52 protein-coding genes and 1 pseudogene (2 of these 53 only partly in view) are annotated in these 55676 nt (G+C 70.0%); 27 read left to right on the top strand and 26 right to left on the bottom strand.

The genetic code is table 11. The features are described from left to right. The 3 genes from LQ772_RS14920 to LQ772_RS14930 all read right to left on the bottom strand — a co-directional run. Positions 1 to 72: the 5' end (the start) of a heme biosynthesis HemY N-terminal domain-containing protein gene (locus tag LQ772_RS14920; RefSeq protein ID WP_231321868.1), read on the bottom strand. Its footprint begins 1185 nt before the window's first position; the window shows 72 of its 1257 coding nt (coding positions 1–72); its start codon is at positions 70 to 72; the stop codon falls past the left edge of the window. Then, positions 69 to 1160 carry a uroporphyrinogen-III C-methyltransferase gene (locus LQ772_RS14925; RefSeq protein ID WP_231321871.1) on the bottom strand — a complete coding sequence of 364 codons (1092 nt, stop codon included), beginning with the start codon at positions 1158 to 1160 and terminating at the stop codon, positions 69 to 71. The genes LQ772_RS14920 and LQ772_RS14925 overlap by 4 nt, the downstream gene beginning before the upstream one ends. A 121-nt stretch (positions 1161 to 1281) precedes the next feature. After that, positions 1282 to 2034: a uroporphyrinogen-III synthase gene (locus LQ772_RS14930; RefSeq protein WP_231321873.1), complete on the bottom strand. Its 753-nt coding sequence runs from the start codon at positions 2032 to 2034 to the stop codon at positions 1282 to 1284. A gap of 83 nt (positions 2035 to 2117) precedes the next feature. On the opposite strand from LQ772_RS14930, the gene LQ772_RS14935 reads away from it, so the two are divergent. The 3 genes from LQ772_RS14935 to LQ772_RS14945 all read left to right on the top strand — a co-directional run bounded on the left by LQ772_RS14935 (position 2118) and on the right by LQ772_RS14945 (position 3695). Then, positions 2118 to 2594: a YiiD C-terminal domain-containing protein gene (locus LQ772_RS14935; protein ID WP_231321875.1), complete on the top strand. Its 477-nt coding sequence runs from the start codon at positions 2118 to 2120 to the stop codon at positions 2592 to 2594. Positions 2595 to 2620: 26 nt separating this feature from the next. Next, positions 2621 to 3034: a hypothetical protein gene (locus LQ772_RS14940; RefSeq protein ID WP_231321877.1), complete on the top strand. Its 414-nt coding sequence runs from the start codon at positions 2621 to 2623 to the stop codon at positions 3032 to 3034. A 217-nt stretch (positions 3035 to 3251) separates the two neighbouring features. Next, positions 3252 to 3695: a rhodanese-like domain-containing protein gene (locus tag LQ772_RS14945; RefSeq protein ID WP_231321879.1), complete on the top strand. Its 444-nt coding sequence runs from the start codon at positions 3252 to 3254 to the stop codon at positions 3693 to 3695. 18 nt (positions 3696 to 3713) lie between these two features. On the opposite strand, the gene LQ772_RS14950 is transcribed toward LQ772_RS14945, so the two are convergent. After that, positions 3714 to 4805: a 2Fe-2S iron-sulfur cluster-binding protein gene (locus tag LQ772_RS14950; protein WP_425600803.1), complete on the bottom strand. Its 1092-nt coding sequence runs from the start codon at positions 4803 to 4805 to the stop codon at positions 3714 to 3716. 29 nt (positions 4806 to 4834) lie between these two features. Here LQ772_RS14950 and LQ772_RS14955 point away from each other — a divergent pair, with 29 nt between their 5' ends. From LQ772_RS14955 to LQ772_RS14970, 4 genes are all read left to right on the top strand, one after another. Beyond that, a complete protein-coding gene (locus tag LQ772_RS14955) occupies positions 4835 to 5272 on the top strand; it encodes a hotdog fold thioesterase (protein ID WP_231321881.1) in 438 nt (145 codons plus the stop codon). A 49-nt stretch (positions 5273 to 5321) separates the two neighbouring features. Then, positions 5322 to 6269: a serine/threonine protein kinase gene (locus tag LQ772_RS14960; RefSeq protein ID WP_231321883.1), complete on the top strand. Its 948-nt coding sequence runs from the start codon at positions 5322 to 5324 to the stop codon at positions 6267 to 6269. A gap of 62 nt (positions 6270 to 6331) precedes the next feature. Then, the gene (locus tag LQ772_RS14965) at positions 6332 to 6766 is read left to right on the top strand and encodes a hypothetical protein (RefSeq protein WP_231321885.1); all 435 of its coding nucleotides are present in this window, start codon (positions 6332 to 6334) and stop codon (positions 6764 to 6766) included. Positions 6767 to 6858: 92 nt separating this feature from the next. After that, positions 6859 to 8046 carry a class I SAM-dependent rRNA methyltransferase gene (locus LQ772_RS14970; protein ID WP_231321886.1) on the top strand — a complete coding sequence of 396 codons (1188 nt, stop codon included), beginning with the start codon at positions 6859 to 6861 and terminating at the stop codon, positions 8044 to 8046. A gap of 87 nt (positions 8047 to 8133) precedes the next feature. On the opposite strand, the gene pgaD is transcribed toward LQ772_RS14970, so the two are convergent. From pgaD to LQ772_RS14995, 5 genes are all read right to left on the bottom strand, one after another. Further along, positions 8134 to 8601: a poly-beta-1,6-N-acetyl-D-glucosamine biosynthesis protein PgaD gene (gene pgaD, locus LQ772_RS14975; RefSeq protein WP_231321887.1), complete on the bottom strand. Its 468-nt coding sequence runs from the start codon at positions 8599 to 8601 to the stop codon at positions 8134 to 8136. Then, positions 8598 to 9791, bottom strand: coding sequence for a poly-beta-1,6-N-acetyl-D-glucosamine synthase (pgaC, locus tag LQ772_RS14980; protein ID WP_338029245.1), 1194 nt, complete (start codon positions 9789 to 9791; stop codon positions 8598 to 8600). The genes pgaD and pgaC overlap by 4 nt, the downstream gene beginning before the upstream one ends. A 65-nt stretch (positions 9792 to 9856) precedes the next feature. Then, positions 9857 to 11692 carry a poly-beta-1,6-N-acetyl-D-glucosamine N-deacetylase PgaB gene (gene pgaB, locus LQ772_RS14985; RefSeq protein ID WP_231321889.1) on the bottom strand — a complete coding sequence of 612 codons (1836 nt, stop codon included), beginning with the start codon at positions 11690 to 11692 and terminating at the stop codon, positions 9857 to 9859. A 1-nt stretch (position 11693) separates the two neighbouring features. Then, on the bottom strand, positions 11694 to 13745 hold the full coding sequence (gene pgaA / locus LQ772_RS14990; RefSeq protein ID WP_231321890.1) for a poly-beta-1,6 N-acetyl-D-glucosamine export porin PgaA: 2052 nt from the start codon (positions 13743 to 13745) through the stop codon (positions 11694 to 11696). Positions 13746 to 13935: 190 nt separating this feature from the next. Beyond that, positions 13936 to 15126 carry an NAD(P)/FAD-dependent oxidoreductase gene (locus tag LQ772_RS14995; protein WP_231321892.1) on the bottom strand — a complete coding sequence of 397 codons (1191 nt, stop codon included), beginning with the start codon at positions 15124 to 15126 and terminating at the stop codon, positions 13936 to 13938. A 32-nt stretch (positions 15127 to 15158) separates the two neighbouring features. On the opposite strand from LQ772_RS14995, the gene LQ772_RS15000 reads away from it, so the two are divergent. The 8 genes from LQ772_RS15000 (at position 15159) to LQ772_RS15035 (ending at position 23128) form a co-directional block, all read left to right on the top strand. Then, complete coding sequence (locus LQ772_RS15000) at positions 15159 to 16319, top strand: DNA topoisomerase IB (RefSeq protein WP_231321893.1); 1161 nt, start codon at positions 15159 to 15161, stop codon at positions 16317 to 16319. Positions 16320 to 16364: 45 nt separating this feature from the next. Continuing rightward, entirely contained in the window at positions 16365 to 17807 is a 1443-nt protein-coding gene (locus LQ772_RS15005; protein WP_231321895.1) for a DNA recombination protein RmuC, read from the top strand. A gap of 125 nt (positions 17808 to 17932) precedes the next feature. Then, on the top strand, positions 17933 to 18532 hold the full coding sequence (folE, locus tag LQ772_RS15010) for a GTP cyclohydrolase I FolE (RefSeq protein WP_231321897.1): 600 nt from the start codon (positions 17933 to 17935) through the stop codon (positions 18530 to 18532). Continuing rightward, positions 18532 to 18858 carry an EF-hand domain-containing protein gene (locus tag LQ772_RS15015; protein ID WP_231321900.1) on the top strand — a complete coding sequence of 109 codons (327 nt, stop codon included), beginning with the start codon at positions 18532 to 18534 and terminating at the stop codon, positions 18856 to 18858. Before folE ends, LQ772_RS15015 begins: the two co-directional genes overlap by 1 nt. 207 nt (positions 18859 to 19065) lie before the next feature. After that, positions 19066 to 20382 carry a TCR/Tet family MFS transporter gene (locus LQ772_RS15020; protein WP_231321902.1) on the top strand — a complete coding sequence of 439 codons (1317 nt, stop codon included), beginning with the start codon at positions 19066 to 19068 and terminating at the stop codon, positions 20380 to 20382. A 14-nt stretch (positions 20383 to 20396) separates the two neighbouring features. Then, positions 20397 to 20909 (top strand): DUF1993 domain-containing protein, encoded by a 513-nt coding sequence (locus tag LQ772_RS15025; protein ID WP_231321904.1) that lies wholly within the window; start codon positions 20397 to 20399, stop codon positions 20907 to 20909. 165 nt (positions 20910 to 21074) lie between these two features. After that, the gene (locus LQ772_RS15030; RefSeq protein WP_231321906.1) at positions 21075 to 21287 is read left to right on the top strand and encodes a hypothetical protein; all 213 of its coding nucleotides are present in this window, start codon (positions 21075 to 21077) and stop codon (positions 21285 to 21287) included. Positions 21288 to 21472: 185 nt separating this feature from the next. After that, positions 21473 to 23128: an NAD(P)/FAD-dependent oxidoreductase gene (locus LQ772_RS15035; protein WP_231321907.1), complete on the top strand. Its 1656-nt coding sequence runs from the start codon at positions 21473 to 21475 to the stop codon at positions 23126 to 23128. A 146-nt stretch (positions 23129 to 23274) separates the two neighbouring features. On the opposite strand, the gene LQ772_RS15040 is transcribed toward LQ772_RS15035, so the two are convergent. After that, positions 23275 to 26223, bottom strand: coding sequence for a bifunctional diguanylate cyclase/phosphodiesterase (locus tag LQ772_RS15040; protein ID WP_231321909.1), 2949 nt, complete (start codon positions 26221 to 26223; stop codon positions 23275 to 23277). Between the two features lie 223 nt (positions 26224 to 26446). Here LQ772_RS15040 and dinG point away from each other — a divergent pair, with 223 nt between their 5' ends. The 7 genes from dinG to LQ772_RS15075 all read left to right on the top strand — a co-directional run bounded on the left by dinG (position 26447) and on the right by LQ772_RS15075 (position 31927). Further along, positions 26447 to 28552 carry an ATP-dependent DNA helicase DinG gene (dinG, locus tag LQ772_RS15045; RefSeq protein WP_231321910.1) on the top strand — a complete coding sequence of 702 codons (2106 nt, stop codon included), beginning with the start codon at positions 26447 to 26449 and terminating at the stop codon, positions 28550 to 28552. A 152-nt stretch (positions 28553 to 28704) separates the two neighbouring features. Then, positions 28705 to 29265, top strand: a complete 561-nt coding sequence (locus LQ772_RS15050) for a HutD/Ves family protein (RefSeq protein ID WP_231321912.1) — start codon at positions 28705 to 28707, stop codon at positions 29263 to 29265. 86 nt (positions 29266 to 29351) lie between these two features. Beyond that, positions 29352 to 29939, top strand: a complete 588-nt coding sequence (locus LQ772_RS15055) for an NnrU family protein (RefSeq protein ID WP_231321913.1) — start codon at positions 29352 to 29354, stop codon at positions 29937 to 29939. Between the two features lie 77 nt (positions 29940 to 30016). Further along, positions 30017 to 30214 carry a hypothetical protein gene (locus LQ772_RS15060; protein ID WP_231321914.1) on the top strand — a complete coding sequence of 66 codons (198 nt, stop codon included), beginning with the start codon at positions 30017 to 30019 and terminating at the stop codon, positions 30212 to 30214. Between the two features lies 1 nt (position 30215). After that, positions 30216 to 30839, top strand: coding sequence for a DUF938 domain-containing protein (locus LQ772_RS15065; protein ID WP_231321915.1), 624 nt, complete (start codon positions 30216 to 30218; stop codon positions 30837 to 30839). Between the two features lie 69 nt (positions 30840 to 30908). Then, positions 30909 to 31454, top strand: a complete 546-nt coding sequence (locus tag LQ772_RS15070) for a lipocalin family protein (RefSeq protein ID WP_231321916.1) — start codon at positions 30909 to 30911, stop codon at positions 31452 to 31454. A gap of 74 nt (positions 31455 to 31528) precedes the next feature. Next, on the top strand, positions 31529 to 31927 hold the full coding sequence (locus tag LQ772_RS15075) for a YchJ family protein (RefSeq protein ID WP_231321917.1): 399 nt from the start codon (positions 31529 to 31531) through the stop codon (positions 31925 to 31927). A gap of 70 nt (positions 31928 to 31997) precedes the next feature. Here LQ772_RS15075 and ligB read toward each other — a convergent pair whose 3' ends face one another. The 4 genes from ligB to LQ772_RS15095 form a co-directional block, all read right to left on the bottom strand. After that, complete coding sequence (gene ligB, locus LQ772_RS15080; protein WP_231321918.1) at positions 31998 to 33683, bottom strand: NAD-dependent DNA ligase LigB; 1686 nt, start codon at positions 33681 to 33683, stop codon at positions 31998 to 32000. 241 nt (positions 33684 to 33924) lie between these two features. Beyond that, positions 33925 to 34677, bottom strand: coding sequence for an NRDE family protein (locus LQ772_RS15085; RefSeq protein WP_231321919.1), 753 nt, complete (start codon positions 34675 to 34677; stop codon positions 33925 to 33927). Positions 34678 to 34769: 92 nt separating this feature from the next. Then, complete coding sequence (locus tag LQ772_RS15090) at positions 34770 to 37595, bottom strand: TonB-dependent receptor plug domain-containing protein (RefSeq protein WP_231321920.1); 2826 nt, start codon at positions 37593 to 37595, stop codon at positions 34770 to 34772. Positions 37596 to 37845: 250 nt separating this feature from the next. After that, positions 37846 to 39951, bottom strand: coding sequence for a TonB-dependent receptor family protein (locus LQ772_RS15095; RefSeq protein WP_231321923.1), 2106 nt, complete (start codon positions 39949 to 39951; stop codon positions 37846 to 37848). A 177-nt stretch (positions 39952 to 40128) separates the two neighbouring features. Here LQ772_RS15095 and LQ772_RS15100 point away from each other — a divergent pair, with 177 nt between their 5' ends. Then, a complete protein-coding gene (locus LQ772_RS15100) occupies positions 40129 to 41304 on the top strand; it encodes a murein hydrolase activator EnvC family protein (RefSeq protein ID WP_425600804.1) in 1176 nt (391 codons plus the stop codon). A gap of 86 nt (positions 41305 to 41390) precedes the next feature. After that, positions 41391 to 42734, top strand: a complete 1344-nt coding sequence (locus LQ772_RS15105; RefSeq protein WP_231321925.1) for a S41 family peptidase — start codon at positions 41391 to 41393, stop codon at positions 42732 to 42734. A gap of 46 nt (positions 42735 to 42780) precedes the next feature. On the opposite strand, the gene tatC is transcribed toward LQ772_RS15105, so the two are convergent. From tatC to LQ772_RS15125, 4 genes and pseudogenes are all read right to left on the bottom strand, one after another. Further along, positions 42781 to 43539 carry a twin-arginine translocase subunit TatC gene (tatC, locus tag LQ772_RS15110; protein ID WP_231321927.1) on the bottom strand — a complete coding sequence of 253 codons (759 nt, stop codon included), beginning with the start codon at positions 43537 to 43539 and terminating at the stop codon, positions 42781 to 42783. Then, positions 43526 to 43978, bottom strand: a complete 453-nt coding sequence (gene tatB / locus LQ772_RS15115; RefSeq protein ID WP_231321929.1) for a Sec-independent protein translocase protein TatB — start codon at positions 43976 to 43978, stop codon at positions 43526 to 43528. Before tatB ends, tatC begins: the two co-directional genes overlap by 14 nt. An 18-nt stretch (positions 43979 to 43996) precedes the next feature. Continuing rightward, the gene (gene tatA, locus LQ772_RS15120; RefSeq protein WP_231321931.1) at positions 43997 to 44242 is read right to left on the bottom strand and encodes a twin-arginine translocase TatA/TatE family subunit; all 246 of its coding nucleotides are present in this window, start codon (positions 44240 to 44242) and stop codon (positions 43997 to 43999) included. Between the two features lie 70 nt (positions 44243 to 44312). After that, positions 44313 to 44996: pseudogene (locus LQ772_RS15125) on the bottom strand (lipid-binding SYLF domain-containing protein); the annotation flags it as partial. A gap of 106 nt (positions 44997 to 45102) precedes the next feature. Here LQ772_RS15125 and hemH point away from each other — a divergent pair. Continuing rightward, complete coding sequence (gene hemH / locus LQ772_RS15130; RefSeq protein WP_231321937.1) at positions 45103 to 46143, top strand: ferrochelatase; 1041 nt, start codon at positions 45103 to 45105, stop codon at positions 46141 to 46143. A 63-nt stretch (positions 46144 to 46206) separates the two neighbouring features. On the opposite strand, the gene LQ772_RS15135 is transcribed toward hemH, so the two are convergent. From LQ772_RS15135 to LQ772_RS15145, 3 genes are all read right to left on the bottom strand, one after another. Then, on the bottom strand, positions 46207 to 46638 hold the full coding sequence (locus LQ772_RS15135; protein ID WP_231321939.1) for a VanZ family protein: 432 nt from the start codon (positions 46636 to 46638) through the stop codon (positions 46207 to 46209). Continuing rightward, the gene (locus tag LQ772_RS15140; RefSeq protein WP_231321941.1) at positions 46635 to 47828 is read right to left on the bottom strand and encodes a class I SAM-dependent methyltransferase; all 1194 of its coding nucleotides are present in this window, start codon (positions 47826 to 47828) and stop codon (positions 46635 to 46637) included. Before LQ772_RS15140 ends, LQ772_RS15135 begins: the two co-directional genes overlap by 4 nt. Positions 47829 to 47906: 78 nt before the next feature. Then, positions 47907 to 50045, bottom strand: a complete 2139-nt coding sequence (locus LQ772_RS15145) for a TonB-dependent receptor (protein WP_231321944.1) — start codon at positions 50043 to 50045, stop codon at positions 47907 to 47909. A 151-nt stretch (positions 50046 to 50196) separates the two neighbouring features. On the opposite strand from LQ772_RS15145, the gene LQ772_RS15150 reads away from it, so the two are divergent. Together LQ772_RS15150 and LQ772_RS15155 are read left to right on the top strand one after the other, a co-directional pair. Next, on the top strand, positions 50197 to 50877 hold the full coding sequence (locus tag LQ772_RS15150) for a hypothetical protein (RefSeq protein WP_231321946.1): 681 nt from the start codon (positions 50197 to 50199) through the stop codon (positions 50875 to 50877). Positions 50878 to 50908: 31 nt separating this feature from the next. After that, the gene (locus LQ772_RS15155; RefSeq protein ID WP_231321948.1) at positions 50909 to 51655 is read left to right on the top strand and encodes a pteridine reductase; all 747 of its coding nucleotides are present in this window, start codon (positions 50909 to 50911) and stop codon (positions 51653 to 51655) included. A 45-nt stretch (positions 51656 to 51700) separates the two neighbouring features. Here LQ772_RS15155 and LQ772_RS15160 read toward each other — a convergent pair whose 3' ends face one another. The 5 genes from LQ772_RS15160 to tsaD all read right to left on the bottom strand — a co-directional run. Then, complete coding sequence (locus tag LQ772_RS15160) at positions 51701 to 52555, bottom strand: DUF6159 family protein (RefSeq protein WP_231321950.1); 855 nt, start codon at positions 52553 to 52555, stop codon at positions 51701 to 51703. 133 nt (positions 52556 to 52688) lie between these two features. Continuing rightward, a complete protein-coding gene (folK, locus tag LQ772_RS15165) occupies positions 52689 to 53171 on the bottom strand; it encodes a 2-amino-4-hydroxy-6-hydroxymethyldihydropteridine diphosphokinase (RefSeq protein ID WP_231321953.1) in 483 nt (160 codons plus the stop codon). Positions 53172 to 53175: 4 nt separating this feature from the next. Then, positions 53176 to 54426 carry a mechanosensitive ion channel family protein gene (locus LQ772_RS15170; protein ID WP_231321954.1) on the bottom strand — a complete coding sequence of 417 codons (1251 nt, stop codon included), beginning with the start codon at positions 54424 to 54426 and terminating at the stop codon, positions 53176 to 53178. Positions 54427 to 54503: 77 nt separating this feature from the next. Beyond that, the gene (gene folB / locus LQ772_RS15175; protein ID WP_231321955.1) at positions 54504 to 54863 is read right to left on the bottom strand and encodes a dihydroneopterin aldolase; all 360 of its coding nucleotides are present in this window, start codon (positions 54861 to 54863) and stop codon (positions 54504 to 54506) included. A 99-nt stretch (positions 54864 to 54962) separates the two neighbouring features. After that, positions 54963 to 55676: the 3' portion of a tRNA (adenosine(37)-N6)-threonylcarbamoyltransferase complex transferase subunit TsaD gene (tsaD, locus tag LQ772_RS15180; RefSeq protein ID WP_231321956.1), read on the bottom strand. The gene runs 348 nt beyond the window's last position; 714 of the gene's 1062 nt are visible here — the last part of the coding sequence; its start codon lies off the right edge, out of view; the stop codon is at positions 54963 to 54965.

Consider the following 55676-nt stretch of genomic DNA (forward strand, 5'->3'; position numbering starts at 1 on the left):
GACCCAGTGCCAGCCGAACGCGGCGAGCGCCGCGACCACGATCAGCAGCAACAGCCAGCGCCACAGCTTCACGGCCGGTGCCCCGTGCTGGACGCGCGTGCCGGCGTGGCGTCGACCGCCTTCAAGGCATGCACGGCGCGCAGGTTGCGCAGTTCGGCCAGTGCGGCGCCCAGTTGCACCGGCGCGGCAGGCTTGATGCTCCCGGCGAGACTTGCCAGTTGGGCCTGGACGTGCGCGACGGCCGGATCGGCGGTATCGAACCGCGCCGCCACGCTGGCCTGCGCACGGGCGATGGCCGCGTGCGCGGCATCGACGTCGGCGGCGAGCAGCGCAGCCTGCGCCTGGGCGAGGTCGAGCGCGGCCAGTTCACGGGCGAAGCGGGCATCGGCCACCGCACGCGGTGCGCCGTCGTCGCGCTGCACGTTGACCACGCTGCCGAGTGCATGGCGGATGCGTGCCCACGCGCCGGGGTTGGCCGTTTCCGCGATAGCGTCCTCGCGCTTGAGCGGAAGCGTCTGGATCGCACCGCGCAATTGCTGCAGGACATCGATCGCTTGGGTGCGCGGCACGCTCTGCTCCAGCGCCTCGCGCTCGGCGGCAAGGCTCTGGCGCACGCCGGAGAAGGCGCCGTCGTTCACCGCGGCCAACGCCTGGTCGGCCAGCCCGTAGGCAGCGGCCGCGCCCTGCGCGTCATGGAACAGCACGTAGCGTTGCTGGCCCATGCGCAGCAGCGTCTCGGTTTCATCGAGCAGCATTGCGTCGTGGCCGGAAAGGCTCTTCTCCGACAGCTTGGCGACCGCATCCTCGAGGTTGCGCACGCGCTCGGACTGGCCCAGCAGTTCCTCGCGCAGGCTGCGGTTGACCTGCTCGGCGTCGCCCAGGCGCTGGCGCAGCGAGGAGCGCTCGTCGCCAAGCGTCGTGAGCGTGTCTTCGAGATGGCCCACGCGCTCGTCGAGGTTGTCGCTCGCGCTGCCCTGCATCTGCTGCCACTGGCGCCAGGCCACGTAGCCGGCCAGGCCCAGCGCGAGCAGGGCGATCAGCAGCGCGAGGGCGAGCGTGCCGCCGCGGCGCGGGGCTGGGGCGGACGCGGGACGCGGGACCGGGGCGGCGGCCGGAACCGGCGCGTCGGGACGATCGGAAGCGAGGTCGTCTTGGCTCATGCGCGCCATGCTAGCAGCCCGCATGGCGGGGTTCGCATGGTGGGTGTGAAGCCTGCGGCATCCTCCTGCAAGGGAAGCCGCTAGCGCATGCATCGCGGTCGCGCCGGAAGGAACTACGGGGTCAACGGGCGGCGGCGATGAGGTCGGCGGAAAGGGCGGACGCGGCGCGGCGCACGTGGCGGAAGCCGGCGGCGCGGGCGGCGGCTTCCAGGCGCTCGCTGCTGGCCACGGCGACGGCGCTGCACAAGTGCGTCCATGCTTCCGGCGGCAGGCTGTCATGCAGGTTGGCCAGCGCCTGCGCGCTGGAGAGGAGCACGCGGGCGTCGGGACGCAGTTGCCGCACGGCATCGACATGACGGCGGTCCAGCCGTGCCGCCGTGCGACGGTAGACCCATACCTCGCGCAGGCGCGCGCCGCCTTCGATGAGGCGTTGCTGCAACAGGCCGCGGCCGCCGGGGGCGCCGACCAGCGCCACCCCGCGTCCTCGCACGTCGTGCAACGCGGGCAGGTCGAGCAGGCCTTCGCTGTCCTGCTGCCGCGCGGGCGCCTGCACGGCGAGGCCGTGGCGGCGCAACGCGGCGGCGGTGCCCTGCCCGACTGCCAGCACCGTGGCGCGCGTGCGCAGCGGCATCAGCGCGGCGGCAAAGCGCACCGCCGCGGGACTGGTGAACAGCAGCAGGTCGTCTGCGCGCAGGGCTTCACGCAACGGCGTGCGCGCATCCTCGTCGCCTGCGCGCAATGCCAGGCCCGGCAGCAACAACGCCACGCCGCCGCGGGCGCGCACCTGGCGCGCGAAGGCCGAGGCGGTGCCGGCCGGGCGGGTGATGACGATCACCCGTCCGTCGAGTTCGCCGGTGGTCGAAGCGTGGGGCACCGCGCACTCCGTGCAGCCGGAACAGGTCGGCAGTGTAAGCCGCTCGCTACACTTGGCGCTTTTCCCCACCCAAGTTCCGCGCCGTGATTGCCGACTCCCGACTGCTCGCCGACGACCTGCTCCGCTTCATCCGCGACAGGATCCCGCTCGCCCGCGCCATGGACCTGCGCCTGCACCATTACGATCGCGATGGCCTTGCGCTGGCCGCACCGCTGGCGCCGAACGTCAACGACAAGGGCTGTGCCTTCGGCGGCAGCCTCGCCAGCGTGATGACGCTGGCCGGCTGGGCACTGGTGGAGCTCGAGTTGCAGCGGCGCGGCGAAGACTGCGACGTGTTCGTGGGGGACTCGCACGTGCGCTACCTGGAACCGGTGTGGACGGATTTCCGCGCCGAGGCGCGGCTGGCCGAGGGTACCGATTTCGAGACTTTCTTCGCCACGTTGGCCGAGCGCGGCAAGGCGCGCATCGACGTGCACTGCGAGGTGCCCGGCAGCGGCGAGCGCCCGGCCGCCACGCTGCAGGCGCGCTTCGTCGCCAAGCGACGGGCTGGGGCACAATGAGGGCCTGTTTCCGGAGGGAATCATCCATGCGTCGCTACCTGTTTCCGCTGATCGCACTCGTCGCGATGCTGTGTGCCGGCTGTGCTACCGACCAGCGCAACCAGGCGCTGATCACCACGCTCAACGGCTATGCGAACACGCTGCGCTGGGCCGACTTCCAGAGCGCGCAGCAGTTCGTCGATCCGAAAGTGCGCGAAGCCAATCCGCTGACCTCGCTGGACCTGGCGCGCTTCCAGCAGGTGCGCGTGACCGGCTACGACGAGGGCGCGGGTCCGGTGCCGGATGGCGAAAACCGGGTGCGGCAGGTGGTGCAGATCAGCCTGGTCAACCTGAACACGCAGTCCGAGCGGACGGTGATCGACCGGCAGAGCTGGCGCTATGACCCGCAGACGAAGCGCTGGTGGTTGATGAGCGGGTTGCCTGATATCACGCGGGAATGAGGTCTGCGCCCTCTCCCTGCGGGGGAGGGCTGGGGTCAGGGGTGACTCTTGCGACAGAACCGCCTGCGGGCCCGGCGCCGTAACAACCTTCCCCGCGAGCCCGTCCCCTCACCCAAACCCTCCTTCCGGCGGGGAGAGGGCTTCAGAGCGCGCCACCTTTGCGCCCGTCGCCCCCCTCCCGGATAATCGCCGGTTTGCGCATCCGGCCAGGCCCGCCATGAACGACTTCCTGCACAAGCTCCCCACCTTCGTGGGCAACCATCTCGCGCTGTCGGCGTTGTTCGTGGTCATCCTGCTCGCGCTGGTGGCGATGGAATTCGGCCGCCTGCTGCGCAAGTACAAGGAGCTCACCCCTGGTGGGCTCACCCTGCTGATCAATCGCGAAAGCCCGCTGCTGGTGGACCTGTCCGCGCGCGCCGACTTCGAGAAGATGCACGTGCCCGGTGCGCGCCACGTGTTGCCCAGCCAGTTCGACCCCGAGCACAAGGACCTGGCCAAGGCCAAGGACATGCCGGTGGTGGTGATGGACAAGGACGGCCGCGGCTCGGACAAGGCCGCGCAGCGCCTGGTCAAGGCCGGTTTCACCAGGGTGTACACGCTCGGCGGCGGTGTGCTGGCCTGGCAGCAGGCGCAATTGCCGGTCGCCAAGGGCAATCGCTGAGGCGATCCGGCAGGACGGTCACCCGCCGATGCCGGCGCGGCCGGCGAGGATCTGCGCCAGCACGTCCGGCGCGTATTCGAACGAATCGAAGTAGAGCCGCTCGTCCGGCAGGCCTGCCTCGGTGAACATCTGCCGGCCGGCGTCGATCATCGCCGGCGGCCCGCTCATGTAGACCTCGTGGCCGGACAGGTCCGGCTGGTCCTCCAGCACCGCCTCGTGCACCAGGCCCGGACGCAGGCCCGCGGCGGCGGCCTGCTCGGGATCGGACAACACCGCGTGGAACGCGAGATTGGGCGTCTCGCGCGCCCAGCGCTCGGCCAGTTCGCGCAGATACAGGTCGCCCGCGCTGCGCGCGCCCCAGTACAGCGCCATCGGCCGGCGCGTGCCCAGCGCCAGGAAGTGCTCGACGATCGCCTTGACCGGCGCGAAGCCGGTGCCTCCGGCCATGAACACCATCGGCCGCTCCGAATCCTCGCGCGGCACGAACGTGCCCAGCGGCCCCTCGATGTGCAGCCGCGCGCCGATCGCAAGCCCTTCGTGGACCCACGAGGTGAAACCGCCGCCGGCCACGTGGCGCACGTGCAGCTCGATGCTGGCGTCCTCCTTCGGCCCGCTGGCGATCGAGAACGGTCGGCGCCTGCCCTCCTCCAGCAGCACGTCCAGGTACTGGCCCGGCAGCCAGTTGAGCGGCGCTTCTCCCGACGCGGGCTGGAGCACCAGGCCAGTGACGTCCGGCGCCAGCGGCTGCTTGCCGATCACCTCCACGGCAAGGCGGCGGCGTGCGACGTCTTCCACCGACGTGACCTCGCGTGCCGCGATCGTCAGGTCGCTCGCGGGCACCGCCTGGCACAGCAGGATCGCGTGGCGCGCCATCGCGCTGCCGCTCAACGCGACCGGCGGGTTGCGCGGGTAGCCGCACTGGCCGGCCAGCAGCGTGGCCTTGCAGCTGCCGCAGACGCCGGCGCGGCACGAATAGGGCAGCGCGATGCCAGCGCGCTGCGCCGCTTCGAGCACGGTCTCGCCCGGCGCCGTGGTGAAGGTGCGGCCGGAATGCTGGAGGGTGATGGTGAACACCTGCGCATTGTCGCCGCGCGGGCCGTGGACGGACAATGCACGCTTTCCCTTCAGGCGGTCCGGCCATGGCGATATGGAAGCAGGCACCCGATCTCGAGCGCATCAACGCGTGGAGCGACAACACGTTGATGCAGGTGCTCGGCATCCGCTTCACCGCGGTCGGTGATGACTGGCTCGCCGGCACCATGCCGGTGGACACGCGCACGCACCAGCCGTTCGGCCTGTTGCACGGCGGCGCCTCGGTGGCCTTGGCCGAGACCCTGGGCAGCACCGGAGCGCTGCTCACGCTCGACCCGGAGCTTGAGGTGGCGGTGGGGTTGGACATCAACGCCAACCACGTGCGGGGCGTGCGCTCCGGTGTCGTCACGGGTACCGCCAGGGCGTTGCACCTGGGGCGCTCCACGCAGGTATGGGAGATTCGCATCGAGAACGAGGAAGGGGCGCTGGTGTGCATCTCGCGGTTGACCATGGCGGTGGTGCCGCGGCGGGCGGTGGTGCGGTGAGCGACGGATTGGAGCCAGGCTCGGCTCCCTCTCCTCCGGGGAGAGGGAGATGAATATCGGCGCGCCCTACGCCAACCTCACCCCCGACCTCGTCCTCGACGCCGTCGGCGCCTGCGGCCTGTGGCCGGACGGCCGCCTGCTCGCGCTCAACAGCTACGAGAACCGTGTGTGGCAGGTCGGCATCGAGGAGGCCGCGCCGGTGATCGCCAAGTTCTACCGGCCCGGCCGCTGGAGCGATGACGCGATCGCCGAGGAACACGCCTTCGCCTGCGAACTGGCGGCGGATGAATTGCCGATGGTCGCGCCCCTCGCGTTCGACGGACGCACCCTGCTCGAACACGCCGGTTACCGCTACGCGCTCTACCCGCGCCGCGGCGGCCGTGCGCCGACGCTCGAGTCGACCGAGCAACTGGAGTGGCTGGGACGCCTGATCGCCCGCCTGCACGCGGTCGGCTCGCGCGCGCCGTTCCGGCATCGCGAACGCGTCGACCGCGCCACGCTGATCGCGCGCCCGGCGCAGGCGGTGCTGGCCTCCCCGCTGCTGCCGTCCCACCTCGCCGAGGCCTACCGCGCCGCCGTATGCCGCCTCGACGACGCGGTGACCGCGCGTCTGGACGCGGTCGGCCCGGCGCGCCAATTGCGCCTGCACGGCGACTGTCATCCGGGCAACCTGCTGTGGACGGACGCCGGGCCGCACTTCGTCGATCTGGACGACGCGCGCACGGGCCCCGCGGTCCAGGACCTGTGGATGCTCGCGCACGACGCCGCGGCCATGGATGCCCTGCTCGAGGGCTACACCTCGATGCGCGACTTCGACTACGCCGAACTCGCGCTGATTCCCGCCCTGCGCGCGATGCGCCAGGTGCACCACGCCGGCTGGATCGCCCAGCGCTGGGCCGACCCGGCCTTCCCCGCCGCCTTCCCGTTCGCGGCCGAGCCGCGCTGGTGGGAGCAGCACGTCACCGACCTGCACGAGCTGGTCGACGCATTGGCCTGAAGTCGCAGACGGCGCGCCGCAAACGCGGCACACTCCGCGCTCCCGCCAACCGGAACCTTTGAATGCGCAGCTTCCTCTTCCGCCTGATCGGCATCCTCGAAATCGCCGGTGGCCTGTACGGCGCCGCGGGCGCGCTGCGCCGCCTGCTGGTGATGGGTTCGACCTACGACATGCTGCACGCGTTGCTGGCGCTGATCGCCTTCGGTTTCGTGTTGCTGGCCGGCGTGTGGCTGGTCGAAGGGAGCGACCGTGGCGTGGCGTTTTCGCGCGTGGCACAGCTGCTGCAGTTGCCGCTGATCGCCACGCCGGTGTTCAGCTACGCGCTGCATGCGGGGGCGTACCTCAACATTTACACCACCTTCCACCTGGCGCGGCCCTGGCTGGACTGGAGCTTCGGCACGCAGGGCTTCGTGCTGGCGGTAGCCGGGCCGTCGGTGTCGCGCATCGGCGTCAACCTGCTCGCAGTGGCCTCGTGGCTGATCCTCAAGCTGCGCTAGCGGCTCGCGGGGTGGGCTTCAGCCCATCACTGGACGTACGGCGCGAGGCGGTGGGCTGAAGCCCACCCTGCGTGGCCGGTATCATTGGCCGGATGAACGCTCCCAGCCCGCACGATCCCGCCGCGCCGCCGCGCATCCGCCTCAAATCCGACCGCGCGCCGGGCCACCCGTGGGTGTGGTCCGCGCAGGTGTACAAGCCCGAGCAGCGCCTGCCGCCAGGCAGCGTGGTCGAGGTGGTGGACAGCAAGGACCGTTTCGTCGGTCGCGGCTTCTGGAACGGCCACGCACGCATCGCGTTGCGGCTGCTCACGAACGATCCGGCCGAAGCGATCGACGCGACGTGGATCGCCGCGCGCATCGCGCGCGCCGTGCAGCTGCGCCGCGACCTGTTGCAACTGGACCGCGCCAGCGACGCCTGGCGCGTCGTGCACAGCGAGGGCGACGGTTTGTCCGGCCTGGTGGTCGACCGCTATGCCGACATCCTGGTGATCGAATACTTCGCCGCCGGCATGTGGAAGTTCCGCGAGGCGATCCATGCGGCCCTGCTCGAACACTTCCCCGGCGCGCGGCTGTACTGGTTCGCCGAGAGCCACGTGCAGAAGCAGGAATCGTTCGACTGCCGCAGCCCCGAGCCGCCGGCGCCGGTCCAGGTGCATGAGCACGGTCTGGCCTTCCACGCCGCGCCCGGGTTGGGACACAAGACCGGCTTCTTCGCCGACCAGCGCGAGAACCGCCGACGCTTCGGGGAATTCGCACGCGGCCGGCGCGTGCTCGACCTGTGCTGCAACTCCGGCGGCTTCGCCGTCCATGCCATGGCGGCGGGCGCGCGCGAGGCGGTCGGCGTGGACATGGACGCGGGGATCCTGGAGATCGCCCGCGCCAACGCCGCGGCCAACAACCTGGCCATCGACTTCCAGCAGGCGGACATCTTCGACTGGCTGCGCGAGGCCGCCGCGCGCGGCGAGCGGTACGACGCGGTGATCCTGGACCCGGCCAAGCTCACGCGGGACCGCAACAAGGTCTTCGACGCGCTGAAGAAGTACTTCGCCATGAACCGCCTGGCGCTGGACGTGATCCCGCCCGGCGGCCTGCTGCTGACCTGCTCGTGCACCGGCCTGGTCGCCGAGGCGGACTTCCTGGAGATGCTGCGTCGCGTGGCGCTCAACGCCGGCCGCGAGATCCAGGTGCTGCAGGTGACCGGCGCCGGCGCCGATCATCCGGTGCGCGCCGACGTGTCGGAAGGTCGCTACCTCAAGGCAGTGTTCTGCCGGGTGGAGTGACCACCGGCCACACGCAGGGCGGGCTTCAGCCCGCCGCTACCTTGCCGCACGCCGGAGCGGAGGGCTGAAGCCCATCCTGTGAAGGGGTCAGGCGGGTTCCGGCGCGCGATCGGACGAACGCCGCACCACCGGTCGCGCGCTCTTGTCGAACACCAGCGTGCTGTGTTGCTGGGTACGCATGGCCTGCGCCTCGCGCGGGTCGACATCCAGCGCCAGGGCCTCCTCGACGAGCGTCACCGCCGCCGGGCCTTGCCGGCGCCGGGTCCTGTGCGCGAAGCGGGCCTGGTTGTAATAGGCCCAGCTGGCGAACACCACGGCACAGACCAGTGCGTAGCCGAGGATAGACAGCAGGTCGGAGGTCTGGTTGGCGTACGCCTCGGCCGACAGCTCCACCCACGCGGTGCGCAGCCCGGCCAGCCACGCCACCAGCGTGATCACCGGCAGCCACAGGTACAGCCACAGCATCCACGCCACCAGCGTGACGAAGGAGGACAGCGCCCGCTGCGCCGGCGTGCGCTGGCGCTCGTTCTGGATCACGAAGCCTTCGGCTTTCATCGCAGTCCCCGGTCCGGGCTGACCCACACCGCGCGCACGCCGCGGCGCTTGAGCAGCGCCTTGGGGAACGCGACCACCGTGGTCAGCGTGTTGATCACCCAGTAGGCGATCGGATACCAGATCATCCAGTAATAGTTGCGCCCGATACGCGCCTCGTAGCGCCGGTCGATCACCAGGCTGAGCAGGAACTGGGTCAGGCAGGTCAGGCCTAGGATGACGCCGTGCCAGCGCGGCAACAGGCTGGGCACTGCCAGTTCGGGCGGCACCGGCATGAACTTGCCCAGCGCCCACAGCGCGACCACCACCAGCATCAGGTAGGCCCACACCAGGCTGAGCACGTACTCCAGCGCGACCGGCCACATGCGCCTGCGACGCCAGTTGAAAAGGCCGCCGGCGTACCGAAGCAGCACCTCGCTGCCGCCCTGCGCCCAGCGCAGGCGCTGGCGCCACAGGCCATGCAGGGTTTCCGGCGTGAGCAGCCAGCACAGTGCGTTCGGTTCGTAGCGCACGTCCCAGTGGCGCATCTGCAGGCGCCAGCTCACGTCGATGTCTTCGGTGACCATGTCGACGTTCCAGTAGCCGACGTCCAGCAGCGCGCGCTTGCGGAACGCGGCGATCACCCCCGACACGGTGAAGATGCGCCCGTACACGCGCTGGGCGCGCTTGATCAGGCCGATGATCGAGGAAAACTCGCCGACCTGCAGCTTGCCCAGCAGCGTCGAGCGGTTGCGGATGCGCGGGTTGCCGGTGACCGCCCCCACGCGCGCGCTTTCCAGCAGATGGCGCATCATCCAGTGCGCGGCGTGCTCGTCCAGCAGGGTGTCGCCGTCGATGCACACCAGGAACTCGTGGCGCGCGGCGAGGGCCGCCATGCGCAGCCCCATCGCCTTGCCCTGGTTGCTGGCGAAGTGGATCACCCGCAGCTGCGGCACCTCCTCGGCCAGGGCGTCGAGCTGCGCACCGGTATCGTCGGTGGAGCCGTCGTTGACCGCGATGATCTCGAACTCGGGCCAGCGCTGGCGCGCAAGCTGCTCGATCGTCTCGCGGATGTGCGTGCCCTCGTTGTGGCAGGGCACCAGAATGCTGATCGGCGGCTGTTCGGGCAGCGGTTGGGGTTCGGTGCGCGGCGGCTGCCGGCGCTCCCAGCGCAGGAAGTAAATGATGCTGCCGCTTATCCACAACATCGACATGATGAGTGGGTAGTAGAAGGCGAAGTCGAGCAGCACCGACAGGGCGTGATGCGTCGTGTCCACGATCAGCGCTCCTTGTACGGGTAGGTGGCCGAGGAGATGCCCGGGCGGATGCGCTCGAGCTCGGGATGGTCGGCCGGGAAGTCGTCCGGGTAGTAGCCCAGGTGCAGTGCGCCGTGGACCTGCAGGAGGCGCATGCGCGCGAGCAACGTAGTGGCGTCGATCGGCTGGCGCGTGCGCCAGTCCTGGGCGGCCAGCTCGAACACGGTCTTCTCGCGCGCGCCCGGCACGGCGGCGACGGCAGCGGCCAGGCGTTCGAACCAGGCCTTGGAAGGTTTGGCCTCGTCGAGTTGCGGCATCGCCATCAGGCCCACTTCGTCATAGCCGGCCACGAAGGCCGGCAGCGATTGCGCGAACCAGGCCTCGGCCTTGCCGTCGAGCACCGGTGCGGCGAACAGGTTGCGCGCCGTGCGCAGCTGCGGTCGCCAGCGCCGCGCGCGTTCGATCAGTGCGTGGGTGTAGTCGACCAGCCACGCCGTGCGCGCGGCGCCCGGGGACGGCGCGTCGTGCAGCCGGTCGGTGTCGCGCAACAGTGCATCGTCGGAGAACAGCAGCCCGTCGAACTTGGCGTGGCTGGCCAGATCTTCGTAGAGATCGCCGATCCAGGCGCGCACGGCCGGCTGCGAGGGGTCGAGCCGCGCCACGTCCTTGCCATCGCCGGCCAGGCCCAGCGCCGCGACCGGATCGCCCGCCCGCGGGCGGAACGCCAGCGCGGGCATCCACGCGTAGACATGCACGCCGGCGCGGGTCTGCAGTTGCCAGGCCACGCGCGAGAACAGGTCCGCGCGCATCGGCAGGTGGCGGTTGGGGAAGTACAGCGCGTCGGCCACGCCATCGCCGTCCGGATCGGCATAGGCCTGCAGCCAGACCTGGTCGACGTCCATCCGCTTGATGCGGTCGAGCAGTTGCGAGAGGTTGCGTTCGCGCTGCGCCGGATCCGGGTCATAGACATAGTCGAGGTCGACCTGCACCACGCGGCGCGGCTCCACTTCATGCGTCGGCATCAACTGCCAGGCCAGGTCCGCCACGCCCGGATCGCCGCCCAGCAGCAAGCGATCCAGGGTGTGGTCGCGCACGGGGTCGGGCACCGCATTGCCGAGTGTGAGCGACATCTCCATGCCGAGCGTCGCGGCGATTTCGCGCGCGGGACGGTTGAACGCACCGTAGGGCCAAACGATCGCGTGCGGCGACTGGCCGGTGTGCTCGCGGATCAGCGCCGCGCTGCGCGTGAGGTCCTCGGTGATGCGCTCGCGCCACGCCGCCTCGGTTTCGTAGCTGCCGGCCGCCGGATCGTAGCGGCGCGTCACCGCCGACGGCAGCAGGTTGCCCTGGGGGTTGCCGACGATGCCCTCGTGCAGCGCGTCGCTGTGCGAGGCGATCTCGACCAGGCCCGAGCGCTGCATCTCGCGCACCTGTGCCCAGGTGACGAAGCAGGACGCATCGCAGTCACGTCCGTTGTAGTCCAGCCTGTCGCCGGGCGCCGTTTCGATCCAGCCGGTCACCAGCGCCAGCAGCGCGGGGTAGTGGTAGGCCTGCAGCAGCGGATAGACCTGCGTGTAGAAGCTTTCCAGCCCATCGTCGAAGGTCAGCAGGAAAGCCTTGTCGGGAAGCGCCGGCCCGCCGTGCGCCGCGGCACGCACCTGCGCGGGACTGACCGCGGTCCAGCCGTTCGCGTGCAGGTATTCCAGATGGCCGACCAGATGATCCAGGCTGGTCGCGTCCGGGTCGGTGGTCGGCCCCTGCGCGGGGTCGTGGATGTCGTGGTAGCTCAGGATGACCAGCCGGCCGGCGTGCGCGGGCACGGCCAGCAGGAGCAGCAGGGCGAGGATCAGGTAACGCATGTCACTCCCCCCAGTGCAGGGTCAGTTCGAGCGTGGCGCGCGTCTCGCGGCGGCCGTCGTAGGGCTGGCTGTGCCAGCCCAGGCGCCAGCCGAAGCCGAGCCCCTCGTGCGGCTGCCAGGCCTGCCCATAGCCGACGTCGGCGACCCAGCCGGCGGACTGGCCCTGTTGCGCGTAGCTGCCGACGGCGAGGTCGACCAGCTGGTGCCAGGTACGCCCGTAGCGTTCGACCAGCACGTGGTCCAGGTGCGCGGTGACCGTGGCGGCGCCGTCGCGGCGCGGGTTGAAGTAGGCGGTGCCGTCCAGCGTGTTGTGCGAGGCGTACAGGTCCGCGCCCAGGTCCAGTTGCAGGCGCGGACGGGTCAGCACGCGCCCGGTAATGCCCAGGTCGGCCGCGCGGCGGCGGTTGCCGTCGCTGAAGTTGGCCGCCTGCACGCCCAGCCGCGCGGCGAGCAGATCGCTCGCACGCCACTGGACCGTGCTGTCCAGCGTGCTGCCGTGGATGCCGTAGTAGCGGGCACGCAACGGGATGTCGGCGCCGGAGCTGCTGGCGTCGGTGCTCCACGCCCAGTGGTCGCCGATCGCCCAGTCGAAGCCCGCTTCCACCGCAGTCGGGTCGTCGCCGGTGCCGCGCGTGGGCAGCGCCTGCAGGTAGGCCTGCACGCCGCGCCACTGGCCGCGCACGCCCAGGCCGGCGTCGGTGCGGTGGGCGTCGCCCTCGGGCAGCGAGGCCTGCGCATGGCGCGCGATGGCGTACACGCGCCAGTGGTCGGCCAGCAGCGGCGAGGCGAGCGCGGCGAGGGTGTCCTGGTCGCGGTCGCCGTAGTCCGGCGTGTTGCCGCGGCCAAAGGTCTGCGCGGCATCGAACTGCCAGCCGCGCTCGCGGTCCCATGCGCGGCGCGCGCGCTGTACCTGTGCGTTGCGCGGGTAATGCGCCTCGAGGTTTTCGAGGCCGGGTTCGACGTCGGCGTAATCACCCAGGTCGCGCAGGGTTTCCAGCTGGCCCAGGCGCACGCCGGTGTCCTGTGGATCCAGCCCGCGGGCGATCGCCAGGTCTGCCTCGGCGCGGCGCGGCCAGCCGCGGCTGCGTTCGTTGTTGCCCAGTTCGCGCCGCCAGTTCGCGCTGGCCGGCGCTTCGTGCACGCCCGCGGCCAGGCGTGCGTTGGCGTCGGCCAGCAGGCCGGCGTAGCCGCGCAGCAGCGCGGCATTGAGGTCGTTCTCGCTGCGGTGCGGGTTGGCCGCCGGCTTGGATTGGCCCGGCTTGCGCAGCCACACCGGCTGTGCCGCGGCGGCGGTGTCGATGGTCTGCTTCGCCTTGGCGTACTGGCCGGCTTCGCTGTAGGCGTACATCAGCACGATCGCCGGATCGGATTCGCTTTCGGGAATGCTCCCCGGGGTTGCCGGGCCCGCGCGCTCGAGCAGGCGCGCGGCCTCTTCCGGCCGCTGGCGGTCGAGCAGGGCCTCGGCCAGCGGACGCAGCACGTAGGGCGGCAGGGTCTCGCGTTCGGCCGCGCTCATCGCATCGTAGTCCGCCACCGCCTCGGCGGAGCGGCCCGCGGCCTGCAGGGCCACCAGCCGGTCCAGGCGGGCCCGGCGCACGACGGCCGGCGCGGCGGCATGGCCGGCGACCACGGCATCGAGCTGGCGCACCGCCGCATCGCCGGCGGCGTAGGGATCGGCGTCAGGGGCGACCGGGTCGCGCGCCGCGCGGCGGGCACCTTGCGCCGCCACGTCCGCGTCCAGCCGGGCCAGCAGCACGGGATCGGCCGGCAGCTCCCGCGCCAGCTCGCGGGCGCGGCCGACGGCGCCGGCATCGGCCAGGATCAGCACCTGCCGCCGCAGCAACTCGGCGTCACGGGGATGGTCGCGCAGTGCCTGCTCGCACACCGCCAGCGCGCGGGTCCACTCCCCGGCCTGACGCAGGTGGTCGATCGCAGCAACGAGCTCGCCCGGATCGGCCGCGGCGGCGAAGGCTGGACCGGCCAGCGCCGCCCACGCGGCGACGGCGAGCACGACACGCCGGCGGCCCGCCGGAATGGGGCGTCGAATGGGCATTGCCGTTGTTCCCCCTGCTCCTGTCCGGCACTGGCTTCACAGGCCGGCCACCGTAAGCGGATCGATCTGATTGCGTGCGCGTTTTGTGAACTCTATCACGCTAGTGCGGTTTTCCGGCGCGCATTTGGCCATCCGGAAACGCCTGCCCGGCGGCGTCCGCTCAGGGGGGCGCGCCTGCCATCGGCGTGGTTCAACCGTCGTGCGGAATACACCCGTGCAAGGAGTCCGCATCGACGGGGCCGGCTTGTGCGATGAGCTCGCGCGCGGCATCGACCTGGCCCCACACGTTCCACAGCAGCACGCCACGCACGCGCCCGCCGTCCAGGTAATAGACCACGCCCTTGCGATGCGGCTCGCTCCAGTCTTCCACCTGTTGCAGGCGCGCGTCGAGCAGGCCGACCGCCTCGTAGCCGAGGTCGAACAGGTCCGAGTAGAAGTACGGCAGGGTGGCGTAGTCGCCGCCGGCGCCGGCCATCGCGCGGCCGGCATGCGCGCCCATGTCGACGGCGGCGTTCTCGTGCTCCACGCGCAACCGGCGCCCGAGCGACGGGTTGAAGAAATTGGCCATGTCGCCGGCCGCCCAGATGTGCGGGTCGCTGGTGCGCAACTGCGCATCGACGACCACGCCGTCCTCGACGGTGAGGCCGGCCTGTGTGGCCAGCGCGATGTCGGGCGTCACGCCCAGTCCCGCGACGACCGCATCCGCGCGCAGGCGCCGGCCATCGGACAGCCCCAGTTCGACGCCGTCCTCGCCCGCGCTGCCGTCGACTACCTTGACCCCGGACAGCAGTTGCACACCACGCACGCGGTAGTAGTCGTCCAGGAACGTTGCCAGCGTCGGCGGATACCTGCCGCTACCGATTGAGGCGCCCGGAAAAATCATCGTCACCTTGCAACCGGCGCCACAGAGCGAGGCGGCCAGCTCGCTGCCGATGAAGCCACCACCGACCACCGCGATGTGTGCACCGGCCACGGCATGGCGGCGCAGGCGCCGGTAATCGTCGGCCGTGCGAAAGTCAATGACCCGATCGCCCGCGAAGGGCAGCTGCCGCGGCGCGGCGCCGGTGGCCAGCAGCAGACGGCCATAGCGGTACTCGTCGCCCTGGTCGTCGCTGGCGCGACGGGTGGCCGGATCGAGTGTCTGCACGCGCCGCCCCAGATGCAGCTGCGCGCCGGTGGCTGCGGTGCCCAGGTCGATCGATTCGAGCGATTTGTCGCCCTTCCACAGCGCCTTGGACAACGGCGGCCGCTCGTACGGCGGCGAGGTTTCCGCGCTGACCAGGCCGATGCTCGCCGAGGCGTCGGCGGCACGGATCGCCTTGGCCGCCGCATCGCCGGCCATGCCGCCGCCGATGATCAGGTAGTCGTACGCGTGCTCCATCTTGCGCTCCCGCGGCTCGTCGTCATCCCATCATGCGCCCGTTGCGGCAGCGCGGGGGGGCGCCGTGGTGCAAAGCCCGCGTGCACACCGCCTTGATCGATGCGGCCGCCACACTGCGGCAGATGAACACCCGCCCCAGCGATCCCGATCCGGCCCTGCGCGCCGAGGTGCGTGCGGCCGGCTTGGTCTACGTCAGCGACACGCAGCCGGGCATCCGCCGGCTGCGCAGGGGCAAGGGCTTCGGCTACCGCGACGCGGATGGCCAGCCGGTCACCGACAAGGCCGAACTGGCGCGCATTCGTGCGCTCGCCATCCCGCCGGCCTACGAGGACGTATGGATCTGCGCCAATCCCGACGGTCACCTGCAGGCGACCGGCCGCGATGCACGCGGCCGCAAGCAGTACCGCTACCACCCGGACTGGCGCGCGCTGCGCGACCACGGCAAGTTCGACCGCATCCTCGCCTTCGGTGCCGCGCTGCCGAGGCTGCGCCGGCGCGCCCGCAAGGACCTCGCGCTCACCGGCCTTCCACGCGAGAAAGTGCTGGCGCTGCTGGTGCGTTTGCTGGACGAGACGCTGATCCGCGTCGGCAACGAGAGCTACGCGCGCGACAACAAGAGCTACGGCCTGACCACCCTGCGCTCGCGCCACGTGCGCCTGGCGCGCGGCCGGCTTCGCTTCTGCTTCCAGGGCAAGAGCGGCCAGGAGCACGAGATCGAGCTGGACGACCGGCGCCTGACCCGGATCGTCCGCCGCGTGCAGCAGCTGCCCGGCCAACGGCTGTTCCAGTACCTGGACGACGCGGGCGAACGCCAGCCGGTCGATTCGGGCATGGTCAACGACTACCTGCACGACGCCTGCGGCGAAGCCTTCAGCGCCAAGGACTTTCGCACCTGGGGCGGCACCGCCCACGCTGCCGGCGTGCTGGCCTGCACGCCGCTGCCGGAAAAGGGCGGCGAGCGTGCCCGTCGCCATGCGCTGGTGGAGGCGATCAGGCAGGTGGCCGAGGTCCTGGGCAACACACCGACGGTCTGCCGCAAGTCCTACATCCATCCGGAAGTGTTCGAGGGCTGGCACGACGGCAGCCTGCAGCGTGCGATCAGCGAAGCCTGTGCCTGCAAGCCGCGCGAACTGGAAAAGGCCACGCTGCGCTTCCTGCGGCAGCGGTTGAAGCCGAAGCGTCGCGGCAGTTGAGACGGGTGCGCGTAAACTTGGCTCCGTAGCTTGCCGGAACCCGCCATGTCCTTCGCCGACGTACTGCTCGCCCTTTTGCTCTTGGTCGCCTTCGCCATCCTTGCGTTGCAGGTAGTGCTGTTGCGCCGTGGCCGCACCGATGACGGTCTTGCCATCCGCCTGGACGCGCTCAGGGGCGACGGCGAGCGCCTCGAGCGCGTGCTGCGCGAAGAGCAGCGCGCCGGCCGCGAGGAACTGCAGCAGGGTTTCGACCGCTTCCGCGGCCACGTCGCGGAGCAGCTGGCCGACGTGTCGCGCCAGCAGGCCGAGCGCATCGACGGCTTCGGCCAGCGACTGGAGGGCCTCACCGCACGCACCGATGCCGGCCTGCAGGGGCTGGCCCAGCGACTCACCGAGGACGCCCGCAAGAGCCGCGAGGAAGTGGGGCTCACCCTGGCCCGCGCCAGCGAGCAGCAACGCCAGCAGCTGGCCTCGCTCACCGCCGACAACGAAAAGCGCATGGGCGAGGTGCGCTCGACGCTGGAGGTCAAGCTCAAGGCGCTGCAGGACGACAACGCCGCCAAGCTCGAACAGATGCGCGCCACCGTGGACGAGAAGCTGCAGAGCACGCTCGAGACGCGCCTGGGCCAGTCTTTCCAGCTGGTCTCGGAGCGGCTGGAGCAAGTCCATCGCGGCCTCGGCGAGATGCAGAGCCTGGCCAACGGCGTGGGCGACCTCAAGCGCGTGCTCAGCAACGTCAAGAGCCGCGGCATCCTGGGCGAAGTGCAGCTCGGCGCGCTGCTGGAGCAACTGCTCACCTCCGAGCAATACGAATCCAACGTGATCACCGTGCCGGGCTCCAACGAGCGGGTGGAATTCGCCATCCGCATGCCTGGGCAGGGCGCCGTCGACAAGCTCTACCTGCCGATCGACGCCAAGTTCCCGGTCGAGGACTACCAGCGCCTGCTCGAAGCGCAGGAACTGGCCGACGTGGAGGGCGCCGCGGTCGCCGGCCGCGCGCTGGAGCTGCGCGTGCGCGAGGAGGCCAAGCGGATCAGGACCAAGTACGTGGCCGCGCCGCATACCACCGATTTCGCGGTGCTGTTCCTGCCCACCGAGGGTTTGTACGCCGAAGTGATCCGCCGCCCTGGCCTGTTCGAACTGCTGCAGCGCGACCACCGCGTGGTGGTCGCCGGCCCCACCACGCTGAGCGCGTTGCTCAACAGCCTGCAGATGGGCTTCCGCACGCTGGCCATCGCCCAGCGCAGCTCCGAGGTGTGGAACATCCTGGGCGCGGTGAAGACCGAGTTCGGCAAGTTCGGCGACGTGCTGGACAAGGTAAAGAAGAAGCTCGACGAAGCCGGCAGGCACATCGACGCCACCGGCGTGCGCACGCGCGCGATCGAGCGCAAGCTGCGAGGCGTCGAGACGCTCTCGGGCGAGGTCACCCAGCAGCTGCTGGGCGTGGTGCCCGAACCCGACGACGACGTCGAGGAAGACACTGTCTGACGCGATCTGTCCCATTTCCCGCCGGGCCAGGGCTTCAGGTCGCCGGCGCTTTACACAGGGTCCGGATACGTCCGACGGCAGCGGACGGTAAACTGCCACGTCCGCAAGCCAAGGCCCCTTTTCGCATGAGCGACCCGAGCAACCCCAACGACGTCACCCAGGCCCAGGCCGAGGAAGCGGTGCGCACACTGCTGCGCTGGGCTGGCGACGACCCCGCGCGCGAAGGCCTGCTGGACACGCCGCGCCGCGTCGTTAAGGCCTACCGCGACTGGTTCTCCGGCTACGCCGACGATCCGTCCGAGTTCCTCAAGCGCACCTTCAAGGAGGTCGAGGGCTACGACGAGATGGTGGTGCTGCGCGACATCGAGTTCGAAAGCCATTGCGAGCACCACATGGCGCCGATCATCGGCCGCGCCCACGTGGGCTACCTGCCGACCAACCGCGTGGTCGGCATCAGCAAGCTCGCCCGCGTCGTCGAGGGCTACGCGCGCCGCTTCCAGGTGCAGGAAAAACTCACCGCGCAGATCGCCAACTGCATCCAGGAACACCTCAAGCCCGCCGGCGTGGCGGTCGTGATCGACGCCAGCCACGAATGCATGACCACCCGCGGCGTGCACAAGCGCGGCGTGTCGATGGTCACCAGCCAGATGCTCGGCGCCTTCCGCGACGACGCGCGTACCCGCGCGGAGTTCCTGCAGTTCATCGGGATCCACGGCGCACGCTGATGCGGTGGGCGGCCCTGGCGATGCTGCTGGCGCCGCTCGCGGCGCTGGCGCAGGACACGCCGAACGATTACCTGCGCCAGTTCGATGCCGATGGCGATGGGCGCATCGCGGTGCAGGAGTACGTCGACTACCTGGCGGCCGGCTTCCGCGCGATGGACACCAATGGCGACGGGATACTCGATGCGAGCGAGCTGCCACCGGGGCCGCGCCGCATGCCACGCACGCTGGCCGCGTTCCAGGCCGACCTGCGCGCGCAGTTCCATCGCTCGGACCGGAACCACGACGGGTTCCTCAGCGCGCGTGAACTGGCGCAACCGCCTGGGTAGCGCACGGCGGACCCATCCCCCGGCCCGCTCCCTTGAAGGCAAGGTTGGAGCGGAGCAATCGGGCCATCCCCTTCACCCGGAGCGTCTCGAACGGGGTTCCCGCCCTTGCAAACCCTGCATCCTCCGCATCCCATCCATGCCGCGCACGCAGCAATCGGGCCGCACCGATGCGCTATCGTGCGCGCTTCACTCGCCGGTGACCCGCGCATGGATTCGAACCACACCGCACTCAGCGACACGCGCCGCCGCGCGGCGGTGGCCTTCATCTTCGTCACCGTGCTGCTGGACATGCTGGCGTTCGGCATCGTCATCCCGGTGCTGCCGCACCTGATCGAGCAGCTGGCCGGCGGTGGCATCGCCAGGGCCGCCTGGTGGGTGGGCGTGTTCTCCACCGTTTTCGCGGTGGTGCAGTTCGCCTTCTCGCCGGTGCAGGGCGCGTTGTCCGACCGGTTCGGGCGGCGGCCGGTGATCCTGATCTCCAACCTCGGTCTGGCGATCGACTTCGTGGTGCTGGCGCTGGCACCGACGCTGTGGCTGCTGTTCGTCAGTCGCGCGCTGCTGGGCATGACGGCGGCGAGCTTCACGACCGCCAATGCCTACATCGCCGACATCACGCCCAAGGAAAAGCGCGCGGCCGCCTACGGCGTGCTGGGTGGCGCGTTCGGGCTCGGATTCATCGTGGGGCCGGGGCTGGGCGGCTTCCTCGGCGACATTTCGCTGCGACTGCCGTTCTGGGTCGCCGGCGGACTGGCGCTGTGCAATTTCCTGTATGGCTTCTTCATCCTGCCCGAGTCGCTGCCGAAGGAACGGCGCACGCCGCGCTTCGAGTTCCACAGCGCGCATCCGCTGGGCTCGCTCAAGCTGCTGCGTCGCCATCCGCAGGTCCTCGGGCTGGGCGTGGTCATGTTCCTGGTCTACCTCGCGCACTACGTGCTGCAGACCACCTTCGTCCTGTACGCGGACTACCGCTACGGCTGGGGCCCGCAGGCGGTGGGGTTCGTACTGATGCTGGTCGGCGCCTGCGACGGTTCGGTGCAGGCGTTCCTGACCGGCAGGCTGACCCCGCGCTTCGGCGAGCGGCGGGTGCTGCTGGCGGGCATGGCCTGCGGCATCGGCGCATTCCTGCTGATGGGTGTGGCGCAACAGGGTTGGCTGTTCCTCGCCGGCATCCCGCTGATGGCGCTGTGGAGCCTGTCCGGGCCGCCGATCCAGGCGATCATGACGCACCAGGTCGATCCGTCCGAACAAGGGCGGCTGCAGGGCGCGATCACCAGCCTGGGCAGCTTCGCCGGCATCTTCGGGCCGTATCTGTTCGCGCAGGTATTCGCCTTCTCGATCGCACCCACCTCGCCGCTGCACCTGCCCGGCCTGGCGTTCGTGCTGTCGGCGCTGCTGCTGGTCGCCGGCGCGATCATCGCCGCGCGCGTGACCGCGCATACCGCGCCGCTGGCGCGTCCCGCCGATGCCCATTCCCCTGACGCGGCAGGCGCCCCGGGCGCACTGCCGCACGATCCCACCCACTGACGCAGGAGTTTTCCATGACGCTTTCGATGTACCAGGCCTCCGTTCCCGTGTTCGTGCGCGCGCTGTCCAACCTTGCCCACGTGCTGAAGAAAGGCGAGGCGCACGCCAAGGCCAAGGGCGTGACCGACGACGTGCTGCTGAACACCCGCCTGATCCCCGACATGCTGCCTCTGGTCAAGCAGGTGCAGATCGCCTGCGACATGGCCGCGCGCGGCACCGCGCGGCTGGCCGGCGTGGAACCGGCCTCGTTCGAGGACAACGAGACCACGCTGGAACAGATCCACGCGCGCATCCAGCGCGTGATCGACTACGTGCAGGGCTTCGACGCAGGGAAGATCGACGGCAGCGAGGGCCGCGAGATCCACCTGAAGATGCGCAACGGCGAAATGGACTTCAAGGGCCAGGATTACCTGTTCGGCTTCATCCTGCCGAACCTCTACTTCCACTGCACCACCACCTACGTGATCCTGCGCGAAGCCGGCGCGGAGCTGGGCAAGACCGACTTCATCGCCGGCGCGCAGCAGTAGGTTTTCGAAGGCTGCGACGGCATGCCGTCGCAGCCGCCTGAACGGAAACGATGTGCCGAATTTCCGGCACATCACGAAGCGTGATCGAGCTCACATTCGCCATCGATGCATGGCGCGAGCCCTGCTTGTCCCTGCGCGAGTCCCTCCACCCTCTCGAGCAGATCCATGGACAGCTTCTACGAATGCATCATTGCCGGCGGCCCCCAGCATGGGCTGGTCTTCCGTCGTCCGGCGGATGCCCGCCATTCCACGCCGCTGGCGGTCGTCACCGACGATGGTCAGCTGTGCACCCCCGCGGCGCGCAAGTTCGGCTCGCGCGTGGTGCTGTTGCACCCGCAGGCCACCGGCGAGCAGTTCCGGACCATCCTCGCGGCGTAAGTGGCGTGCTGCGTCACTCCCGCCCGACGACGCGGCGCCGCCGGTTTGAACCCCTGATGGCACCGCCTGCCGCGCCGCGTCACTTGCGCTCGCCTTGTTCCCACGCACCCGACGCACGGACAATACGCGGCCCGGCGTAAACCCGACCGCACCCGGTCGCGGCCGCCGCCATTCGTGCGAGCCCCATGCTGCGACTGACCGACCTGAAGCTCCCGCTCGACCACGCCCCCGAGGCGCTGGCGAAGGCGGTGCTCGCACGCCTGGAGCTCCCCGCCTCGGCGCTGCGCCGTATCGACGTGTTCCGGCGCGGCTACGACGCGCGCAAGCGCGGCGCCATCGCGCTGGTCTACACGCTGGACGTGGACGTGGCCGACGAGGCGGCGGTGCTGGCGCGCTTCGCCGACGACCGCCACGTGCAGCCCACGCCGGACACCCGCTACCACCCGGTCGCGCAGGCCCCGGCACGGCTGGAGCACCGGCCGATCGTGGTCGGCTTCGGCCCGTGCGGCATCTTCGCCGCGCTGATCCTGGCCGAGATGGGCTTCCGTCCGATCGTGCTCGACCGCGGCAAGGCGGTGCGCGAGCGCACGAAGGACACCTGGGACCTGTGGCGCAAGCGCAACCTGCATCCGGAATCGAACGTACAGTTCGGCGAGGGCGGCGCCGGCACCTTCTCCGACGGCAAGCTGTACAGCCAGATTTCCGACCCGCACCACCACGGGCGCAAGGTGCTGACCGAGTTCGTCAAGGCCGGCGCCCCGGAGGAAATCCTCTACGTCAGCAAGCCGCACATCGGCACCTTCCGCCTGGTGACGATGGTGGAGGCCATGCGCGGGACGATCCAGTCTCTCGGCGGCGAGATCCGCTTCGACCAGCGCGTGGAGGACCTCCTGATCGAGACGGCCGCCGACGGCACGCGCCAGGTCCGCGGCGTGCGGCTGGCCGATGGCGGCGAGCTGCGCTCGGACCACGTCGTGCTGGCGGTGGGCCACAGCGCGCGCGACACCTTCGAGATGTTGCATGCGCGCAGCGTCTACCTGGAGGCCAAGCCGTTCTCGATCGGTTTCCGCATCGAGCACCCGCAGTCGGTGATCGACCGCGCGCGCTTCGGTCCGCAGGCCGGTCATCCGCTCCTCGGCGCGGCCGACTATAAGCTGGTCCACCACGGCAACAAACCCGGCCAGAGCGGGCGCTCGGTCTACAGCTTCTGCATGTGCCCGGGCGGCACCGTGGTGGCAGCGACCTCTGAACCCGGACGCGTCGTCACCAACGGCATGAGCCAGTACTCGCGCAACGAGCGCAACGCCAACGCGGCGATCGTCTGCGGCATCACGCCGGAGGACTTCGCGCCCTACGGCGAGGGACCACTGGCCGGCATCGCGCTGCAGCGGCACTGGGAATCGCACGCGTTCGCCATGGGCGGCGGCGACTACAGCGCGCCGGCGCAGCGCGTGGGCGATTTCCTGGCGGGACGGCCCACGCGCGACCTGGGCGAGGTACTGCCTTCCTACAAGCCCGGCGTGCACCTGACCGACCTCGCCACCGCGCTGCCCGACTATGCCATCGGCGCGATCCGCGAGGCGCTGCCGATGTTCGAACGGCAGATCCGGGGCTTTGCCATGCACGACGCCATGCTGACCGGGGTGGAAACGCGCACGTCCTCGCCGGTGCGGGTCAAGCGCAACGACGATGACTACCAGAGCCTCAACACGCGCGGGCTGTTTCCGGCCGGCGAGGGCGCGGGGTACGCGGGGGGCATCCTGTCGGCAGCGGTGGATGGCATCCGCGTGGCCGAGGCGGTGGCGCTTGCGATCACCGGATCGGAATCCCGCGCAGCCTGAAGCCCTCTTCCCGCCGGGGACCGGGTTTGGGTGAGGGGCCGGGGCTCGCGGGTAGGTCGTCGGCCCTGCAAATCGAAGACCCAAGTTCCCGCAAGAGCAGCCCCCCCCATCACGGCCTCTGCCAGAGCAGACGCGTGGGGGCAGACTCAGTCGGCGAGGCCCTTGCGTCCCAGCCACTTCCCGATCGGCGCCGGATGCCCGAGCAGGTAGCCCTGCCCCAACTCGCAACCCATGCCCAGCAGCGCCTCGCGCTGGGCCGGCGTCTCGATGCCTTCGGCGATCACCTGGATGTCGAGCGCGCGCGCCAGCGCCAGGATCGCGGCAACCACGGTGGTCGCGGTGGTGTGCTCCTCCTCGCCCAGCGCATGCACGAACGCGCGGTCGATCTTGAGCATGCGCAACGGCAGCGAATGCAGGTAGCTCAGCGACGAGTAGCCGGTTCCGAAATCGTCCAGCGCCGCGCCCACGCCGATCGCGCGCAGGCGCTCGAGCATCGTGCGGACCTGCTCGGGGTTGTCCAGCAGCGAGCCTTCGGTCACCTCCACGATCAACCGCCAGGGCGGCAGCCCGGTACGTTCGAGCAGGCGCACCAGGCGTGCATCGAAGTCGCGGTGTCGCAGGTGCAGTGCCGACACGTTGAAGGTCAGGAAGGTGTCCTTGTCCTCCAGCTTGAGGAACCGCTCGCAGCCACGCTCGAACAGCCGCCAGTCGATCGATTCGATGTGCCCGCTGTCATGCGCCACCTTGAGGAAATCGGCCGGCCCCAGCACGCCGAGCTTTGGATGGTTCCAGCGCAGCAGCGCCTCGTAGCCGACCACCGCCCCATCCTCCAACCGGCAGAACGGCTGCAGGTACGGCTCGAACTCGTCGCGCTGCAACGCCTGGCGCAGTTCGCCTTCCATGGTCAGCACGTCGATGACGTTCTTGGCCAGGGTTTCGTCGAACAGTTCGTAGCGCTTGCGGCCCTGGTCCTTGGCGCGGTACAGGGCGATGTCCGCGTCGCGCAACACTTCGTCGGCGGTGACGTAGGTGCTGTCGCCGATGGCGATGCCCATGCTGGCCGACGGTGCCAGCTCGCGCCCGGCAATCTGCATCGGCACGCCCAGCGCATCGAGCACCCGCTGGGCCACCGCCACTGCGGTGGAAGGGATGTCGATGTCCTCCAGCAGGATCGCGAACTCGTCGCCGGAGAGCCGCGCGACCACGTCGGGCTCGCGCACGCAGTCGTGCAGGCGGCGGGCGATCTCCTTGAGGAAGGCATCGCCGGCCAGGTGGCCCAGGCTGTCGTTGATGACCTTGAAGCGGTCCACGTCCAGGTACAGCAACGCGCAGCGGCGGCCCGGCTCGCGTTGCAGGATGGCCAGCACACGTTCGAGCCGGTCGCGCAGGAAACCGCGGTTGGGCAGTCCGGTGAGCGCGTCGTGCATCACCTCGTGCTTGAGCTGGCTCTGCACGCGCTCGCGCTCGCTGATCTCCTGGCGCAGTTCGGAGGTGCGCTCGGCCACGCGCTGTTCCAGTTCGGCGTAGGCGCGTTGCAGCGAGACCGCGGCGCGGCGGCGGTGGATGCTGTTGGCGATCTGCAATGCGGCGAAGGTGAGCAGTTCCTGGTCGGCCTGGTCGTAGTCGATCGATGCCGTATAGCTTTGCACCGCGACCAGGCCGATCGCCTCTTCGTCGACCCGCAGCGGCACGCCCAGCCAGCACACCGCCGGGCGACCCACGCGGACGAGGTCGACCTCGTCCCGCCGCGCGAGCTCCAGCGTGTCCTCATGGAAGGCCAGCAACGGCTGCCCCTTGCGCAGCACGTATTCGGACAGGCCGCGGCCGAGCGGCCGCTCCTGCGCCTTGCGCACGCCGGCGTCGACGTAATAGGGAAACACCAGCTTCTTGCGATCGTCCGAGAGCAGCGCGATGAAGAAGTTTTCCGCGTTGATCAGCTCGCCGACCACTGCATGCGTGCGTTCGTAGAACTCGTTCTCGTCGATGTCGGCGGTGGCCAGCTGCGCGAGGTGGAACAGCGCCGCCTGCAACCGCTCGGCACGCTGGCGCTCGAGCACCTCCTGCTGCAGTCCGCGGTTGGCCTCGGCCAGCTCCTGGGTGCGCAGGCGCACGCGCTCCTCCAGTTCGTCCTTGCTCTGCTTGCGCTCCAGCGCGGTGAGCACATGGCTGCCGACGAACTCCAGCAACGTACGGTCTTCCTCGGAGAAGCCGATGCCGGCCTGGTAGCTCTGCACCACCAGCGCGCCGTGCACCTGGCCCTCGCGCAGCATCGGCACACCGAGCCAGTCGACCGCCTCCGGCCCGGACGGCGCGAAGGTGCCGGTCACCTGCCGGCTGATCTGGTCCAGGCTGCCCATCAGCGCCTTGCCGCCGGTGAGCAGGTGCCAGGTCAACGAATTGCGCATGCTTTCCAGCGACACGTCGTGGCTGGTGTCCGGCGCGTCGGTGTCCTCGGCATCGGCGTAGTAGAGGAACCGCATCGTGCCGTGCTGCGGGTCGCTGCGCACGATGAAGAAGTTCTCCGCGTACATCAGCGTGCTGACGATACCGTGGAGACGCTTGAGCATCTCGGGCATGTCCAGGTCCGAGCCGGCCAGGTCGGAGATGGCGAACAGCGCGCGCTGCAGGACTTCCGAGCGCACCAGTTGCTTGTGCGAGTCCTCCAGGTCGGCCAGCTTCAGCGCGCGTTGCAGGTAGGGCCCGGCCAGCTCCAGGAAGGGCTCGAGCCGGTCCAGCAGCGACTCCGTCGGCTGGGCGCGTTCCAGTTCCAGCATCAGGAACGCGCGCTCCTGGGGCAGCAGGCGCAGCAGCAGTTCCTGTCCCTCGCGTACCGGCGCCCGCCCGTTCGATGCCAGCAGCGCCCGGGCGCGGCTGATGCGCCCGTAATCGGGCAGCCGGCCGCTGCTGCTGTAGGCCCGCGGCAGGCCGCTGCCGGCCCAGGCCACGACGGCGTGGCGACAGCCGGCAAGGTCCTGCGCGAAGGCGGCGACGACCGTGGCGACTTCGGCGGGCGTGGTCGCCTCCACCAGCCGGACCAGCCACGCGGCCTCGCCGCCCTGCGAGGGCTCCAGCGGCGTGGGGCGCGGGAAATTCATGCACGCACCCCACGGCTGCGCAGGGGCCGATCGCCATCGCGACCGGCCCGTTGGTGCGCCCCTGCCTTGCAACAGCGCCAGTTCATGGGAATGCCGTAACGCCCCCGGTTCCTGCCCATTCTTGTTCCATACCACAAGATCGACCGGCGCGAACCTATCTTGAGTGGCGTGCATGCGGCGCATCGCGACGGCGGGGGCTGCCCGCGCGGGCTAGAATCACGCGATGCTCACCGATGCCACCAAGGACGCGATCCGCGCCTCCTACGCGCGCCTGAAGGAAGGCCTGCCCGGCTTCCGCCCGCGCGCCGCCCAGGGCCGGATGATTGCCGAAGTGGCCAAGGCGCTGGCGACAGAGGGCGGCGCGGCCGTGGTCGAGGCGCCGACCGGCACTGGCAAGTCGATGGCCTACCTGATCGCCGGCATGGAGGTGGCGCGCGCGCAGAAGAAGAAACTGCTGATCGCGACCGCGACCGTGGCCCTGCAGGAGCAGTTGGTCGAACGCGACATCCCGCTCTATCTCAAGCTCGACGGCAGCGAGGCGAAAGTGGCGCTCGCCAAGGGTCGTGGCCGTTACCTGTGCCCGCGTAATCTGGCGATGGCGCGCCAGAGCATGGGCGCGGAAGCCAGCCAGCTGGGCCTGGGTTTCGATGCGGATCTGGCGTTGTGGTCCAAACCGCCGGCCGAGCGCGACAAGCAGGCACTGGCCAAGCTCGCCGGCGCCTTCGAGCGTGGCGAGTGGAACGGCGACATGGACGCCGCGCCCGAACCGGTCGGCGACATGCTGCGCCCCATGCTCACCACCAGCGCCGGCGGCTGTACCGGCCGCAAGTGCATCCACTTCATGCAATGCCCGTTCTTCGCCGCGCGTCGCGCGGTGGCCGATGCCGACCTGATCGTTGCCAACCAGGACCTGGTGCTCGCCGACCTCACCATGCCCGGCGAGGACGAGGGCTGGGGTGGCGTGATCCTGCCCAAGCCGGCCGAGACGCTGTACGTGTTCGACGAGGCCCACCACGTGCCAGCCAAGGCGATCGACCGCGGCGCCGCCGAGGTGTACCTGGGCGCCAGCGTGCGCCAGTTGAGCCGACTCGCGCGGCAGGTGCACGCGGCCTATTCGCTGACCGACAAGGAGTCCCTGGGCAAGCTCACGCTCGACGCGGGCGATGCGAAGCTGCAGGAGCTGAGCGACGGACTGGAGGAACTGGAGAAGGCGATCCGCCTGTCCTGGCTGCCCGACCCGGCCGAAAGCGAACCGATGTACCGCGGCTCGCTCGGCCAGTTGCCGGAGGACTGGGTGGTGCACGCGCAGGCGCTGCACGCGCAGACGGCCGATATCCAGCGCTGGCTGACCGCCGTGCGCCGCGCCGTGGTGGAGATGACCGACGGCGGCCCGACCCAGGAAGCGCTCTCGCGCGAGCTGGGCATGGCGCTCGAACGGCTGGACCGGCAGGAGCGCACCTGGCGCGCCTGGTCCGGCGACGATGCGGAAAACGCGCCGCCGCTGGCGCGCTGGGTGACGCTCGCCGGCGACCAGCAGCTGGTCTGCCATGCGTCCTCCGTTTCCGCCGGCGGCCTGCTGCGCCACGTGCTGTGGAACAACGCCAGCGGCGTGGTGCTGACTTCGGCCACGCTGAGCGCGGGCGGCAACTTCCGCGGTTTCGCCGACGCCACCGGCCTGCCGGACGACGCGGTCACGCTGAGCCTGCCCTCCCCGTTCGACCTGGCTGCGCAGGCGCGTCTGGAAGTGCCCGCGATCGACGCGCTGCCCGACGCGCGCGAAGCGCACGCCCAGGCGATCTGCGACTGGCTCGCCGACCACCTGGACTGGAACGCGGGCAACCTGGTGCTGTTCACCTCGCGCGCCAAGCTCGACCGCGTGCTGCAGCGCCTGCCGATCGACAAGGTGCGCAAGGTGCGTGCGCAAGGGTCGCTCGGCAAGGCGCAGCTGATCGCCGAGCACATCGCGGACGTCGAGGCGGGCAAGGGCAGCACGCTGTTCGGACTGGCCTCCTTCGGCGAAGGCCTCGACCTGCCCGGCAAGCTGTGCGAGACGGTGGTGATCACCCAGTTGCCGTTCGCCGTGCCGACCGACCCGGTCGGCGCCACCTACGCCGAATGGCTCGAATCGCGTGGACGCAACCCGTTCCTCGAAGTGAGCATTCCGGAAGCCACGCGCCTGCTCACCCAGTATTGCGGTCGACTGATCCGCAGCGAGACCGACCGTGGCCGCATCGTGCTGCTGGACCGGCGCGTGGTCACCAAGCGCTATGGCGCAGGCATGCTGCGCGCGCTGCCGCCGTTCCAACGGGTGATCGAGCGCGTCGCATAGGGCGGGCGTGGGCCCACCGGGACGATCCTTTTCCTTGCGCGAGAGCGGCTCGTCGCTCGCGCAGCGGCGCGTTTCGCCAAGTGCCTTCGACTTCGCTCCACCATGCTCAGCGCGAGCCGACGCTGGACCGAAGCCCGCCCTACAATGCCGCGATGCCCATTCTCCGCCTGCACGACTGCCCCGCGCGCCCCTGGAAGAACGGCCTGGGCCGCACGCGCGAACTCGCCGTGGAACCGCCCGCCGCCGGCATGGACGACTTCCTCTGGCGGGTGAGCGTGGCCGAGGTCGACAGCGCGGCGCCGTTCTCCGCGTTTCCCGGTGTCGACCGCACCATCGTGCTGCTGGAGGGCGCGGGCTTTGCCATGGCGCTGGACGATGGACGCACGCATGCGCTGACCGAACCGTTCGCACCCTTCGGTTTTCCCGGGGAGGCGCAGGTGACGGTGACGCTGGCCGGCGGCGCCACCCGCGACTTCAACCTGATGGTGCGCCGGGGCTACGCGCGCGGTCGCGTCGCGGTATGGCGCCCGTCCGATGACGTCCGACTGCAGGCGGAGACGGTGCTGCTTTACTGCGCGCGCGGGCGGCTCGAACTGGACGACGACGTCCTGCAGCCAGGCGATGCCTGGTTGCGGTCGGCCACGCTCCCGGCACGTTTGCAGTTGGCCCCCGGCGGCGTGGTGCTGGCGGTGAACGTGTCGCCCGTCGGGTGAGCGGCGCGCCACCGCGGTGATGGCATCGTCACGACAGCGCGCCACGGCGCGCCTATGATCGTTCCCCGAACCCGGGGAGAAGCGCGATGCAGCTGATGATCTACGGCCTGTTCGTCTTTCTTGGCGTCCATGTGGTGCCGCTGGTCTTTCCGCGCTGGCGCCGTCGGCAGATCGACCGGTTTGGCGAACGGGCCTGGAAAGGCATGTTCGCAGTGGTGGCGCTGGCCGGCCTGGTGCTGACCTGCATCGGTTTCGGCCAGGCGAGGCGGCTACCGTTGGCGCTGTACACGCCACCGCTGTCGATGGATCACCTCAACGCGCTGTTCACCCTGGTCGCCTTCGTGCTGGTCGCGGCCGCGTACGTGCCGCGCAATCACATCAAGGCGGCGCTCGGCCAGCCGATGCTGCTGGGCGTGGTGGTCTGGGCGTCCGGGCACCTGCTGGCCACCGGCCTGCTGCATGACGTGGTGCTGTTCGGCGCATTCCTGTCCTGGGCGCTGCCGGTGGCCGTCTGGTTGCGCCAGCGCGATCGGCTCGAAGGTGTCGACTATCCCGCCGGCACGCTGCGTGGCGATGCGATCGCGGTGGTGATCGGCGTGGCCGCGTGGGCCGTGTTCGCGTTCTGGCTGCACCGCTGGCTGATTGGCGTCGACCCGATGGCCGGCATGCACTGACGGGTGCCGCCAGTCATCTACGCGCGGGCGATCGACCGCGCTAGAGTGCCCCTCTTCCCACCACCCGAGGTGAGGTCATGGTCGGTTTCCTGCTCTGGCTGCTGCTGCTCGTGTTCTGCTGGCCCCTGGCGCTGCTGGCCCTGGTGCTGTGGCCGATCGTCTGGTTGATATCGCTGCCGTTCCGGCTGGTGGGCATCACCCTGCACGCGGTGTTCGCCTTCCTCGGCGCGCTGCTGATGCTGCCCGCCCGCGTGCTGCGCGGCCGCCCGGCCTGACGTGGACAAGCCGTTCGCACCTGCCTGCGAACGCAACCGCGAACCGATCCTGGACGTCCTGCGCGAGGTCTTGGCGCCATGCACGCGCGTGCTGGAGATCGGCAGCGGTACCGGCCAGCACGCGATGCACTTTGCCGCGGCCATGCCATGGCTGAGCTGGCAGTGTTCCGACCGCGCGGGCAACCTGCCGGGCATTCGCGCCTGGCTGGACGAGGCCGCGTTGCCGAACACGCCTGCACCGATCGAACTGGACGTGGCGGGCGGCTGGCCCTGTGCACGCTACGACGCGGTGTTCAGCGCCAATACGTTGCATATCATGGGCTGGGCCGAGGTCGTGCGTTTCTTCGCACACCTGCCAGGCATCACCACCGACGACGCCGTGCTCGCCATCTACGGTCCGTTCAACCAGGACGGGCGCTACACCAGCGACAGCAATGCCGCCTTCGACCGTTCGCTCAAGCTGCGCGACCCGCGCATGGGCCTGCGCGACGCCGCCGCGGTCGACGCCCTGGCGCGGGCGGCGGGCTTCGCGTTGGTGGAAGACCACGCGATGCCCGCCAACAACCGTTGTCGTGTGTGGCGCCGGCGCGGCGACGCCACGCACGATGCGGCGACGGGCGGTTGACGGCGCACTTGACGCGGGGTTGATCGCCACGCGTGCTTCATGGGCGGGCCTTCGTCGTCCGGGGAGCCCATGCAACTGCACACAGGCAGGCGATCGTCCCAACGTCCGGCGCGCGCCGCCGTCACCGCGGCACGTGGCGTCGAGGCGGTGCCGTGGGTGGACCTGGAGCGCTACATCGGGCGCTGGCACGGCGTGGCCTGGTTGCCGCTACCGTTCCAGCGTCGCTGCATGGGCGAACTCACGCTGGAATACGCACCGCGCGACGACGGCCTGGTCGCGGTGGTCAGCGCCTGTCGTGGCGAGGACGGCAGGTTGAGCGAAACCCATGGCGTGTTGCGCCAGCCCGAGCCACTGCGCGAACCGGCCAGGCTGCAGTTGCGCTTTGCCCCGGCGTGGCTGGATCGGCTGCGCTTCGTGTGGAACGAGCACTGGGTGATCGGCCTCGACCGCGATTATCGCTGGGCGGTGGTAGGCGAGCCACGGCGGCGCTACCTGTGGATCCTCGGCCGCGAACCGCGCATGGACTACCAATTGCTGGAAGAGCTCAAGGCGATTCCGCGCCGCATGGGCTACGACCTGGCGCCACGGCTCGTCTCGCGCCAGCGGTCCGACTGAACGCCGGCGCGTTGCAATTTTTTCTCCAGACGTCAGGATGACCGGAACGTTCTTCCGGTGGACTCCTGCAAAACGTGCGCGCCGTCGACACTCTCACCCCGTGCCCTTGCGGCAACGCCGCCGGTTACGCGCACTGTTGCGGGCCGCTGCACGAAGGCACTCCCGCGCCGACCGCCGAGGCGCTGATGCGCTCGCGCTACAGCGCCTACGTGCTCAAGCGCGAGGACTACCTGCTGGCCACCTGGCATCCGAGTACGCGCCCCGCCCACCTCAAGCTCGCTGCGCAGCAGCCGGCGCCGAGCTGGCTCGGGTTGTCGGTCAGGCGCCACGACGATGGCGGGCCGGAGGCCGTGGTCGAATTCGTTGCCCGCCTGCGCTATGGCGGCGGGCGCGCGCAACGCCTGCACGAGGTGAGCCGGTTCCTGCGCGAGGATGGGCGCTGGTACTACCTGGACGGCGAGATCCTCGCCTAGATGTGCACACGTGGGCTCCTCCTGCGCGCGCCACCCTTGTCGGAGCGCACCTGCAGGTAGGCCTGGCAGTTCAAAACCCCGCGATGCCCACCGCATGAAGCCGCGCGGCGAGCCGCTCCACCTCCGGATGATGGAAGAACGCCCGCAACCGCGCGGCTCGACCCGGACCCACGCCCGGCACGTTCTCCCATGTCGCGGTATCCCGCGCGGCCAGCGCCGGCCAATCGCTCGACACGGCGTTGCCCGCCGGCGGCATCCCCAGCGCGCGCAACCACGAGTCGAAGCCGGCCGCGTGGGTGCGCTCGAACGCCTGCGCCAGATGCGCGGCACGCGCGGTGCCGATGCCCGGTACGGTAGCCAGCTGCGCGGGCGTGAGCGATAGCCAGTCAAGCAGGCCGCGCACGAGTCGCGCGTCGACCAGCGCCTGCCAGGTCGTCTCGCCCATGCCGTCGATGCGTAGCCCTTGCCGCCCGCCGAGCCATACCAGCCGGGCCAGGAACTGGCGTTCGCAACCGGCGTCCGGGTGCCAGCAATCCAGTCCGTCGCGCGTGGTTTCCGAGGGCACGGCGACGGCGGCGCGCTCGCGGGTACGCCACACGACGCCGTCGAAGCGGGGAATGGTCAATCCGGCCAGCGAGAGCGCGACCTGGTCGCCCGGTCGGGCGTCGAGCATGCGCCAGCGGGCCAGCGATCCGACGCTCACGCGTCGCACCGTACGGTCGTCCAGCACCACCGGCTCCAGTTCCAGCACCACGGCGACGCGGCCGCGCCGGCCACGGCGGAAATCCACCGCGCGCACCGTTGCCAATGCCTTGGCGGGCGGGTATTTCCAGGCGACCGCCCAGTCCGGCGGCGTAGGCTGCCACTCCGTGCCTCGCGGCCGGTGGCCCTGGCGCAGCACGGTACCGTCGGTGGCAAAGGGCAGCGCCTGGCGGTACCAACGCTCGCGCCAGCGACGGACCTGCGCGAGGCTGGCTACCGGCTGTGTCAGTGCCGCGCTGGCGCCGAAACCCATCGCTTCCAGTCCGGCCAGGCGCGCGCGCATGTCGGCCGGTCCGCTTGGCCAGTCCCACACGAACAGGCCGATGTGCGCAGCGGCGTTGGCGTCCAGAGGATCGCGTGCCAGCGCACCGGCCACGTCCGCACGCGCGCGCACACCGCCGTCCGCGGCCTGCCGGTGTCCAGGCAGGCGCCAGACCAGTTCGCCCTGGAGCAGCACGCGTGGCGGCGCGTGCGGAAGGCGCTTCGGGACGGCCGCGATCCGTCGGACGTCGGCAGTCCAGTCCGATCCGTGCAGACCGTCGCCACGGCTGACCGCCTGGCGCAGTCGACCATCGACGTACAGCAGCGTGACGGCCACGCCGTCGGCCTTCGGTTGCACCCACAGGTCGCGGTTGCCGCGCTCGCGCATCCACGCCTGCACGGCGGCGGCGTCGGGGAGCTTGGCCAGGCCGGTCTGTGCGATGGGTGCGCGCACCGGCCCGGTCGCATCGGCCAGGTGGGCCAGCGCGGGCGGCGCCTGGTCGGGAAAGCAGGCGCGCCAGTCTTCGTAGCGGGCGAGCGCCTGGTCGTAGATCGTATCGTCGACAGGCGAATGGCCGGCCGTGCGATAGGCGTGGTTCCAGTGGTCGAGCTGGTCGTGCAAGGCATGCAGCTCGCGCGCGGCGCGCGGCGCATGCCAGTCCGGACAGGCGGCCGCGCACGGCCTGACCAGCAGGCAGGCGGCCAACGCCCACCAGCGCCATCCTTGTCGCATCGACGGTTCCTTCGTGTGTGGCGAGTCCCGCACGGTAGCGGCGCGCCGGTAGCGGGCACAGTGGCCAGGGGCCGTTCCGTCGCGTAGGACGCGCCCGATCGGCAGGTGGGCGATGCCGCAGGGAGCGGTGAGGTTTCGGGCGAGCCCCGGCCCCTCACCCAACCCTCTCCCCGGAGGGAGAGGGCCTCAGATCGCGCGCGGGTTAATGCCTCAGGCCGCGGCGGGACCTTCCTGGACAGGCTTACCAAGCCATGTCGCTTTGGCCGTCCGGACGTCCGTCCGGCCCGAATCGTCGCTCGATGATCCGTCCGCCACCCGCGTGGTCGATGAGCACCACCGTGCTGGCGCGGGTGCCATAGACCGACCCGCGGATGAAGGCGGCCGAGAGCGAGCGTTCGCGCTCGCGGCCGATGCCCGTGTCGGGCAGTTGCTCATCGGGCGCCGGTCGTTCGTCCGCCAACGCCTCGAACAGCGGCGCGGCGTCCTCCATGCCTTCGTCCAGCCAGGCCTGCAGTCGCGCCATCAACTGGCGCGTCTTCGGCCAGGGCGTGTTGAAGTCGGCGTTGGACAGCCCATGCACGCCGGGCGTCACCGCCTGCACGCGCGGCGCGGGCCGGTTGCCGAGATAGAAGGCGGCGTGCGCGTCGAAGGTGAGCAGGTTGAACGGGCGATAGCCGGCCGCCGTCTCGCCCAATGCCCGCGCGTGCGCGGTGGCGTCGGGCTGGCCGCGCAGCCAGTCGGTCACCAGCAGGCCACGCGAAAGCCCGGCCTGCGGCACACGCGGATCGCGCACGTTGGTGACCACGCCGCAGCGCCCGCCCGTGCTCACGCCGAGCCAGGTGCCGCCCGCCTCCAGGTCACGCCCGGCGATCACCGGCATGTCGTCCCAGCGGGCCAGCGGGGCGCTCGGGCGCGCGTGGTACTCGTCGCGATTGCCCGCCAGCACCAGCCGCCAGCGTGGGTGGACGTTCCAGGCGAAGGCGATCAGGCACATGGGATGCTCGGTCGAAGACGGGGAACCCTATTGTCACCCGATAAAAACGGGCGCGCCGGACACCGGCGCGCCCGCAAGGCCCGCGTGCGGGCTCACATCTTGTACTTCACGCCCACCGTGTAGAACCGCCCGACCATGCCCATCTGCGACCACGTCGGGTTGTAGTTGATGCCCGCGTAGTTGGCCGGATCGAACGGCGCGCGGCGATCGAACGCGTTGAGGACCGACGCATAGACCGAGAAATGGTCGTTGAAGTCGTAGTTGCCGGTGAGGTCGAACTGCGTCCATGCGCCGACGTGGCAACTCGGCGGGAACGGGTCGCCGTTGTCATCGGTCGAGATGCAGCCCTCGCCCGCATCCGGCGACTCCATGCTGATGCCGCTGGTGTAGTACAGCGTGCCGGTAAGGGTGGCCGGGCCGAACATGAAGCTGTTCGACCAGGTCGCGCGGTCACGCGGCGTACCGGCACCGGAGGACACCGCATAGACGCCGTGGGTGCCGACAAAGCGCTGCACCGTGCCATCCTGCAGGGTGAGGTTCCATTCGAAGATGCGCGTGGCGCTGAATTCGCTGCGCAGCTTGAGGTTGCCGCCGAAGTCGAAGTTGCCCACCAGGTCCAGGTCCACGCCCTTGGTCTGCAACGCGTTCTGGTTGACGTAGGGCGCCTGCACCACCACCGGCTTGGGCAGCAGCGTCGGATGCTCCGGGTCGGGCACGTCGGGGATGATCGCCGAGCCCGGGGGCAATGGCTGTCCTGCGAAATAGGCATCCAGCACCGCCTGCGGGTCGAACTGGCCGATCACGCCGGTCTTCTTGATGTCGTAGTAGTCCACCGACGCGCTGAACTGCTCGGTCGGCTGCCACAGAACGCCGAAGGTCCAGCTCTTGGATTTCTCCGGCTGGATGTCGGGATTGCCGATGGTGTCGAAAGCCAGGCCGTACGGGCGGGTGTAGGCGTCGCTGCCGTGGGCCGCCACGTAGTCGTCGGGCAGGTTGTAAGTGGCGAAGCCCTCCGATTCGCTCGAACCGTTTTCGGCAAAGCTCGGTGCGCGGAAGCCCTTGGACCAGGTGCCGCGGATCGCCAGCGATTCGATCGGCTTCCACTTGAAGCCCACCTTCGGCGAGAAGTTGCTTCCGAAGTCCGAGTACTTGTCGTAGCGGCCGGACACGTCCACTTCCAGCGACTCCAGGAACGGCGCATCCAGCTCGACGTAGACGCCCTTCACCGTGCGCTTGCCGAACGTGTGCGCCACGCCCAGGCCTTGTGCCGACAGGCCCGGATTGAGGTCGGGATCGGACTGCTTCTCGCGCCGCAGGTCGATGCCGGTGGCCAGGCCCAGCGAACCACCGGGCAGATCCGCCAGCAGGCGCGTGAGGTGGAAGTCCAGCGACTGCAGGTCCGTGGTCGACTTCTTGTGCAGCACCGGCGCGAGCTGGGCCAGCAGCTCGGGCGAGTTCTGCGTCGGGTCGATGAAGTTGTAGGTGCCGTTGTTGACGGCACTGATCAGCGCGGCGTAGTTGAGGAAGCCATAGTTGTTGACGTCCAGCGAGCTGTGGTTGAGCACCAGTGCGCTGTCGTAGTTCCACTCGCCCCAGATGCCGTGGATGCCGCCGACCAGGCGCACGTTGTCGTTGACGGTCTTCGCCCCGCCCGGGATGTCGCCGAAGGCGTAGGTGATCAGCGCGGGCTGGTTGGGGAACGGGTTGTTCGGGTTGTCCGATCCGTCGGGCAAGGTTGCCGGCAGCACGATCGAACGGGTGTTGACCGGCGTGCCGGCGCGAATCTGCGGCGGCGTGGCGGCGGCCTCCACCTTGTTGTGGTAGTAGCTGCCGCTGACGTAGGCCTCGCTGTTGTCGCCCACCTTCACGGTCAACCGGCCGTAGACGCCGGCGCGCTCCTGCTTGGGCGCCAGGTCGATGTAGTCGGCGATCTGGTTCTGTTCGCAACCGCTGCCCAGCTCGTTGGTCACGAGCGTCGAGCCCGGTCCGCACGGACGCAATGGCTGCCACAACGCACCGTCGACCGCGGTGCCGGTCTGCTGGCCGCCGGGGCCGGGAACGCCCGGGACGGCCGGCTGCACCATGCCCCAGATCGATCCGGTGTTGAACCCGGGCTGGCCCCAGTTGAGGTCGCTGCCGCCGCCGGGGCTGAGGTCCGTGGTGTTGTAGGGATAATCGCGGTCGCGTGCCCAGATGCGGTCGTCCTTCTGCGCTTCGATGCCGCCGTAAGCGTTCCATCCGTTCTTCTGCAGGTCGCCCCCGCCGAACAACAGGGTGATGCGCCGGGTGGTGCCGCCGCCGCGCTCGGACGTGCCGATCTCGGCGGTTCCCTCCAGTCCCTTGTAGTTCTGCTTGAGGATGATGTTGACGACGCCGGCGATGGCATCGGCGCCGTACAGCGAGGAGGCGCCGTCCTTCAGCACGTCGATGCGCTCGATCGCGTTGACCGGGATCGTGTTGAGGTCGACGAAGGTTCGCTGGCCGTCATCGGCCAGCGGGTAGTTGGTCGAGCGGCGGCCGTCGATCAGCACCAGCGTCGAGTTGACCGTCAGGCCACGCAGGGCGACGCCGGCCGAACCGGCGGCAAAGCCCGCGGTGAAGGCGGTCGGGATCGAACCGCTGTTGTCGGCCGAGATCGCACGCACCACGTCGCTGACGGTCTTCAGGCCGCTGCGTTCGATCTGCGCCGCAGTGATCACGGTGACCGGCGAGGGCGTCTCCACGTCGATGCGCGGGATCGCCGAGCCGGTGACGGTGATCGTCTGCAGCTGCTGCGCCTGTTGGGGGTTGGCCTGCTGTTGGTCCTGCGGCGGTGGCGCGGGCACCGGCGTGTCGGCAGGCGGGGTGGTCTGTGCGTAAACGGAACCCAGGGGCGTCAGCAGCAAAGCCAACGCCGTAGCGAGCTTGTTCGCTTTCATGACTCAATCCTCGGTTGTAGGGGTGCGCAATGCGCCCGAGGATGGTGGTGTATTGCGCACCGCCAGCACTGCAGGCGAGGGGAATTGCGCAGCGGCAGTCTTCCACTTTCCCGGGGTGCTTACAAGCGTTTAACCCCACCTATCGATTTTCGACACAAGTGGCCTTCGTTGGCACGGCGTATGCCTGTATGGACGGCCATTTGCAGGCTGCCAGGCGCTTGTCTGCATGGACGTCCATACCGCCATACGCTCACAGCTCCAGGCGCAGTCCAAGCGACATGCTGCGACCCGGCGCCGGCTCGTAATAGCGGCCATTGCCTTCGTTGACGATGACTGAGCCGACGATGCGCCGGTCAAACAAGTTGTCCACCCGCGCGCTCACGTGCAGCCGCGTGCGTCCCAGCGCCATCCCGTAGCCGAGGTCGAGGCCCGTGCGCAGGAAGCCCGGCGCCATGGCGCTGTTGCGATCGTCCACCGGCACCGCGCCCGCGCCGTCGAGTTCGATGCCACCACGCCAGCCGAGCTCGCCGCCGCGTTCCAGGCGCAGCGAGCCGTAGCGCCGCGGCACGCCGGGAATGCGCGTACCGGGCGGCACCGGCAGGTCGGGAACGATGCAGGGCGTGCCGGAACAGGCGAGGAAGCCGCTGCGGAAACGCGCGTCGAGCCAGGTCATGCCCAGCTGCAGCCGCCAGCCAGCGCCGAGGTCGCCATCGACCGCCAGCTCCGCGCCCTGCCTGCGGCTGCGGCCCACGTTGCGGTAGGTCGAGCGGCCGTCGTGGTTGCTGGCCACCGCCAGTTCGTCGCGGCTGTCCGCGCGGAACAGCGCAAGCTCGACGCCCACGCCATCATGCGGCTGCCACTTCAGCCCCAGTTCCTCGTTGCGGCTGCGCGCTGGCGACAGGTCGAGCGCCAGTCCCGCGCCGCCGTCGCGCCGGTAACCCAGTTCGTTGAAGGTGGGCGTCTCGAAGCCTTCGCCGTAACTGGCGTACAGCCGCACCTGCGCGCCGGGCCGGTAGACGACGCCCGCCACCGGCGTGATGGCGCGATAGCGCACCTGGCCGCTGTCGTCCGGATTGGCGGCGGTCACGTAGCGGTCGCGCACATGGAAGGCCACCTCGCTATGGCGCGCGCCGAGCAGCAGCGACCAGTGCTCGGCGACATGCCAGTACAGCTGCCCGTACTGGTCGAAGTCGTGCACGCGGTCGTGCTCGTCGCGGCGCAGCGCGCCCACCACGCCGAGGGTGTCGCCGATGAAGTTCTCGTAGCCGCGCCGGTGCTGGTCCTGCACGTCCCAGCTCGTACCCAGCACCCATTCGAGCGGGCGACCCAACGCCTGGCCGCGGTGGGTCCAGCGCGCGTCGGCGCCGCCGTAGCCGCCGTCCAGGTCGACCACGCCACCTGCGCTGAGGGGGCTTTGCTGCGCGAAAGGCGGGATCGACAGCACCTGGGTCACGGCCCGCCGCCCCGCGTAGCCCATCAGGCGCACGTCATCGCGCGCGCCTTCGACGTTCCAGATCGCACCCAGTTGTTGCTGTTGCACGCGCTTGCGCGTGTCGAACGCGAATGCCGCGTCCACCGCCTGGCGCGGATCGGCGTGCCACTGCGCGCGGGTGAGGCCCAGCGGATCCTGCGCCTGTGGTTGCGCCAGCGTGTTGAGCACCAGGGTCAACGTGCGACCGGCGCCCAGGTCGAACCCCAGCCGCGCGTTGCCGGAGGTGCGTTGCGCGCGGCTGTGCGCGCGGTAGCCGTCGGTACGGAAGTGGCCCAGCGCCACGTTGTAGTCGAGCGGGCCGGTAACGCCGCGCGCCTGGGCGTCCACGCGCAGGCTGGCGTCGGCACCGGTCCAGGCTTCCAGCGCGCGCACCGGCACCGGCCCGCCCCCGGCGCTCCATACCTGCACCACGCCGCCGGAGGAGTTGCCATACAGCGCCGAGAACGGCCCGCGCAGCACCTCCACGCGATCGGCCGCGGCCAGCGCGACGTGCGAGAGCTGGCCCTGCCCGTCCGGCATCGTGGCGGGAATGCCGTCGACGTACAGCCGCACGCCGCGCACGCCGAAGGTGGCGCGCGCCCCGAAGCCGCGGATGGAGAGTTGTTCGTCCTGCGCGTAGTTCTGCCGGTCGCGCGCCAGCACGCCGGGCACCCCGACCAGCGCTTCGGAGAGATTTACACCCGGCTTGCCGCTGGCGCTGATGGCCACTGGCGCGCGGGACAAGGCGGCGGGCAGATCGAACGGCGGGATGTCCAGCCGCATCGCCTGCACCGGGACCGGCGGCAGTTCGGTCACGGTCTGCGCCACCAATGCCCATGGGCAACTGGCTGCTGCGAGCGCGATCCACTTCCCACGTTTGCCCATCGCACCGCCTGTCCGCTGACGAACGGCCATGGTAGCGGCCACCCGTGCAGGCGCTGTCGCCGCGCGGACGCTGGCGGGAACGCAGGGGGGCTTCTGCCCGCCGCTCTCCCACCACAGCCGTTCGGCTGAAGCCCACCCCGCCCTACGACGCGTCCGCTTCGGGGATAATCGGTCCCCATGCGCCGACCCGCCCCTCGTGCCCTCGCCCTCCTGTTGACCGTTGTCGCGCTGGCTGCTGCCGTGCCGGCGATGGCACAGCAATCCTCGCTCCACAAGCAGGCTCAGGCCAAACAGCAACTGGCCGAACTGCGCAGCAGGATGGAAGCCCTCGCCCGCGAGCAGGCACAGACCGCCGCTCGTCGCGACAGTGCCAACGCCGAACTCGCCCGCCAGGCCAACGCCCTGGCGGATGCCGCCCGCGCACTGCGCGAAACCGATGCCGCGCTGGCGGCCAAGCAGCAGGAGCTGGACCAGCTCCAGCAGCAGCGCGACGAACTCCAGCAGCGCCTGGCCGGCCAGCGCGCCGCCATCGCCGACCTGCTCCGCGCCACCTACACGCTCGGCCGCGGCACCGACCTGCGGCTGTTGCTGGGCGACCAGGATCTCGCGCAGATCGCGCGCACGCTGGCCTATTCGAAATATTTCCAGCAGGACCGCGCCGCGCGCGTCGCCGCCTTGATGGGCGAGCTCAGCCATCTGCAGCAACTGGAGGCCGGAATCACGGCCGAGCAGCAGGCCTTGGCCGCCACCCGCGCCGAACGCGCGGACAAGGCCAGTACGCTGGCGAACCGGCGCGCCGCGCAGCAGAAGCTGGTGGCCCAGGCCAATGCCAAGTACAAGGACGAGACCCAGCGCCTGGCGGCGATGAAGCAGAACGCGCAATCGCTGGACCACCTGGTCGACAAGCTGCAGCGCGCCATCGACGATGCCGCGCGCGAGGCCGCCCGCAGCGATCGCGCCAGCCCCGCCGCGCCCAGCCGCGCCGGCGGCAAGGCCGACATCCGTGGCAATCTGCCCTGGCCTGCGACCGGCCCGGTGGTGAGCTACGGCAACGGCGTGTTGATCAAGGCCGACGACGGCAGTGAAGTGCATGCCGTGGCGCGCGGCCGCGTGGTCTATGCCGCGTTCCTGCGTGGCTACGGGTTGCTGGTCATCCTCAACCATGGCGATGGCTGGTTGAGCATGTACGGCAACAACGAAAGCCTGCTGCACAGCGTCGGCGACCAGGTCGAGGTGGGCGAGGCGATCGGCACCGCCAGCCCCACCACCGGCGTCAACACCGGCGTGTATTTCGAACTGCGTCACAAGAACAAGCCGGTCGACCCGCGCGGCTGGCTGGCCAAGCGGCGTTGACGCCCTTCTTTCCACGCCACCGGCTAGTTTTGGAACGACCGCGCCCCCGTGTGGTCGAAATCCGCCGGATACCCAGGAGTCTTCGCATGCATCCGATCCCCCGTGCCCTGGCCTGCGCCGTGACCGCCGCGCTGGCGTTCGCGCCGCTGCACGCACAGCAGGCCCCGGCCGCCGCAGCGAGCACGGCGGTGCCAGCCAAGGCCGCCAGCGCGCCCGATCCGGTCGACCTGGACGACGTGCGCAACTTCAGCCGCGTCTACGAAGTGATCCGCCAGGCCTATGTCGAGCCGGTCGATAACAAGACGCTGATGAAGGCGGCGATCAGCGGCATGCTGAGCGGGCTGGATCCGCACAGCGAATACCTGGACAAGCAGGGCCTGCAGCAGCTTTCCGAGGACACCACCGGCCAGTACAGCGGCCTGGGCATCGAGGTGCTGGAAGTGGACGGCACGCTGCGCATCGTCGCGCCGATCGACGATACCCCGGCCGCGCGCGCCGGCATCAAGCCCGGCGACACCATCGTCAAGATCGATGGCAAGGCGGTCGATCCGGACAACGTGGACGACATGTTCAAGCGGCTGCGCGGCGAGCCGGGAAGCAAGGTCACGCTCTCCATCCTGCACGAGAACAGCGACCAGCCGGTCGACATGCCGCTGGTGCGCGAGCAGATCTCGGTGACCAGCGTGAAGCTGCGTGAGCTGCAGCCCGGCTACGCCTACATCCGCATCAGCCAGTTCCAGGAAGACACCGCCGACGACCTGGAGCGCAAGTTCGCCGATTACGTGGCCAAGCACGGGCAACCCAAGGGCGCGGTGCTCGACCTGCGCTCCAACCCCGGCGGCTTGCTCACCTCGGCCGTGGCGGTCAGCGACGACTTCCTCGACGCGGGCGGTATCGTCAGCACGCGCGGACGGCTGGCCGATGCCAACATGAAATTCGATGCGCACCCGGGCGACCTGCTGCAGGGTGCTCCGATGGTGCTGCTGGCCGACAACGGCACCGCCTCGGCGGCGGAGATCGTCGCCGGCGCGCTCAAGGACGACCATCGTGCGCTGATCGTGGGGCGGCGCACCTTCGGCAAGGGCGTGGTGCAGACCGTGCTGCCGCTGGATGCCGACCACGCGGTCAAGCTCACCACGGCGCGCTACTACACGCCCAACGGCACCTCGATCCAGGCCGAAGGCATCAAGCCGGACATCGCGCTGGCCGAGCTCACCGTCAACCAGGCCGACAGCGAGCCGGAGCTGATCAGTTCCGAAGCCGATCTCAAGCATCACCTGGCCAACGAGAACACCGCCGCCGCGCAGGACATCGACAACGACGGCAGCGCGGACAATGCCAAGCTCGCCACCCAGGACTACACGCTGGCGCAGGCGTTGAACATCCTCAAGGGGCTGGCGCTGGGGCATCGGCCCGACGCCGTGCAGTAACCGCCCTGCTCCCTTTCCCCGACGGGGAGAGGGAGCAGACATCGCGCTATTCGGAAGCCTCGTCGCGCGGCTTGACCAGCCAGCGCACCGCCAGCACGCCCAGCTCGTAGAGCAGGCACATCGGCACGGCCAGCATGATCATCGAGGTGATGTCCGGCGGCGTGATCACCGCGGCGATCGCGAAGGCGCCCACGATGGTGTAGCGGCGCACGCTGCGCAGCTTGGCCACGTCCACCACACCGACCGCGGCCAGGATCACCACCGCGACCGGGACCTCGAAGCACAGGCCGAAGGCGAAGAACATCAGCATCACGAAGTCGAGGTAATGCGTGATGTCGGTCATCATCTCCACGCCCACCGGCGTCACCGCGGTGAGGAAGCGGAACGCCGCCGGCAACACCAGGAAATAGGCGAACGCACACCCGACGTAGAACAGCACCAGCGCCGCCAGCAGCAGCGGTCGCGCAAGCCGCTTCTCGTGCTTGTACAGGCCGGGGCTGACGAACGCCCACAGCTGGTAGAGGATCACCGGCATGCTGATGAACAGCGCGGTGTAGAAGGCCAGCTTCAACGGGGTAATGAAGGGGCTGGCCACCTCGGTGGCGATCAGGTGCGCGCCCCGCGGCAGGTGAGCCACCAGCGGCGCGGCCAGCAGCGTGTAGAGCCGGTTGGCGAAGGGAATCAGCGCCAGCAGCACGATCAACACCATCGCGCAGGCCTTGAGCAGGCGCGAGCGCAGTTCGATCAGGTGCGAAAACAGGCCCTGCTGCAGGTCGACCTGCGGCTCGGGCTCAGGCGATGCCATGCGGATGTTCCTTCACCGGGGCGTGCTCCGGGTCGTCGGCGAACAGGTCGCCGGTACGTGTGTCGCGCTCGGGTGGCGGCTCGTCGTCACCGTCCGTGGCCTCCCCGGACAACCGGGCGTGTGCGAGCTCCGGTTCGGGCTCGGTGGCCGGAACCGGCGCGGCCGTCACCGAACCGACCGCCGCGCGCACTTCACGCGCGGTGGCGTTCATCTGCGCCTGCGCGGCTTCGGCACGCGCGGCGGCCTCGCGGGCGGTGCGCTTGATCTCCTCGATCTCCAGCTCGCGCTCGACCTCGGTACGCACGCTGTCCCAGGTGTTGCGCACGCGGCGTATCAACGCGCCGGCGGTGCGCGCCGCGCCGGGAAGCTTTTCCGGGCCGAGCACCAGCAGCGCAATAAGCGCCAGCAGCAGCATCTTGCCGAAGCTGATCTCGATCATCGCCGCGCCACCGCGCGCTTACTTGGTTTCGCTGGTGTCGCGCGCCTTGCTGGCGGTGGCGTCCGCGGCCGGCGGGTCGGCGCGCAGCTGCTCCTGCGCCTTGCGCTTGGCCTCTTCCTCATCGTCCTCGCCCTGCATGGCTTTCTTGAAGCCGCGCACGGCGTTGCCCAGATCCGGGCCCATCTTCGCCAGCTTGCCGGTGCCGAAGATCACCAACACCACGACGAGCAGGATGATCCAATGCCAAAAACTGTCCAGACCCATGACTTCAAACCTCTGACGGACTGTGCCGAAAACCGTTGGGGTTGCCAGCGCTATGCCAGCAACGGGATCAACGCGCAGTGTACTCCTCGAGCTGGTCGCGGAAGTCCACGACCGGGCCCGGCACGTTGGCGACGCCGCCTTCGAAGATGCGCCGCGGCGTGATGCCGGAGCCGTACACGGCCTCGTTGGCGTCGTAGTCGATACGCAGCACCGAGCCGTCCAGCGCCACGCCGGCGAACAGGCCGCGCGAGCGCGAGTAGGAATAAATCTCCGCCTTCATCTGCGCGTCGGTGGCTGCGCTGGCGGTGCGGCCCACCGGGCCGGCCGCGGCGGCGGCATCGGCGCCGAGGGTGAACTTGCCGTTGACGATCGAGTCCACGCCGCGCTGGGTGCGGAACACCAGCACCACGTCGGTCGAGGACACGCCCGCCTGGAAGCCCACGCTGCCGCCGGTGAGGGTGATGAAGCTGGGATTGGACCAGGTGCCGTCCGCACTGCGTACCGAGATCAGCCCTTCGCCGCGGCGGCCGCCGAAGATGAAGCCGGCCTTGACCATGTCGGGGATCACCGCGATCGCCTTGGCGTTGCCCAGCAGGTCGTTCGGGATCGCCTTGTCCGGCGCCTGCATGATCTCGTGCAGCACGCGCACCGCGTTCTGCGCGCGCACCAGCGGCGGGTCCTCCGCGTGGGCGGCCATCGCCGGCAGCAGCAGGGTCAATGCGATCAGCGAGCTACGACGCAATGCCTTGAACATGGAGAACTCCTTGCGCAGGGAAAACGGGGGGTGCGGCAACGGTGCCCGGGGGCGCGTCCGGCGGCTTGTGGCAGACTCCACCGCCTGCACGCCGCCGACGCCTTCGATGCCACAGCGCGACCACTATACCGGCCCTTCAGACCACGCCCCTGACCGGAACGTTCAGCCGGGTGCGATCGGCGTGCTGCTGGTCAACCTCGGCACGCCGGAGGCGCCGACGGCGCGTGCGCTCAGGCCCTACCTGGCCGAGTTCCTCTCCGACCGCCGCGTGATCGATTACCCGCGCTGGCTGTGGTGGCCGATCCTCCGGGTGATCCTGGCGATCCGTCCGCGCCGCTCCGCGCATGCCTATGCGCGGATCTGGACCGAGGCCGGCTCGCCGCTGCGCGTGCTGAGCGAAACGCTGGCCATCGCGTTGCAGGCGGAGCTCGGCGACCAGGCGCGTGTCGCGCTGGCGATGCGCTACGGCGCACCGTCCGTCGCGACCAAGATCGCCGAACTGCAGGCTGCCGGGGTGCGCCGGTTGCTGGTGCTTCCGCTGTATCCACAGTATTCGGCCACCTCCACCGGCTCGGTGATCGACGCGGTGGCCGACACGCTCAAGCAGCTGCGCTGGCCGCCTGAGCTGCGGGTGGTCAACGACTACCACGAGGACCCGGCGCACATCGACGCGCTGGCCACGCGTATCGAACGCTGGTGGGAAGCCAATGGCCGCGGCGAGAAGCTGCTGCTGTCCTTCCACGGCATTCCCGAGCGCTACGTGCGCCTGGGCGATCCCTACCTCGCCCAGTGCCAGGCCACGACGGCGCGGCTGCGCGCGCGACTGGGACTGGACGAAACGCAGCTGCTGCTGAGCTTCCAGTCGCGCGTGGGCCGCGAGCCGTGGCTGCAGCCCTACACCGATGCCACCGTGCGCCAGCTCGCCGGCGAGGGCGTCAAACGCCTGGACGTGGCCTGCCCCGGGTTCGCGGTGGATTGCCTGGAGACGCTGGAGGAAATCGCCATGCAGAACCGCGATTTCTTCACCGCCGCCGGTGGGCAGGAGCTTCGCTACATCCCCGCGCTCAACGATTCGCCCGAGCAGGTGGCGAGCCTGGCGGCGCTCATCCGCCGGCATGCACAGGGTTGGCCGGGTTTCACTTCCTAGCGTTCGGCGACGGTCTGGTGCACCTGTCCATGCTTTCCCGGCGAACGGGGGAGGTTCGACGCATCACCGTTGCGCCTGCTGCATGCCAAGCCCGCGCTCGACGCGCGCGAGCACGCCGGCCAGCGGCGTGCGCAGCAGCAGCGCGCCCAGGGCCAGCCCCAGCGCATCGGCCGCCAGGTCCCACACGCTCGCGTCCTTGGGGTTGTGGGGCCACTGCGCCAGCTCGATCAGCAAGCCGAACAGCAGGCAGGCGGCCGCCACGCCCAGGCGAGGGCGCGGCCGGTGATAGAGGTTGCCCCACCAGCCCATCAACGCCGCGAAGGCGACCATGTGCAGCAGCTTGTCGCCTTCGGGCAGGGCCAGCGCCATGGCGGTGAGATGGCGCGTCGCCGGCAGCAGCGCGATGGCCGCCACGGCAACCATCAGCAGAACGCCGAGCACGGCCCAGCCGCGATGCCAGCGCAGGGGCGCCGCCTCCCTCACCAGTGCGTTCACAGCCGTCCGCCCTGGTCCGCGGCGAGCAGTTCGGCGGCCAACGGCAGGGCGGGCAATCCGCGTGCGAACAGCATGGCCTGGAAGCGCTCGCCCATCTGTTCGGGCATGGTCAGCCGGCGCACTTCCTGCGCCAGGCGGTGGCGGGCGAAGTCGTCGCCGGCCTGCGCGTGTACATGCTCGAAGGCCGACTGCAGGCCACTGGCCAGCAGGAACTGCGCCTGCGGCAGATACGCCGCCACCCCGAAGCCGGCGCTGTTGCCGGCCTCGGCCAGCGCAGTGAAATCGACCGACGCGGTCAGGTCGTTCAGGCCCGGGAAATGGAACGGATCGCCGTGCGCGTGGTGGCGGTAGTGCGCCATCAGCGTGCCGTCGCTGCGTTCGGGCAGGTAGTACTCGCGGCGCACGTAACCGTAGTCGATGAACAGCATCAGCCCCATCTCCAGCGTGCCGGCGACCGCCTGCACCCAGTACGGAAGCTGCGGCAGCACTTCGGAGCGGTAGCCGTCCTCGAAAGGCTGCCCCAGGTCGCGTTCCAGGTGGCGCACGGCGCCGGCGACCAGGGCATCGGCCGGACGGTCGGTGCGCATCAGGCGACCCTCGCCATCCAGCGCGACGTGTTCCTCGTAGACCTCGCCGGCGCGCAGGGTGAAGCGTGTGGTCGGCAGCGCGTCGACCACCTCGTTGGCGAACAGCACGCCGCGCCAAGCTTCCTCGGGCGGGCGGTCGAGCCACGCCACGCGCGCGTTGATTTCCGCCGGCAGCTCGGCGGCGAGGCGTTCGCGCTGGCGCTCGCGCAGGTCGGCGCTGGGCTCCAGGATCAGGTAGCGGCGCGGCAGGGTGCCGGCCTCGGCGAAGGCGGGCAGCACGGCTTCGGCAAAGGCGCCGCTGCCGCCACCGAGCTCCAGGAAGTCAGCCTGCTCGCCCAGCATCGCCAGCACCGGCTGCACCGCGTTGGCGACGCAGCGCGCGAACAGGTTGCCCAGTTCCGGCGCAGTGACGAAATCGCCTGCCTCGCCGAACTTGGTTTTGCCGGCGCTGTAGTAACCCAGGCCCGGCGCGTACAGGCAGCGCTCCATGTACTGGGCGAACGGCATCGGCCCGTGCGAGGCGATCTGCTCGCGCAGGAGTTGCAGCAGGCGGTCGGAGTGCGCGCGCTCGTCGGCGCCGGGATCGGGAAGTCGTGAGGCCATGCGGTCAGGTGCTTGGGTGAAACCGGGAGGGTAGCCGATGCCATGTCAGTCCAGCGGCAACGCGCGCCGTAGGGGCGGTCAGAAATCCTTCTGCAGGCTCAGATACACCGCGCGCCGCGGAGCGAACTGCGGCGCGCCCACGCCGATGCCGCTGCCATCGCGCAGCTCGTAGCCGCGATCCAGCGCGTTGATCAGCGCCAGCCGGGTTTGGAGGTCGCCCAAACGCCCCACCGTGAAGTCGTGCGCCACGCTCAGGTTGAGCTGGAAATACGCCGGCAGGTGATCGCCGTTGGGTACCGCGCCGTCACGTCGCAGGCCGCTGCCGAACAGGTATTCCGCGCCGACCTGCGTGCGCTCGCCGAGCGCGTAGCTGATGCCGCCGGAGGAGGCCAGCGTCTGGTCATGGTCGAGGTGAATGTAATGCTGGGCGATGTAGGCCAGGTCGTCCGGATCGAAGTTGTACTGGCTGGTGATGATGCCCTTGCCGACCGCCTTGCTGGCCGCGAAATTGAAGTAGGCCGAGATCGGACCTGCGCTGTAGTCGGCGGTGAATTCGACGCCCTTGACCCGGCCCTTGGCGAGGTTGAACGTCGAGTAGACCAGCGCCGAGCCGAACTGGCCCTCGTCCTGCAGGCGGTCGACCTTGCGGTAATAGGCGTCCACGCCGAGCGTCCACGGCCCCAGCACCTGCTGCACGCCGGTGTCGAAATAGTCCGAGCGCTCGGCCAGCGGCGTGTTGTTGCCCAGGTCCGGCACCGCGTTGGTGGTGCCGTCAAAGCGGGCGATGTTCTCGCTGGTGATCATTTCGGTGGCTGGTGGCGTGAAGTAGCGCGCATAGCCGGCGTGCACCGCCGTGTTGCCGGTGGCCTGCCAGACCAGTCCGACGCGCGGGCTGAGCTGGCTCTCGGTGCGCTCCAACCGGTAGCGGTCGCCGCGCAGGCCCAGGTTGAGGGTCCAGGTCTCGCCAAGGCTCCATTCGTCCTGCACGTATGCCGACCAGGTCTTCGCCGTGAGGCGGTTCGCGTCGAGGATTTCCTGCGGCGTGGTGCTGGCCTGGCCGCCCCGGGCGTCGGCGGGGAACACCCAGGCGTCGTTGCCGCTGCCGGCACGCTCGAAGCTGCCGTAAAGGCCGTAGCGCAGCGTGTGGGCGCCACCCAGCGGCGTGGCGAAATCCGCCTGCAGCGTGCTTGCGCGGTTGCTGCGGGTGACGGCGGAGGCGACGCCGTTGAACATCAGCTCGCCGGCCCGGTCGGGGGTGTAGTCGACGTCGGTGTAGCGCTGGCCGAGCGACACCTGGTAACCCGTATGGCCGAGCTTGCCCTGCAGCGCGAGCACGCCGAAGCGTGTGTTTTCCCGCTGGCGGGCGTCGAGCAGGGACGAATCGAAAGTCGTGCGGTCGAGATAGCCGAACTGCGGCTGCTGGCCGGGCACATTGGGGATCTCGAAGCGGTTGTTGGCGGTGCCGAACAGGAAGTTCAGCCGCGTGTCGGCGTCGATCAGATAGCTGACGTCGCCGAAGCTCTTGAGCTGGTCGGTGTGGTCGTGGATAGGCTTGCGGCTGGCAGTCGGGTTCTCGATGCCCGCATCGCTTTCCAGATGGTTGGCCGTGAAGAAACCGCTCCAGCGGTCGCTGCTGCCCCACAGCGCGACGTTCGGGTTGAGCGTGCCGAACGAGCCTCCCGTGACGCCCACGCTGCCGCCATTGCCGAGCTGGTGGCCGCTCCTGGTGGTGATGTCGACCACCGCCGCGGTGCGTAGCCCGTACTGCGCCGGCAGCGCGCCGTCGAGCAGCTTCATGCTTTGGATCGTCCGCGCATCCAGCGTCTGGCCGAAGCCGGAGATCGACTCGGGAATGATGACCCCGTTGATGCGGTACTGCAGGTTGCCGTGATCGCCGCGCACGTGCAGGCCGCCGTAGGAATCCTGCACCACGCCCGGCGCCTGCAGCAGCACCTGATTGACCGGCGTGGCCGCGCCGAGCGGCAATTGCGCGATGGCTTGCCGGTCGATCACGTACTGGCTCGAGCCGGTATCGGGCGAGAGCGTATTGCGCGCCAGGTCCAGCGCTGCGCTGACGTCGATCGTGCCCAGCTCGTGCACCTGCTGCGGGGCCGGCGGCGCCTCGGCGTCGCCGGTCGTGGCATCGCGCGGCGTGGTGGCGGCGAAGACGGGACTCAGGGCGCAGGCAAGGCTTAGGGCGAGCAGCGTACGGGGCATCGGCAGTATTCCAAGGGAGGTTGGCAGGTGATGTTATAACGTAACAATTCAGCTCGCCATCTGCCCCGGGCCAGAGGTCATGCCTCATCGCGCCGCATGCCCCATTCACGGCCAGTCACCCACACTGGGCTTCCCGCCTGCAGGAGTACCCATGGCCGATTCGCCGACCCAGGTTCCCGCCGTGCCCGCGCCGATCGAGCACAGCCGCATTACCGCGGCGATCCTCGATTTCGCCAGCCAGATCCCCGGTAGCCACGTCCACCGGGGCCTGCACCCGGAGGCGAAGGCGCGCGAACTGGCCGCCCAGGCCTCGCGCAAGGCGGCGCTCACGGCCGGTTCGCTGGCGCTGCCGCCGGGCCCGCTCGGCTGGCTGACGGTGTTGCCCGAACTGGTGGCGATCTGGCGCATCCAGGCCCAGATGGTCAGCGACATCGCGGCGGCCTACGGCCAGCACGCCAGCCTGGGCCGCGAGCAGATGCTGTGGTGCCTGTTCCGCCACACCGCGGCGCAGGCGTTCCGCGATCTGGTGGTGCGCATGGGCGACCGGCTGCTGTTCCGCCAGCTTTCGGCCACGTTGGCCGAGCGCGTGGCCAAGCGGATCGGCGTGAGCCTGTCGCAACGCGCGGTCGGCGCCGGCATCTCGCGCTGGCTGCCGGTGATAGGCGCCGCGGGCGTGGGCGCCTACGCCTGGTACGACACCCGCAGCGTGGCGCGCACGGCGATCGACCTGTTCGGCAGCGGCACCCTGGTGCGCACCGAACCGATGGCGATCCCGGATGACGGGACCGAGCCGGACGATGTCATCGAACCGGACGCCCCACCGCCGCCGTGACGCCCGGCTCCCTTTGCGGCAAGCTCGCCGCATGAGCATCCAGCATCCCCGCCCCGTCGCCCTGGTCACCGGTGGCGCCCGCCGCGTCGGCGCCACCATCGCCCGCACGCTGCACGCGGCCGGTTACGACCTCGCCCTGCACTACCGCCACTCCGCCGACGAGGCTGCCGGGCTGCTGCAGGAACTGGAGCGCGCGCGCGCCGGCAGCACGCTGGCGGTACAGGCCGACCTTGCCGCGGTCGAGCGCCTGCCCGCGCTGGTGGAACAGGTGACGTCGCGCTTCGGGCAGCTCGATGCGCTGGTCAACAACGCGTCGGCGTTCTTTCCCACGCCCGTGGGCAGCGCCACGGCAGCGCAGTGGGACGAGCTGTTCGCGTCCAACGCGCGGGCGCCGTTTTTCCTTGCCCAGGCCGCGTGGCCGGCGCTGCGCGAGTCGCGCGGGGCCATCGTCAACCTGGTGGACATCTACGCCGAGCGCGCGCTGGCCGGCCACCCGATCTACGTCATGGCCAAGGCCGCGCTGGCCGCCATGACGCGCACGCTGGCGCAGGACATGGCGCCGGAGGTGCGCGTCAACGGCGTGGCCCCTGGCGCGGTGCTGTGGCCGTCCGAAGGCAAGGACTACGACGACCGCGCCGCGATGCTCTCGCGCACGCCGCTGCAGCGCGCCGGCGCGCCGGAGGACGTCGCCTCCGCCGTGCTCTGGCTGCTGCGCGACGCACCGTTCGTCACCGGACAGATCATCCGCGTCGATGGCGGCCGCACGCTGGCGGTGTAGGCACCGTTTGTCGCAGGAGCCCCACCCGTGGCTCCTGCGATCGCCTTACTTCTTCGGACGGAAGGCGCCCTGCAGCAGCGCCGGCTCGAAACCGGTACCGCTCTCGCCGACCTCGGCGTAGCGGTACAGCGCCGCCGCGTAGATGCCCTGCAGCGAGGCCTGTACCAGGCTCAACAGCACCAGCGCGACCACCACCACGACCACCGCCGCCACCACCACCGGCATCGAATGCAGCGCGAAGGCGCCGCCGACCAGCAACGCGCCGAGCAGCACGGCCATGAAGGTCATCAGCCCGAACGCAGCGCCCAGGCCCACGGTGCCGATCAGGTTCTCGCCCCACGTGCGCTTGAGCAGTTCCACGCTGCGCTTGACCGCATCGACCGGCCCCACCGCCTGGCTCGCCAGCACCGGCACCACCAGGAAGGTCGCCACCGTCCAGGCCAGGCCGAGCAGGCCGGCGACCAGACGGCCGACCAGGCCCAGCCGCTCCTGCAGCGCCCGCAGGAACAGGCCCACGGTGGCGGCGATCAGCGCGTAGCCCAGGATGCTGGCCCAGCGCGAGCGGGCCAGGGCCAGGCCATCGGACAGGCTGGTCGGCTCGCCGCGCAGGTGGCGCAGCGCGCAGCCGGCCAGCGCGGTGTTGAAGAACACGATCACGAAGTACTGCACCAGGTAGAAGGCGAACATCAGTAGCCAGGTCGCCGCCGACCAGTGCTCGCGGTCGAGCGTGCGGCCGTCGCTGGCGATCACCGCCAGCGCGACCGGCACCAGGAAACTCGCCGCCACCACCAGCGAACACAGCCCGGAAAGCAGCGGAAAGGCCAGCAGGGCCTTGTCCGACCGCAATACCGCGGCGCTCGCCTTCATCAATGCCCAACTGCGCGCAAACTTGCCGGCCATGCGTTTCCCCCTTCGATCCGTGAATACCGGACGCCTTTCTAGCATCGGCTCCGCGCGCGCGACAGTGGCTGCGAGCCTGCGGCAGCAACCTTAGGAGACGACCGCGTGCGCCCGCTCGCGCCCAACGGCGCTCCTACAGGGGAGTCGGCGCGAGCGGTTCGCTTTGCTGCGGGAACGCCGCCCACAGTTCGGCCATGCTGCGTCCGTCCAGTGGATGACGCAGGTCGGGCGCGATGTCCGCCAGCGGCTTGAGCACGAAGGCGTGGCGCAGTTCCTTGCGCGGGATCTGCAGGTGACCGGAACCTTCGAGCACGCGCTGGTCGTAGAGCACGATGTCCACGTCCAGCGTGCGGTCGGAATAGCGCGGCACGTCGCGGCGCCGGCCGTGGCGATCTTCCAGCGCATGCAGCCAGTCGTTCAGCGCTTCCGGTTCAAGCTCGGTGTCCAGCGCCACCGCGAGGTTGATGAAATCGCTGCCCTCGAAGCCCACCGCACGGCTGCGGTAGGCCGGCGACACGTCGATCGCGCCGAAACGCGCGCGCAGTTCGTCCAGCGCCGCACGCAGGTGACGCTCGGGTTCGAGGTTGGAACCCAGGCTCAGGTAGGCGCGTCCCATTGCCTCAGGCCCCGGCCAGCGCGCGGGCACGCGCGGGTGACGCCAGCGCCGCGCGCACGTCCTGGCCCGAGGGCTGCTGGTACAGCGCCAGGCCGAACTCGGGCAGCAGCGCGAACAGGTGCTCGAAGATATCCGCCTGGATGCCTTCGTACTCGGCCCACGCCGTCGTGGCGGTGAAGCAGTACAGCTCCAGCGGTACGCCTTGGGCGCCGCCGTCGAGCTGGCGGACGATGCAGCTCAGGCCGCGGTGGATGCGCGGATGGCCGTCCAGGTAGGCCTGCACGTAGGCACGGAAGGTGCCCAGGTTGGTCAGCCGGCGTCGATTGGCCGGCAGCGTGGCGGCCTCGCCCAACGTCTGGTTCCACTGCGCGAGGTCGCGCGTCTTCGTCGGCAGATAGTCGGCCAGCAGGCGCAACCGGGCCAGGCGCGCGATCTGCGCCTCGTCCAGGAAGTGCACGCTCGCGGCGTCGATGTGCAGCGCACGCTTGATCCGCCGCCCGCCGCTCTCCTGCATCCCGCGCCAGTTCTTGTACGGCTCGGACATCAGCCGCCAGCTCGGGATGCTGGTGACGGTCTTGTCCCAGTTGCGCACCTTGATCGTGTGCAGGGCGATGTCGATCACGTCGCCGTCCGCGTTGAGCTGCGGCATCTCGATCCAGTCGCCGACCCGCAACAGGTCGTTGGAAGACAGCTGCACCCCGGCGACGAAGCCCAGGATGGTGTCCTTGAAGATCAGCATCAGCACGGCGGACATCGCGCCCAGGCCCGACAGCAGCAGGCCCACCTGCTTGCCGGTCACCGCCGCGATCACCACCAGCGCACCGACCAGGTACAGGCCGAGCTTGGTCAGCTGCACCGCGCCCTTGATCGGGCGCTGTTGGCCCACCGTCGTCTGCCGGAACACGTCCTCGGCCGCCGACAGCGCGGCGTTCAGCGCCATCACCACGCACAGCACCACCAGCGCCAGCATGGCTTTGGCCACTGCCGCTTCGACCGCAGCGGGCACGCCGGGGACCAGCGCGATGCCGTAGGAAAGCGCGAGCGGCGACGCCAGTCGCGCCAGCCATCCGAAGGCCCCGTGCTGCAGCAATGCATCGTCCCAGTGCCAGGCGGTGCGCCGCGCGACACCGCACACCAGCCGCAGCAGCAGGCGCCGGCACAGCTCGCCGGCCAACCACGCCAGCGCCAGCACAGCCAGCACACCCAGCAGGGTGCGCATCCAGGGAAGATCGATCAGTTGGGACAGGGAAGGCATGCGGTCTCCTTTCGGCCGGTCGCACGCGGCACGCCACGGCCGCGGCGGACGACGCCGCGCAGGCGCCGCCGATGGGATTACTGCGGGCGCGTGCCGCGTTCGATGCGCACGCCGACCGAGTGCGCGCCGCGCACGGCGCCGGGCTTGGACAGCTTCAGGCGCACCCACGCCACGCCGAACTCCTCCCGAATGATCGCCGCGCAACGCTCGGCGAGCGTCTCGACCAGGCCGAAGCTGGAGCTGCCGACGTAGTCGATCAGGCGCTTGGAGACGTCCTTGTAGTTGAGCGTGTGCGCGATGTCGTCGCTGGCGGCCGGGACGGTGTTGTCGAACGCCATCTCGATGTCGAACGCGAGGGTCTGGCGCACGCGCCGCTCCCAGTCGTAGATGCCGATCACGGCGTCGATGCGCAGGTCTTCGATGAAAACGATGTCCATCGCGCCAGTTTAGGGCATGCAGGAGCACGCCGAAGTGCGTGAGCGCGGGAACGACCGTGCGGGCCGGCCCGCATGGCGTCGTGCACTTTCGGTGCACGCCTACACCGGCTGCAGGCTTTCCAGGTCCCAGCGCGGCGACACGCGCACCGCTTCGTCCTGCCCTTGGCCCGCCGCCAGCCGGATCGCGCCGGCCAGCGCGATCATGGCGCCGTTGTCGGTGCAGAACTGCAGTCGCGGGAAGTAGGTGCGGAAGCCATCCTTCTCGCCGGCGGCCGCCAGCGTTTCACGCAGGCGCCTGTTGGCACCGACGCCGCCGGCGATCACCAGCCGGTGCGTGCCGGTCGCTTCCAGCGCGCGGCGGCACTTGATCACCAACGTGTCGACGATGGCTTCCTCGAAACCGCGCGCGACGTCGGCGCGGGTCTGGTCGGACTGATCGGACTGCTTCCACGCCAGCAGCACCTGGGTCTTGAGGCCCGAGAAGCTGAAATCCAGCCCGGGCCGGTCGGTCATCGGCCGGGAGAAGCGGAACGCGCCGGGCCGGCCCTGTTCGGCCAGCTTCGCCAGCGCCGGGCCGCCCGGGTACGGCAGGCCCATCAGCTTGGCGGTCTTGTCGAACGCTTCGCCGGCGGCATCGTCCAGGGTGTCGCCAAGCAGGCGGTACTGTCCGATCGCGCGCACCTCGACCAGCATGGAATGGCCGCCGGAAACCAGCAGCGCCACGAACGGCGGTTCGGGCGGATCGGGCTCCAGCAGCGGCGCCAGCAGGTGGCCTTCCATGTGGTGCACGCCGATCGCCGGCACGTCCAGTGC

This window comes from Frateuria edaphi, from assembly GCF_021117405.1.
Taxonomy (GTDB): domain Bacteria; phylum Pseudomonadota; class Gammaproteobacteria; order Xanthomonadales; family Rhodanobacteraceae; genus Frateuria_A; species Frateuria_A edaphi.

Bases quoted from the DNA above. Each gene is read 5' to 3' on its own strand.
- pgaD (WP_231321887.1), bottom strand. From the start codon at position 8,601: ATGAAAGCCGAAGGCTTCGTGATCCAGAACGAGCGCCAGCGCACGCCG.
- LQ772_RS14995 (WP_231321892.1), bottom strand. From the start codon at position 15,126: ATGGAGCACGCGTACGACTACCTGATCATCGGCGGCGGCATGGCCGGC.
- LQ772_RS15140 (WP_231321941.1), bottom strand. From the start codon at position 47,828: ATGGCCTCACGACTTCCCGATCCCGGCGCCGACGAGCGCGCGCACTCC.
- hemH (WP_231321937.1), top strand. From the start codon at position 45,103: ATGCCACAGCGCGACCACTATACCGGCCCTTCAGACCACGCCCCTGAC.
- ligB (WP_231321918.1), bottom strand. From the start codon at position 33,683: ATGCGACAAGGATGGCGCTGGTGGGCGTTGGCCGCCTGCCTGCTGGTC.
- LQ772_RS15090 (WP_231321920.1), bottom strand. From the start codon at position 37,595: ATGAAAGCGAACAAGCTCGCTACGGCGTTGGCTTTGCTGCTGACGCCC.
- LQ772_RS15040 (WP_231321909.1), bottom strand. From the start codon at position 26,223: ATGAATTTCCCGCGCCCCACGCCGCTGGAGCCCTCGCAGGGCGGCGAG.
- LQ772_RS15070 (WP_231321916.1), top strand. From the start codon at position 30,909: ATGCAACTGCACACAGGCAGGCGATCGTCCCAACGTCCGGCGCGCGCC.
- tatC (WP_231321927.1), bottom strand. From the start codon at position 43,539: ATGGCATCGCCTGAGCCCGAGCCGCAGGTCGACCTGCAGCAGGGCCTG.
- pgaA (WP_231321890.1), bottom strand. From the start codon at position 13,745: ATGCCCATTCGACGCCCCATTCCGGCGGGCCGCCGGCGTGTCGTGCTC.
- LQ772_RS14955 (WP_231321881.1), top strand. From the start codon at position 4,835: ATGGCGATATGGAAGCAGGCACCCGATCTCGAGCGCATCAACGCGTGG.
- LQ772_RS15055 (WP_231321913.1), top strand. From the start codon at position 29,352: ATGCAGCTGATGATCTACGGCCTGTTCGTCTTTCTTGGCGTCCATGTG.
- LQ772_RS15105 (WP_231321925.1), top strand. From the start codon at position 41,391: ATGCATCCGATCCCCCGTGCCCTGGCCTGCGCCGTGACCGCCGCGCTG.
- LQ772_RS15015 (WP_231321900.1), top strand. From the start codon at position 18,532: ATGCGGTGGGCGGCCCTGGCGATGCTGCTGGCGCCGCTCGCGGCGCTG.
- LQ772_RS14925 (WP_231321871.1), bottom strand. From the start codon at position 1,160: ATGAGCCAAGACGACCTCGCTTCCGATCGTCCCGACGCGCCGGTTCCG.
- LQ772_RS15060 (WP_231321914.1), top strand. From the start codon at position 30,017: ATGGTCGGTTTCCTGCTCTGGCTGCTGCTGCTCGTGTTCTGCTGGCCC.
- LQ772_RS15005 (WP_231321895.1), top strand. From the start codon at position 16,365: ATGTCCTTCGCCGACGTACTGCTCGCCCTTTTGCTCTTGGTCGCCTTC.
- LQ772_RS15050 (WP_231321912.1), top strand. From the start codon at position 28,705: ATGCCCATTCTCCGCCTGCACGACTGCCCCGCGCGCCCCTGGAAGAAC.
- LQ772_RS15085 (WP_231321919.1), bottom strand. From the start codon at position 34,677: ATGTGCCTGATCGCCTTCGCCTGGAACGTCCACCCACGCTGGCGGCTG.
- pgaC (WP_338029245.1), bottom strand. From the start codon at position 9,791: ATGTCGATGTTGTGGATAAGCGGCAGCATCATTTACTTCCTGCGCTGG.
- LQ772_RS14960 (WP_231321883.1), top strand. From the start codon at position 5,322: ATGAATATCGGCGCGCCCTACGCCAACCTCACCCCCGACCTCGTCCTC.
- LQ772_RS15095 (WP_231321923.1), bottom strand. From the start codon at position 39,951: ATGGGCAAACGTGGGAAGTGGATCGCGCTCGCAGCAGCCAGTTGCCCA.
- LQ772_RS15150 (WP_231321946.1), top strand. From the start codon at position 50,197: ATGGCCGATTCGCCGACCCAGGTTCCCGCCGTGCCCGCGCCGATCGAG.
- LQ772_RS15020 (WP_231321902.1), top strand. From the start codon at position 19,066: ATGGATTCGAACCACACCGCACTCAGCGACACGCGCCGCCGCGCGGCG.
- LQ772_RS15160 (WP_231321950.1), bottom strand. From the start codon at position 52,555: ATGGCCGGCAAGTTTGCGCGCAGTTGGGCATTGATGAAGGCGAGCGCC.
- dinG (WP_231321910.1), top strand. From the start codon at position 26,447: ATGCTCACCGATGCCACCAAGGACGCGATCCGCGCCTCCTACGCGCGC.
- folE (WP_231321897.1), top strand. From the start codon at position 17,933: ATGAGCGACCCGAGCAACCCCAACGACGTCACCCAGGCCCAGGCCGAG.
- LQ772_RS15170 (WP_231321954.1), bottom strand. From the start codon at position 54,426: ATGCCTTCCCTGTCCCAACTGATCGATCTTCCCTGGATGCGCACCCTG.
- LQ772_RS15000 (WP_231321893.1), top strand. From the start codon at position 15,159: ATGCGCCCGTTGCGGCAGCGCGGGGGGGCGCCGTGGTGCAAAGCCCGC.
- LQ772_RS15155 (WP_231321948.1), top strand. From the start codon at position 50,909: ATGAGCATCCAGCATCCCCGCCCCGTCGCCCTGGTCACCGGTGGCGCC.
- folB (WP_231321955.1), bottom strand. From the start codon at position 54,863: ATGGACATCGTTTTCATCGAAGACCTGCGCATCGACGCCGTGATCGGC.
- folK (WP_231321953.1), bottom strand. From the start codon at position 53,171: ATGGGACGCGCCTACCTGAGCCTGGGTTCCAACCTCGAACCCGAGCGT.
- LQ772_RS14970 (WP_231321886.1), top strand. From the start codon at position 6,859: ATGAACGCTCCCAGCCCGCACGATCCCGCCGCGCCGCCGCGCATCCGC.
- LQ772_RS15030 (WP_231321906.1), top strand. From the start codon at position 21,075: ATGGACAGCTTCTACGAATGCATCATTGCCGGCGGCCCCCAGCATGGG.
- LQ772_RS15035 (WP_231321907.1), top strand. From the start codon at position 21,473: ATGCTGCGACTGACCGACCTGAAGCTCCCGCTCGACCACGCCCCCGAG.
- LQ772_RS14940 (WP_231321877.1), top strand. From the start codon at position 2,621: ATGCGTCGCTACCTGTTTCCGCTGATCGCACTCGTCGCGATGCTGTGT.
- tatA (WP_231321931.1), bottom strand. From the start codon at position 44,242: ATGGGTCTGGACAGTTTTTGGCATTGGATCATCCTGCTCGTCGTGGTG.
- LQ772_RS15145 (WP_231321944.1), bottom strand. From the start codon at position 50,045: ATGCCCCGTACGCTGCTCGCCCTAAGCCTTGCCTGCGCCCTGAGTCCC.
- tatB (WP_231321929.1), bottom strand. From the start codon at position 43,978: ATGATCGAGATCAGCTTCGGCAAGATGCTGCTGCTGGCGCTTATTGCG.
- LQ772_RS15025 (WP_231321904.1), top strand. From the start codon at position 20,397: ATGACGCTTTCGATGTACCAGGCCTCCGTTCCCGTGTTCGTGCGCGCG.
- LQ772_RS14945 (WP_231321879.1), top strand. From the start codon at position 3,252: ATGAACGACTTCCTGCACAAGCTCCCCACCTTCGTGGGCAACCATCTC.
- LQ772_RS14965 (WP_231321885.1), top strand. From the start codon at position 6,332: ATGCGCAGCTTCCTCTTCCGCCTGATCGGCATCCTCGAAATCGCCGGT.
- pgaB (WP_231321889.1), bottom strand. From the start codon at position 11,692: ATGCGTTACCTGATCCTCGCCCTGCTGCTCCTGCTGGCCGTGCCCGCG.
- LQ772_RS15100 (WP_425600804.1), top strand. From the start codon at position 40,129: ATGCGCCGACCCGCCCCTCGTGCCCTCGCCCTCCTGTTGACCGTTGTC.